General features: G+C 63.6%; 57 protein-coding genes (2 of these 57 running past the window's edge). 26 read left to right on the plus strand and 31 right to left on the minus strand.

The genetic code is table 11. The features are described 5' to 3' along the window. Positions 1-38, plus strand: the 3' portion of a protein-coding gene (locus C9E81_RS13910; RefSeq protein ID WP_166461916.1) for a helix-turn-helix domain-containing protein. It extends 1,039 nt beyond the left edge of the window; only the last 38 of its 1,077 coding nucleotides appear in the window; the start codon falls outside the window, past its left edge; its stop codon occupies positions 36-38. Here the strand turns inward: C9E81_RS13910 and C9E81_RS13915 are convergent. The 3 genes from C9E81_RS13915 to C9E81_RS13925 all read right to left on the minus strand — a co-directional run bounded on the left by C9E81_RS13915 (position 26) and on the right by C9E81_RS13925 (position 3,056). Next, the gene (locus C9E81_RS13915; RefSeq protein WP_122112968.1) at positions 26-787 is read right to left on the minus strand and encodes an RlmE family RNA methyltransferase; all 762 of its coding nucleotides are present in this window, start codon (positions 785-787) and stop codon (positions 26-28) included. The genes C9E81_RS13910 and C9E81_RS13915 overlap by 13 nt on opposite strands. Then, complete coding sequence (locus tag C9E81_RS13920) at positions 787-1,908, minus strand: Ppx/GppA phosphatase family protein (RefSeq protein WP_122112969.1); 1,122 nt, start codon at positions 1,906-1,908, stop codon at positions 787-789. Before C9E81_RS13920 ends, C9E81_RS13915 begins: the two co-directional genes overlap by 1 nt. Before the next feature lie 263 nt (positions 1,909-2,171). Then, positions 2,172-3,056, minus strand: a complete 885-nt coding sequence (locus C9E81_RS13925; protein ID WP_122112970.1) for an MBL fold metallo-hydrolase — start codon at positions 3,054-3,056, stop codon at positions 2,172-2,174. A gap of 147 nt (positions 3,057-3,203) precedes the next feature. Between C9E81_RS13925 and C9E81_RS13930 the strand changes: the two genes are divergently transcribed. Continuing rightward, positions 3,204-4,655 (plus strand): TrkH family potassium uptake protein, encoded by a 1,452-nt coding sequence (locus tag C9E81_RS13930; protein WP_122112971.1) that lies wholly within the window; start codon positions 3,204-3,206, stop codon positions 4,653-4,655. A 97-nt stretch (positions 4,656-4,752) separates the two neighbouring features. Here the strand turns inward: C9E81_RS13930 and C9E81_RS13935 are convergent, their stop codons facing one another. Further along, complete coding sequence (locus C9E81_RS13935) at positions 4,753-6,171, minus strand: peptidoglycan-binding domain-containing protein (RefSeq protein ID WP_122112972.1); 1,419 nt, start codon at positions 6,169-6,171, stop codon at positions 4,753-4,755. A gap of 107 nt (positions 6,172-6,278) precedes the next feature. Between C9E81_RS13935 and C9E81_RS13940 the strand changes: the two genes are divergently transcribed. The 6 genes from C9E81_RS13940 to C9E81_RS13965 all read left to right on the plus strand — a co-directional run bounded on the left by C9E81_RS13940 (position 6,279) and on the right by C9E81_RS13965 (position 13,933). Beyond that, entirely contained in the window at positions 6,279-7,202 is a 924-nt protein-coding gene (locus C9E81_RS13940) for a glycine--tRNA ligase subunit alpha (protein WP_122112973.1), read from the plus strand. Next, the gene (locus C9E81_RS13945; protein WP_122112974.1) at positions 7,199-7,672 is read left to right on the plus strand and encodes a DUF6446 family protein; all 474 of its coding nucleotides are present in this window, start codon (positions 7,199-7,201) and stop codon (positions 7,670-7,672) included. Before C9E81_RS13940 ends, C9E81_RS13945 begins: the two co-directional genes overlap by 4 nt. Continuing rightward, positions 7,672-9,939: a glycine--tRNA ligase subunit beta gene (gene glyS / locus C9E81_RS13950; RefSeq protein ID WP_122112975.1), complete on the plus strand. Its 2,268-nt coding sequence runs from the start codon at positions 7,672-7,674 to the stop codon at positions 9,937-9,939. Before C9E81_RS13945 ends, glyS begins: the two co-directional genes overlap by 1 nt. A 114-nt stretch (positions 9,940-10,053) precedes the next feature. Further along, on the plus strand, positions 10,054-10,722 hold the full coding sequence (purQ, locus tag C9E81_RS13955; protein ID WP_122112976.1) for a phosphoribosylformylglycinamidine synthase subunit PurQ: 669 nt from the start codon (positions 10,054-10,056) through the stop codon (positions 10,720-10,722). A 47-nt stretch (positions 10,723-10,769) separates the two neighbouring features. Then, on the plus strand, positions 10,770-12,587 hold the full coding sequence (locus C9E81_RS13960) for a sensor histidine kinase (RefSeq protein ID WP_122112977.1): 1,818 nt from the start codon (positions 10,770-10,772) through the stop codon (positions 12,585-12,587). 20 nt (positions 12,588-12,607) lie between these two features. Then, positions 12,608-13,933 (plus strand): sigma-54-dependent transcriptional regulator, encoded by a 1,326-nt coding sequence (locus tag C9E81_RS13965; RefSeq protein ID WP_122112978.1) that lies wholly within the window; start codon positions 12,608-12,610, stop codon positions 13,931-13,933. Between the two features lie 79 nt (positions 13,934-14,012). Here C9E81_RS13965 and C9E81_RS13970 read toward each other — a convergent pair whose 3' ends face one another. Continuing rightward, a complete protein-coding gene (locus C9E81_RS13970) occupies positions 14,013-14,921 on the minus strand; it encodes a DMT family transporter (protein ID WP_243698658.1) in 909 nt (302 codons plus the stop codon). A 41-nt stretch (positions 14,922-14,962) separates the two neighbouring features. Further along, entirely contained in the window at positions 14,963-15,556 is a 594-nt protein-coding gene (locus tag C9E81_RS13975; RefSeq protein ID WP_122112979.1) for a LysE/ArgO family amino acid transporter, read from the minus strand. A gap of 83 nt (positions 15,557-15,639) precedes the next feature. Between C9E81_RS13975 and C9E81_RS13980 the strand changes: the two genes are divergently transcribed. After that, positions 15,640-16,506 carry a LysR family transcriptional regulator ArgP gene (locus tag C9E81_RS13980; protein WP_122112980.1) on the plus strand — a complete coding sequence of 289 codons (867 nt, stop codon included), beginning with the start codon at positions 15,640-15,642 and terminating at the stop codon, positions 16,504-16,506. 2 nt (positions 16,507-16,508) lie between these two features. Here the strand turns inward: C9E81_RS13980 and C9E81_RS13985 are convergent, their stop codons facing one another. From C9E81_RS13985 to C9E81_RS14010, 6 genes are all read right to left on the minus strand, one after another. Further along, the gene (locus tag C9E81_RS13985; protein ID WP_122112981.1) at positions 16,509-17,453 is read right to left on the minus strand and encodes a CBS domain-containing protein; all 945 of its coding nucleotides are present in this window, start codon (positions 17,451-17,453) and stop codon (positions 16,509-16,511) included. Next, on the minus strand, positions 17,450-17,947 hold the full coding sequence (gene ybeY, locus C9E81_RS13990; protein ID WP_208021177.1) for an rRNA maturation RNase YbeY: 498 nt from the start codon (positions 17,945-17,947) through the stop codon (positions 17,450-17,452). The genes C9E81_RS13985 and ybeY overlap by 4 nt, the downstream gene beginning before the upstream one ends. Beyond that, positions 17,940-19,016, minus strand: a complete 1,077-nt coding sequence (locus C9E81_RS13995) for a PhoH family protein (RefSeq protein WP_122112982.1) — start codon at positions 19,014-19,016, stop codon at positions 17,940-17,942. The genes ybeY and C9E81_RS13995 overlap by 8 nt, the downstream gene beginning before the upstream one ends. Before the next feature lie 123 nt (positions 19,017-19,139). Beyond that, complete coding sequence (gene alr / locus C9E81_RS14000; RefSeq protein ID WP_122112983.1) at positions 19,140-20,156, minus strand: alanine racemase; 1,017 nt, start codon at positions 20,154-20,156, stop codon at positions 19,140-19,142. Positions 20,157-20,248: 92 nt separating this feature from the next. Further along, complete coding sequence (locus C9E81_RS14005) at positions 20,249-20,659, minus strand: NUDIX hydrolase (RefSeq protein ID WP_425010644.1); 411 nt, start codon at positions 20,657-20,659, stop codon at positions 20,249-20,251. A 22-nt stretch (positions 20,660-20,681) separates the two neighbouring features. Continuing rightward, positions 20,682-21,275 carry a GcrA family cell cycle regulator gene (locus C9E81_RS14010; protein WP_122112985.1) on the minus strand — a complete coding sequence of 198 codons (594 nt, stop codon included), beginning with the start codon at positions 21,273-21,275 and terminating at the stop codon, positions 20,682-20,684. A 128-nt stretch (positions 21,276-21,403) separates the two neighbouring features. Here C9E81_RS14010 and C9E81_RS14015 point away from each other — a divergent pair, with 128 nt between their 5' ends. The 6 genes from C9E81_RS14015 to C9E81_RS14040 all read left to right on the plus strand — a co-directional run bounded on the left by C9E81_RS14015 (position 21,404) and on the right by C9E81_RS14040 (position 28,249). Further along, positions 21,404-22,210 carry an ABC transporter permease gene (locus tag C9E81_RS14015; RefSeq protein WP_243698659.1) on the plus strand — a complete coding sequence of 269 codons (807 nt, stop codon included), beginning with the start codon at positions 21,404-21,406 and terminating at the stop codon, positions 22,208-22,210. A gap of 144 nt (positions 22,211-22,354) precedes the next feature. After that, the gene (locus tag C9E81_RS14020; protein WP_122112986.1) at positions 22,355-23,527 is read left to right on the plus strand and encodes an aspartate aminotransferase family protein; all 1,173 of its coding nucleotides are present in this window, start codon (positions 22,355-22,357) and stop codon (positions 23,525-23,527) included. Beyond that, the gene (locus tag C9E81_RS14025; RefSeq protein ID WP_122112987.1) at positions 23,520-23,996 is read left to right on the plus strand and encodes a GNAT family N-acetyltransferase; all 477 of its coding nucleotides are present in this window, start codon (positions 23,520-23,522) and stop codon (positions 23,994-23,996) included. Before C9E81_RS14020 ends, C9E81_RS14025 begins: the two co-directional genes overlap by 8 nt. A 120-nt stretch (positions 23,997-24,116) precedes the next feature. Beyond that, positions 24,117-25,043, plus strand: coding sequence for an ornithine carbamoyltransferase (gene argF / locus C9E81_RS14030; RefSeq protein WP_122112988.1), 927 nt, complete (start codon positions 24,117-24,119; stop codon positions 25,041-25,043). A 163-nt stretch (positions 25,044-25,206) separates the two neighbouring features. Continuing rightward, complete coding sequence (locus C9E81_RS14035) at positions 25,207-26,019, plus strand: aminoglycoside phosphotransferase family protein (protein WP_122112989.1); 813 nt, start codon at positions 25,207-25,209, stop codon at positions 26,017-26,019. Between the two features lie 235 nt (positions 26,020-26,254). Further along, positions 26,255-28,249 carry a PhoX family protein gene (locus C9E81_RS14040; RefSeq protein ID WP_122112990.1) on the plus strand — a complete coding sequence of 665 codons (1,995 nt, stop codon included), beginning with the start codon at positions 26,255-26,257 and terminating at the stop codon, positions 28,247-28,249. Between the two features lie 165 nt (positions 28,250-28,414). On the opposite strand, the gene def (C9E81_RS14045) is transcribed toward C9E81_RS14040, so the two are convergent. Beyond that, entirely contained in the window at positions 28,415-28,918 is a 504-nt protein-coding gene (gene def, locus C9E81_RS14045; protein ID WP_122112991.1) for a peptide deformylase, read from the minus strand. Between the two features lie 15 nt (positions 28,919-28,933). Then, a complete protein-coding gene (def, locus tag C9E81_RS14050; protein WP_122112992.1) occupies positions 28,934-29,455 on the minus strand; it encodes a peptide deformylase in 522 nt (173 codons plus the stop codon). An 82-nt stretch (positions 29,456-29,537) separates the two neighbouring features. On the opposite strand from def (C9E81_RS14050), the gene C9E81_RS14055 reads away from it, so the two are divergent. The 4 genes from C9E81_RS14055 (at position 29,538) to C9E81_RS14070 (ending at position 32,931) form a co-directional block, all read left to right on the plus strand. Then, entirely contained in the window at positions 29,538-30,722 is a 1,185-nt protein-coding gene (locus C9E81_RS14055) for a MalY/PatB family protein (RefSeq protein WP_122112993.1), read from the plus strand. After that, on the plus strand, positions 30,719-31,267 hold the full coding sequence (locus C9E81_RS14060) for a L,D-transpeptidase family protein (RefSeq protein WP_122112994.1): 549 nt from the start codon (positions 30,719-30,721) through the stop codon (positions 31,265-31,267). Before C9E81_RS14055 ends, C9E81_RS14060 begins: the two co-directional genes overlap by 4 nt. Before the next feature lie 76 nt (positions 31,268-31,343). Beyond that, complete coding sequence (locus C9E81_RS14065; RefSeq protein ID WP_122112995.1) at positions 31,344-32,303, plus strand: acetyl-CoA carboxylase carboxyltransferase subunit alpha; 960 nt, start codon at positions 31,344-31,346, stop codon at positions 32,301-32,303. 397 nt (positions 32,304-32,700) lie between these two features. After that, positions 32,701-32,931 carry a hypothetical protein gene (locus C9E81_RS14070; protein ID WP_122112996.1) on the plus strand — a complete coding sequence of 77 codons (231 nt, stop codon included), beginning with the start codon at positions 32,701-32,703 and terminating at the stop codon, positions 32,929-32,931. A 26-nt stretch (positions 32,932-32,957) separates the two neighbouring features. Here the strand turns inward: C9E81_RS14070 and C9E81_RS14075 are convergent, their stop codons facing one another. From C9E81_RS14075 to C9E81_RS14090, 4 genes are read right to left on the minus strand one after another with little or no spacing between them, the layout of a single operon-like run. Next, positions 32,958-33,560, minus strand: a complete 603-nt coding sequence (locus C9E81_RS14075; RefSeq protein WP_122112997.1) for a pyridoxamine 5'-phosphate oxidase family protein — start codon at positions 33,558-33,560, stop codon at positions 32,958-32,960. After that, entirely contained in the window at positions 33,538-34,323 is a 786-nt protein-coding gene (locus C9E81_RS14080) for a lysophospholipid acyltransferase family protein (RefSeq protein WP_243698660.1), read from the minus strand. Before C9E81_RS14080 ends, C9E81_RS14075 begins: the two co-directional genes overlap by 23 nt. Continuing rightward, positions 34,320-35,225, minus strand: coding sequence for a cell division protein FtsX (locus tag C9E81_RS14085; RefSeq protein WP_208021188.1), 906 nt, complete (start codon positions 35,223-35,225; stop codon positions 34,320-34,322). Before C9E81_RS14085 ends, C9E81_RS14080 begins: the two co-directional genes overlap by 4 nt. Before the next feature lie 20 nt (positions 35,226-35,245). Next, the gene (locus C9E81_RS14090) at positions 35,246-35,920 is read right to left on the minus strand and encodes a cell division ATP-binding protein FtsE (protein WP_122113167.1); all 675 of its coding nucleotides are present in this window, start codon (positions 35,918-35,920) and stop codon (positions 35,246-35,248) included. A 92-nt stretch (positions 35,921-36,012) separates the two neighbouring features. Here C9E81_RS14090 and C9E81_RS14095 point away from each other — a divergent pair, with 92 nt between their 5' ends. After that, positions 36,013-36,792: a zinc-ribbon domain-containing protein gene (locus C9E81_RS14095; protein ID WP_166461917.1), complete on the plus strand. Its 780-nt coding sequence runs from the start codon at positions 36,013-36,015 to the stop codon at positions 36,790-36,792. A 36-nt stretch (positions 36,793-36,828) separates the two neighbouring features. Here the strand turns inward: C9E81_RS14095 and C9E81_RS14100 are convergent, their stop codons facing one another. Genes C9E81_RS14100 through argH form a run of 4 tightly spaced genes read right to left on the minus strand, consistent with a single transcriptional unit; the run spans position 36,829 to position 42,183 of the window. Next, a complete protein-coding gene (locus C9E81_RS14100) occupies positions 36,829-39,360 on the minus strand; it encodes a DUF4175 domain-containing protein (RefSeq protein ID WP_243698661.1) in 2,532 nt (843 codons plus the stop codon). Between the two features lie 17 nt (positions 39,361-39,377). Continuing rightward, positions 39,378-40,643 carry a diaminopimelate decarboxylase gene (gene lysA / locus C9E81_RS14105; protein ID WP_122113000.1) on the minus strand — a complete coding sequence of 422 codons (1,266 nt, stop codon included), beginning with the start codon at positions 40,641-40,643 and terminating at the stop codon, positions 39,378-39,380. Next, positions 40,643-40,780, minus strand: a complete 138-nt coding sequence (locus C9E81_RS22915) for a hypothetical protein (protein WP_166461918.1) — start codon at positions 40,778-40,780, stop codon at positions 40,643-40,645. Before C9E81_RS22915 ends, lysA begins: the two co-directional genes overlap by 1 nt. Beyond that, positions 40,777-42,183 carry an argininosuccinate lyase gene (gene argH / locus C9E81_RS14110; protein ID WP_122113001.1) on the minus strand — a complete coding sequence of 469 codons (1,407 nt, stop codon included), beginning with the start codon at positions 42,181-42,183 and terminating at the stop codon, positions 40,777-40,779. Before argH ends, C9E81_RS22915 begins: the two co-directional genes overlap by 4 nt. A 21-nt stretch (positions 42,184-42,204) precedes the next feature. On the opposite strand from argH, the gene C9E81_RS14115 reads away from it, so the two are divergent. Further along, a complete protein-coding gene (locus C9E81_RS14115; RefSeq protein ID WP_122113002.1) occupies positions 42,205-42,753 on the plus strand; it encodes a TlpA family protein disulfide reductase in 549 nt (182 codons plus the stop codon). Here C9E81_RS14115 and C9E81_RS14120 read toward each other — a convergent pair. Further along, positions 42,728-43,306 carry a DNA-3-methyladenine glycosylase I gene (locus tag C9E81_RS14120; RefSeq protein WP_122113003.1) on the minus strand — a complete coding sequence of 193 codons (579 nt, stop codon included), beginning with the start codon at positions 43,304-43,306 and terminating at the stop codon, positions 42,728-42,730. The two genes, C9E81_RS14115 and C9E81_RS14120, sit on opposite strands and share 26 nt — an antisense overlap. A gap of 97 nt (positions 43,307-43,403) precedes the next feature. Here C9E81_RS14120 and C9E81_RS14125 point away from each other — a divergent pair, with 97 nt between their 5' ends. From C9E81_RS14125 to phbB, 3 genes are all read left to right on the plus strand, one after another. After that, complete coding sequence (locus tag C9E81_RS14125) at positions 43,404-44,237, plus strand: EAL domain-containing protein (RefSeq protein WP_122113004.1); 834 nt, start codon at positions 43,404-43,406, stop codon at positions 44,235-44,237. Between the two features lie 132 nt (positions 44,238-44,369). Next, positions 44,370-45,542, plus strand: a complete 1,173-nt coding sequence (locus tag C9E81_RS14130; RefSeq protein WP_122113005.1) for an acetyl-CoA C-acetyltransferase — start codon at positions 44,370-44,372, stop codon at positions 45,540-45,542. Positions 45,543-45,633: 91 nt separating this feature from the next. After that, a complete protein-coding gene (gene phbB, locus C9E81_RS14135) occupies positions 45,634-46,359 on the plus strand; it encodes an acetoacetyl-CoA reductase (RefSeq protein ID WP_122113006.1) in 726 nt (241 codons plus the stop codon). A gap of 78 nt (positions 46,360-46,437) precedes the next feature. On the opposite strand, the gene C9E81_RS14140 is transcribed toward phbB, so the two are convergent. From C9E81_RS14140 to C9E81_RS14150, 3 genes are read right to left on the minus strand one after another with little or no spacing between them, the layout of a single operon-like run. Continuing rightward, positions 46,438-46,602: a YdcH family protein gene (locus C9E81_RS14140; RefSeq protein WP_122113007.1), complete on the minus strand. Its 165-nt coding sequence runs from the start codon at positions 46,600-46,602 to the stop codon at positions 46,438-46,440. A 60-nt stretch (positions 46,603-46,662) separates the two neighbouring features. Next, positions 46,663-47,421, minus strand: a complete 759-nt coding sequence (locus C9E81_RS14145) for a tRNA1(Val) (adenine(37)-N6)-methyltransferase (RefSeq protein ID WP_122113008.1) — start codon at positions 47,419-47,421, stop codon at positions 46,663-46,665. Then, positions 47,414-47,623: a putative signal transducing protein gene (locus C9E81_RS14150; RefSeq protein WP_122113009.1), complete on the minus strand. Its 210-nt coding sequence runs from the start codon at positions 47,621-47,623 to the stop codon at positions 47,414-47,416. Before C9E81_RS14150 ends, C9E81_RS14145 begins: the two co-directional genes overlap by 8 nt. Before the next feature lie 75 nt (positions 47,624-47,698). Between C9E81_RS14150 and C9E81_RS14155 the strand changes: the two genes are divergently transcribed. Then, positions 47,699-48,700, plus strand: coding sequence for a polyprenyl synthetase family protein (locus C9E81_RS14155; protein ID WP_122113169.1), 1,002 nt, complete (start codon positions 47,699-47,701; stop codon positions 48,698-48,700). Positions 48,701-48,784: 84 nt separating this feature from the next. Here C9E81_RS14155 and C9E81_RS14160 read toward each other — a convergent pair whose 3' ends face one another. After that, positions 48,785-50,119 carry an ammonium transporter gene (locus C9E81_RS14160; protein ID WP_122113010.1) on the minus strand — a complete coding sequence of 445 codons (1,335 nt, stop codon included), beginning with the start codon at positions 50,117-50,119 and terminating at the stop codon, positions 48,785-48,787. A gap of 355 nt (positions 50,120-50,474) precedes the next feature. Here C9E81_RS14160 and C9E81_RS14165 point away from each other — a divergent pair, with 355 nt between their 5' ends. Next, on the plus strand, positions 50,475-52,781 hold the full coding sequence (locus C9E81_RS14165; protein WP_122113170.1) for a transglycosylase domain-containing protein: 2,307 nt from the start codon (positions 50,475-50,477) through the stop codon (positions 52,779-52,781). A 94-nt stretch (positions 52,782-52,875) separates the two neighbouring features. Here the strand turns inward: C9E81_RS14165 and C9E81_RS14170 are convergent, their stop codons facing one another. The 4 genes in view from C9E81_RS14170 to C9E81_RS14185 are tightly spaced (each overlapping or abutting the next) and all read right to left on the minus strand, a layout consistent with a single transcriptional unit that may run on beyond the window. After that, entirely contained in the window at positions 52,876-53,616 is a 741-nt protein-coding gene (locus C9E81_RS14170) for an ABC transporter ATP-binding protein (protein ID WP_122113011.1), read from the minus strand. Beyond that, on the minus strand, positions 53,613-54,599 hold the full coding sequence (locus tag C9E81_RS14175) for a FecCD family ABC transporter permease (protein ID WP_122113012.1): 987 nt from the start codon (positions 54,597-54,599) through the stop codon (positions 53,613-53,615). Before C9E81_RS14175 ends, C9E81_RS14170 begins: the two co-directional genes overlap by 4 nt. Then, a complete protein-coding gene (locus tag C9E81_RS14180; RefSeq protein WP_243698662.1) occupies positions 54,596-55,396 on the minus strand; it encodes an ABC transporter substrate-binding protein in 801 nt (266 codons plus the stop codon). Before C9E81_RS14180 ends, C9E81_RS14175 begins: the two co-directional genes overlap by 4 nt. Continuing rightward, on the minus strand, positions 55,383-55,476 hold the 3' portion of the coding sequence (locus tag C9E81_RS14185) for a TonB-dependent receptor plug domain-containing protein (protein ID WP_166461919.1). 1,718 nt of this gene lie beyond the right edge of the window; 94 of the gene's 1,812 nt are visible here — the last part of the coding sequence; its start codon lies off the right edge, out of view; the stop codon is at positions 55,383-55,385. The genes C9E81_RS14180 and C9E81_RS14185 overlap by 14 nt, the downstream gene beginning before the upstream one ends.

The raw sequence follows: 55,476 nt of genomic DNA on the forward strand, positions 1-55,476 counted from the left end.
CATTCCGGGACCAATCGGGTCGCGATCAGCCGGATTGATCCGCCGGGTCATCGCCGCCACGTCCCCGGAACCCGGTCGCGACCACGAATTTCTCGGATGAATCGCTGCGGCTGGCGGGCGGCTTTACATTGGCGACTTTCTGGAAATTCCGCTTCAGCATCGCCTGCATCTCGTTTTCCGCCCCACCGGCCAAGACCTTGGCGACAAAAGTTCCGCCCGGTTCAAGGATATCGAAGGCCAGCGCCGCCGCTGCCTCGACCAGCGCGACGATGCGCAGGTGATCCGTGCCCTTGTGACCTGAAGAGGCCGCCGCCATGTCCGACATCACGACATCGGCGGCTCCGCCGAGCCAGTCCTTGACCTTGTCATCGGCGCCATCCGACAGGAAGTCCAGCACGTGGATCTCGGCCCCGGCAATCGGATCGACCTCCTGCAGGTCGACACCCAGGACCCGGCCTATCGGCTTGCCGGATTTCTCGCCAAGCGCATTCACCCGCTGCACGGCCACCTGGCACCATCCACCCGGCGCACAGCCCAGATCGACCACGCGGGCGCCAGGCACGAGAAAGCGATACTTGTCATCCAGCTCGAGGATCTTGTAGGCGGCCCGGCCCCGATACCCCTCGCGCCTGGCGCGGGCCACATAGGGATCGTTCAACTGCCGCTCCAGCCACAGCTTGCTGGACAGCTTGCGCCCCTTGGCGGTCTTGACCCGAACCTTCAGATCGCGCTGTCCGCGCCCGCTGGATTTTCCCGCCCGGCTGCCGCCCGCGCCTTTTGCCGTCATCATGCCACTCCGTTCAGCCCTTCCGGCCTGAGCACCCCATCGCGCACCATCTGGGCATAAAGCAACCCCTCGCGAAGTCCGCGATCCGCAACCGACAACTTGTTCGTCGGCCAGACCCGCATCAGGGTCTGCAGGATCGCGGCGCCCGACATGATCAGCGCATGCCTTTCCCGCCCGATCCGCGGATCCATGCGGCGGCCATCCGGGCCAAGGGCCAGATAGGAATGGATCACCCGGTCGATCTGCTCGGTGCTCATCGTCAGGCCGTCCACCTTGTTGCGGTCATAGCGGCGCAGATTGAGATGGCTTGCCGCGACCGTGGTGACGGTGCCCGATGTGCCGATGATCTGGAAACCCTCGTCGGGCGAGCCATCCGCATAGGGCGCGAAATCGGCCAGAAGTTCCTCGAAATACCAGCTCATCAGTGCGAAACGGCCCTGATCGTCCTCGACATCGGCAAACATGTCGCGCAGCGTCGCGACCCCCAATGGCACGCTGATCCAATCCACTACCCGCGCACCGCCCGGTTGCGGATTGCCGAAACCATCGCTCAAGCGCATGATCGCGCGCGGACGCTCGCGCGGCTCGACATCCTCCAGGTCGATCCAGACCAGTTCGGTCGATCCCCCACCGATATCCACGACAAGAAGCGTCTCGGTCTTGTGGCTGACCAGCGGCGCACAAGAGATCACCGCCAGCCGCGCCTCTTCCTCGGCGTCGATGACCTCCAGGGGCAACCCCGTCTCGCGGCGGATATTACGCATGAAATCGCGGCTGTTCCGCGCCCGTCGGCAGGCCTCTGTCGCGACCAGCCGCATGCTCTTGACGTTGTGCTGCTCCAGCTTGCGGCGGCAGACCTGCAATGCGTGGATGGTGCGCGCCATCGAACTCCGGGACAAGCGCCCCGAAGCTTCCAGCCCCAATCCAAGCTGCACCGGCTTGGAGAAGCTGTCCACGACCTGAAACTGACTGCCGCGCGGTCGCGCAATCAGCATCCGGCACGAATTTGTCCCGAGGTCGAGCGCCGCATAAAGCGCGCCCTCCTCGGTCTGGCGGGTGACGGACGGCTCAACCGTATTTTTCGGGAACGCGCCCCCACCCGCGGGACGCCTGGGCGCCATAATCACGCCCTCCGATCTCAACTTGGTTTCAAGGTAGCCTGCGGAAAGGGCGCGTTCAAGGGCGCAGCAGGGATTAAAGTCAGCCAGTCTCCATTCGGCTCGTCAACCGCAGGCCGGTCATATGGATTGATGTGGTTTGCCGGAATTGCATAGGGTTCACACTTTCCTGCCCGCACGGACGGACGGCGCAGGTCCCGTGCAACGGATCGGAAACAAGCCGCGCGGGATAGCGGATGCCGGGGCTTTGCCCGTTTGTCCCGTCCCTACAGTCCGTTGACCGGAACCTTCAGCATCGGGCGGCCATCCTTGTCGGTCGGCACCTCGCCCGCCCGCATGTTCACCTGAAGCGAGGGGATGATCAGCCGCGGCATCGCCAGTTGCGCATCGCGCTCGGTGCGGAAGCGGATGAACTCCTCGCGGCTTCGCCCGCCACCGACATGGATATTATGGGCCTTCTCCTCGGCCACGGTGGTTTCCCACCGGATGTCGCGCCCGTTCGGGCCGTAATCGTGGCACATGAACAGCCGCATCTCGTCGGGCAGTGACAGCACCTTCTGGATACTGTCGTAAAGCACCCCCGCATCCCCGCCGGGGAAATCCGCACGGGCCGAGCCGCCATCGGGCATGAAAAGCGTGTCTCCCACGAAAGCCGCATCGCCCATGACATGGGTCATGCAGGCGGGCGTATGACCGGGCGTGTGGATGGCAAAACAAGGCATTTCGCCGATCATGTAGCGGTCGCCATCCTCGAACAGGTGGTCGAACTGGCTGCCGTCGCGCTGAAACTCGGTCCCCTCGTTGAAAATCTTGCCGAAAACCTCCTGCACCACCATGATATTCGCGCCGGTCCCGATCTTGCCGCCCAGGCGGTCCTGTATGTGGGGCGCGGCCGAGAGGTGATCGGCATGGACATGGGTCTCGATGATCCATTCCAGCCGCAAATCACGGCGGCTGACCTCTTCGATCAGCTTGTCGGCATGCTCAAAGGTGATCCGCCCGGCCGCATAGTCGATATCCATGACTGAATCGATGATCGCGCATGCATCCGAGGCCGGGTCCTTCACGATATAGCTGATCGTGTTCGTCGCGGGATCGAAATGACCGCAGACATCCGGCCTGATGGACATCGTCACGGGATAGCCTGTCATCTTCCCTCCGGGATCTGTGCGGCTGCTTCTCGGGAACGAATATAACCGTTCCCCGGCCCATATGCATCCCCGGCAAATGCCAAAAGGCCCTGTCCTTTTACCTTATCGGAGCTTGACGCTTCCTGCCCGGCGCGGCAAGCAATCGGCATGATGGATATTCGCCCGGTCGCTCACCCGCTTGGAAAAGTCGTTGTCGTGCTGGGCGCATCGATGGCCCTTCCCATGGCGGCCGACTGGTGGGCGGGAAACCCGCATTGGGCGGTGTTCCTGCAATCCGGCGTCATCACCATCATCGCGGGGCTGCTGATCACGGTCGCATCGCGGGGTGATTACCGCTCGCTCAACATTCAGCAGGCATTCCTGATCACCTCGGGAATCTGGGCGGTCCTGCCCGCATTCGGCGCTCTGCCCTTCATGCTGGGCCAACCGAATGCAGGCTTTACCGATGCCTATTTCGAGGCGATGTCCGGCATCACCACCACCGGCACAACCGTCTTTCCCGAACTGGACAACCTGCCGCGCGGAACGCATCTGTGGCGCGCCATCCTGCACTGGATCGGCGGGCTGGGGATCGTTGTCGTCGCCATGGTGTTCCTGCCGGTGATGCGGGTCGGCGGCATGCAGTTCTTCCGCTCGGAGGGATTCGACACCCTGGGGAAAATCCTGCCCCGCGCCGGAGAGATCGCGGCCGAGATGACCCGTTTCTATGTCCTGCTGACAATCGCGGCCATATTGACTTATATCCTGCTGGGGCTAAGCGGATACGACGCGGTCGTCCACGCACTGTCGACCGTGTCCACCGGGGGCTTCTCCAGTTACGACGCAAGCTTCGGCGCCTTTCTCGGGGCGCCGGAATGGGCGGCCTCCGTTTTCATGATCCTCGCCTCTATTCCCTTCATCCGCATGGTTCAGGTGATGCGTGGGAACTTTCTGCCGATATGGCAGGACAGCCAGATCCGCGCCTATCTGCGCTGGATTCTCTATACTTGCGCGGTGATAGCCCTTTACCGGTTGCTGGTCATGCAACAGGGCGACAATCCGGGCGATCTGATCCGCGAAACCGTCTTCAACACCATCTCGACCTTTTCCGGCACCGGCTTCGCCTCGACCGACATGACGGCGTGGGGGCATCTGCCATTGGCATTGCTGGTCGTCGTCGGATTGATCGGCGGCTGCACCGGATCGACCGGCTGCTCGGTCAAGGTTTTCCGCTATCTCGTATTGTTCCAGGCCATCCGCGCACAGGTCCGGCGACTGCACTCGCCGCACCGCGTCTATCCCTTGCGCTATGACGGACGCCCTCTAGAGCAGGAGGTGATCGATTCCGTGATGGCTTTCTTCACGCTGTTCATGCTGTCATTCGGGCTGCTGATCGTCGGGCTGTCGCTGACCGGGCTGCACACGCAAACCGCGCTGACCGCCGCATGGACGGCCATCGCCAATGTAGGCCCGGCCTGGGGTCCGGAGATCTCGGCGAACGGATCGGTCGTCGATTTCCCGGCCAGCGCGAAATGGCTGATGATCCTCGGGATGTTCCTCGGAAGGCTTGAACTGGTTTCGGTGCTGGTGCTGCTGCTGCCGAAATTCTGGCGGTCCTGAACGGCGGGCACCTGCCTGTTTGTCAAAACATCCCCAAGGCCGCCGGAAGGGCGTAGCGTCAGCGGAGATAATCCCGGGGCATTGCAAGACAAAGGCCTTAGGGCTGCCCGGTCACGCTCTCCAACTGCGCATCGTCATGTTCCGGCGTGTTTGCCAGGTCATTCCGCGCGGGAGCATGGCGGGCAAAGCTGTCGCTCATCTCGGCGGCAAGTCGGGTCTGGTTTTCGGTATCTTTCGCCGGCCAGATCAGCACGAAGCCCTCCGCCCGCCCGTCGCGCACCCAGCCCTCTGCCCGGCCATGGTGATCGGCATTCTTGCCCGTCAGCAGGACATGGCCCTTCTCGATCATCCGCTTGGGCTGCGGCACCCAGCCAAGCGCCGTGACCAGCCCGGACAGGTCGAGAAGCTCCTGCTGCCCGCCCGGCTGGCTGAACAGGATCAGCGCCGCGCCGGAATCGTTCTTCGGCGCATAGATCGACAACGCCCTTTCGGTGCGGTCGAATTGCAGCTTGTCCATCGGCGCGGTGAGACTCAGCCCGGTATGCTCGTCCTCCAGCGCCGTCAGCCCCAACTCGTCGCGCCACGCCGCGCGCCGTTCGATCAGCTTGCGCATGGCGGTGCCGGGATCGGGGGAAAGCCGCTGCCCGGTGATCTCGGCATTGATGGCGGCGCGGGTCTGGGGTCCGGCCTTGCCGTCGATATCGCCCTCGTATAGCCCCGCCCAACGCAGCGCTTTCTGCACCTCGTCCATCGGCGGCATCTCCTGCGGTTCGCCAGGCGCCGGCAGATCGGGGGCTTCGCCGGGTGTCACCGCCTCGCCCATCTCCGCAGCATCCGAGGTAAAGGCGTCACCGGGCATCAGGTCGGCCTGCTTGAAGGCGGCCAGCCATGCAAGGGCGGTGTCCTCCTCCAGCGGGCCGAGCGCCACGCCATACCAGCCACCCGGCAAATGCCACAGACCGGCATCGGGGAAATTCCCGTGCCATTCCGCCAGCGCTTCCTCGGCCTCGGCCTGAGTGCGCAAGGATTGCAGCCGGATATAGGTGCCCGCTGCCGCGGCGGCAGGCTCTGCAACGGCTTCGGACCCGTCGGCTTGCCCCCCGGCAGTCACCGGATTGACCTGCAGGTTTTCGGGATCCGTGGCCGCAGCCCCGCCGTCCTGCATCGGTTCGGCATTGTCGGAAGGCGTGGCAGCAACCGGTGTCAGTTCGACATTCCGCCCCGGCTCGGCCACGAAACTGTCAACCGGGACCTCTCCGGCGGCCCGCAGCTCGGCCAGCCGGGCCTCGGCCTCTTCCGGCGACAATGGCCCCAGTGCAATGCCGATCCAGCCGCCGCTCAGCGGAAATGTCACCACATCGTCGAATTTCCGCCGCCAGCCCTCGGCGGCCTCGTTCGCTGCCGCCTCGCCCCGCTTGGCCTCGATCCGTATAACCGCATCCTGTGCGAAACCTGCCACCGGCAAACCCGCCGACAGAATCCCTGCCGCCAGAACCATCGTCGTCACGTGCCGCATACCGGCCTCCTTTGCGGATCGCTGTCCGACCCTTTATTGACCCTGCCCCAAGCCACGCCTAGAAGGCGCGGGACGCTTTGCACGATCTATGCAAAAAGGACGCCCCGATGACCAGCCCCAACCGCCCCCGCAGCTTTCAGGAGGTCATTCTCCGCCTGCAGAATTACTGGGCCGGACAGGGCTGCGCGATCCTGCAGCCCTATGACATGGAGGTGGGCGCCGGCACCTTCCATCCCGCAACCACCCTGCGCGCCCTTGGCTCGAAGCCCTGGGCGGCGGCCTATGTCCAGCCCTCGCGCCGCCCGACCGACGGCCGCTATGGCGAGAACCCGAACCGGCTGCAGCACTATTATCAATATCAGGTGATCATCAAACCCAGCCCCGCAAGTTTGCAGGAGCTTTACTTGGGCAGCCTGCGCGCCATCGGCCTTGATCCGATGATCCACGATGTCCGCTTCGTCGAGGATGACTGGGAAAGCCCCACGCTCGGCGCATGGGGACTGGGATGGGAGGTCTGGTGCGATGGTATGGAAGTCAGCCAGTTCACCTATTTCCAGCAGGTCGGCGGGCACGACTGTCGCCCCGTCTCGGGCGAGCTGACCTATGGGCTGGAGCGGCTGGCGATGTATGTGCTGGGTGTCGAGCATGTGATGGACATGCCCTTCAACGACCCCGACGCCGCCATTCCGCTGAGCTATGGCGATGTCTTCCGCCAGACAGAGCAGGAATATTCGCGCTGGAACTTCGATCAGGCCGACACGGACACGCTGTTCCGGCATTTCGAGGATGCCGAGGCCGAATGTGCCCGTATCCTCGGTGCGGACGAGACAGACAGCGCCGGGCGGCGTATCCCGATGGCGCATCCGGCCTATGACCAATGCATCAAGGCCAGCCATGTCTTCAACCTGCTGGACGCGCGCGGGGTGATTTCCGTCACCGAGCGGCAGGCCTATATCGGACGGGTTCGCGCACTGGCCAAGGCATGTGCCGACCTGTTCGTGACCACTGATGCCGCGGGGGCGCAGGCGTGAACGGCAAGATCGTCGGCCTTGTCCTGATCCTGTCCGCCGCCGTCGCGGGGGGCGGGATCTGGTATGCGCAGGAATATGGTTTCTACGACGAGATCGCGCCGGGCAGCCCGGCAGCCGCCGTGCAGATCCAGACCGATGCGGGGGCACGGGACCTTCAGATGGCCGATTTCAAGGGTATCGACGCCGACAGCTCGCCGATCCGCTGGCGCGCCTGTTTCCGCATCGAGGGTGATTTCCCCGACGCCATCCCCTTCGAAGGCGCCACCCCGTTGATTGGCCCGCGCTGGTTCGATTGCTTCGATGCCGAACAGATCGGCGCGGATCTCGAGTCCGGCGCCGCCCGTGCCGTCCTGAGCCAATCCGAGATCCACCCGGATGTGGACCGCGTGCTGGCGATCTATCCCGATGGCCGCGCCTATGGCTGGCACCAATATAACGACAAGACCCCGGAACGCGGAGTGATGGACTGATGCCCGACCTTCTCATCGAGCTTTTCTCGGAGGAAATCCCCGCCCGGATGCAATCCCGCGCCCGTGCGGACCTGAAACGCCTGATCACCGACGGGCTGGTCGAGGGCGGTCTGACCTATGCCTCGGCGGGCACGTTCAGCACCCCGCGCCGGTTGGTGCTGGCCATCGAGGGCCTGACCGCCCACAGCCCCACCACCCGCGAAGAGCGTAAGGGTCCTCGCGTGGACGCACCTGAAAAGGCGTTGGAAGGGTTCCTGCGCAGCGCGGGCCTGACCCGTGATCAACTGGAAAAGCGCGACGACAAGAAAGGGCAGGTCTGGTTCGCCACCATCGAGAAACCGGGCCGCCCCGCAGCCGAGATCGTGGCCGAGGTGCTGGAATCCGCGATCCGCAACTTTCCATGGCCGAAATCCATGCGTTGGGGGGACGGGCCGCTGCGTTGGGTGCGTCCGCTGCATTCGATCCTGTGCATCCTGACCGATGAAACCGGCGCATCCGTGGTGCCGCTGACCGTCGAGGGCATCACGGCGGGCGACACGGCACGCGGCCACCGCTTCATGTCGCCCGAGCCCTTCGCGGTTTCGGGCTACGAGGATTATGCCGCGAAACTGCGCCGCGCCCGGGTCATGCTGGACCAGGACGAACGCGAAGCCGCGATCCGGCAGGAGGCCGACAGCCTCGCCTTCGCGCGTGGCTGGGAGATCGTGCCGGATGACGGGCTGATGTCCGAGGTTGCCGGGCTGGTCGAATGGCCGGTGCCGCTGATGGGGGTGATCGAGGAGCGTTTCCTCGACCTGCCGCCCGAGGTGCTGCAGACCTCGATGAAGGAACACCAGAAATTCTTCTCGGCTCGCAATCCAAAAACCGGACGGATCGAGGGTTTCGTCACCGTCGCCAATATCGAGACCGCCGATGACGGTGCGACGATCCTTGCCGGGAACCAGCGCGTGCTGGCAGCCCGCCTGTCGGATGCCGCCTTCTTCTGGGAAAACGACCTGCGCGACGCGAAAGCGGGCATGGAGGAATGGGCCGAAGGTCTGAAATCCGTGACCTTCCACGGGCAATTGGGTTCTCAGGCGGACCGCATCACGCGCATCGCGGCACTTGCCCGCAAAATCGCGCCGCTGGTCGGGGCAGATCCCGATCAGGCAGAGCAGGCCGCCCAGCTGGCCAAGCTGGATCTGCGCTCTGCTATGGTCGGCGAGTTTCCCGAATTGCAGGGCATCATGGGCAGGTATTACGCCAAGGCCGCGGGCCATGCCGATGCGGTGGCCGATGCCGCGCGGGATCACTATTCGCCCCTTGGCCCCTCGGACGCGGTGCCCTCTGCCCCGGTCTCGGTCGCCGTGGCGCTGGCCGACAAGATCGACATGCTGACCGGGTTCTGGGCCATCGACGAGAAGCCAACCGGTTCGAAGGATCCCTTCGCGCTGCGGCGGGCGGCGTTGGGGGTGATCCGGCTGGTGCTAGTCAATCATCTTCGATTCAACCTGCTTAATACAATACAACAAGGGACTAGATTGGTCCAACAACAGCGCTTCTTGGCTGCGGTGGAGGATACCGGAGCGGACTACGAAAAAGCTGCCGCAGTATTGGGCGTGTCGGCCGATACGCTTAAAGATAGTAAAAATGCAATTAGAAGAGACTTACTCTCGGCGGAGGAAGAAGAAGTCGAGCGTCAAAAGCTTTATGAAATGATGCCTGCCGTGGAAGCTGCGGCACAAAAACTTTTCGCTGCAGACGCCGACCTCCTCGCCTTCCTCCATGACCGTCTCAAGGTCCATCTGCGCGATCAGGGTATCCGCCACGACATCATCGACGCGGTGCTGGCGCAGCCCGGCAATGACGATCTGGTGCAGGTGGTGAACCGTGCCACCGCGCTGAACGAGATGCTGAAGACCGAGGACGGGCTGAACCTGACGCAGGGGCTGAAACGCGCCGGAAACATCCTTGCGCAGGCCGAGGGCAAGGATGGCGTCGAATACAGTTTCGGCGCCGATCCGAAATTCGCCGAAACCGGCGAGGAACGCGCCCTGTTCACCGCGCTCGACACGGCGGAACCGGCGATCAGGGGCGCCATGGAGGCAGAGGATTTCCCCGCCGCCATGACCGCCATCGCCGGGCTGCGTGCGCCCATCGACGCGTTCTTCGAGGCGGTGCAGGTCAATACCGACAACCAGATCGTCCGGCGTAACCGGCTCAACCTGCTTTCCCGCATCCGCGAGGCAGGCCGCCAGATCGCCGATTTCACCCGGATCGAGGGCTGAGCGCCTCCGCGCCATGCCCTTGCCCGCATGATTGAAGGTTCCAAGCCCGCCGGCCTCTTTTCTTGCCGCTCGGGTTGCGCTAAACCATTGCCATCCCTCACAGGAGCCTTGTCCATGAAAGCCGCCGTCATCACCTTTCCGGGATCGAATTGCGATCGTGACCTAGCGGTTGCGCTTGAACAGGCCGGGGCCGAGGTGACGCGGGTCTGGCACAAGGACAGTGCGCTTCCGGCGGGCACGGAGCTGGTGGCGGTGCCGGGCGGTTTTTCCTATGGCGATTACCTGCGCTGCGGCGCGATTGCCGCGCAATCACCCATCGCCCGGAACCTGCGCGAGCACGCGGACAAGGGCGGTTACGTGCTGGGGATCTGCAATGGCTTTCAGGTGCTGACCGAACTGGGCCTGCTGCCCGGCGCATTGATGCGCAACCAGGGGCTGACCTTCCTGTGCAAGCCAGCCCCGCTGAAGGTCGCCACCACCGACAGTGCCTATACCTCCGGCTATGCTCCGGGCCAGACGATCACTATTCCCGTCGCCCATCACGATGGTAATTTCCAGATAAGCGAGGGCGAACTCGCGCGTCTGCGGGACGAGGACCGGATCGCCTTCACCTATGCGCCGGCGATCAACGGCTCGGTCGGGGATATCGCGGGAATCCTGTCGGCCAATCGCCGGGTTCTGGGCATGATGCCCCATCCCGAGCGTGCCGCCGATACAGCATTGGGGGGCCTGGATGGAAGGCCCCTGTTCACAGGGTTGGTCGAGGCGCTTGCCTACGCCTGACTTGAGCGCCGCCCGATCTGGCTCTAGATTGCGCAAGTTGCGCAATAATGGCGAAAGTGCGGTCCGTGACCGGTAAAGATGATATCGCAGCGGCAAGGCCGAAAGGCGCGCGCCGGGGCCTGCCTCCGGTGGCCAGCCCATGGTGGCTGCGCAGCGCTATCGTGGTGATCATCCTGACGGCGCTGGTATCTATCTGGACGACCAATGCGTGGCTGACCGAACGGTTCTCGGAAAACACCCGGATGCGAGCCGATCTTCGGCTTGCGCTTTATACCGGAAACCTGCTTTCCGAATTGCAGCGAACGGCCGTGGTTCCCTTGCTGCTGGCCCGCGATCCGACCCTGATCGGTGCATTGAACAACAATGATTTCTCCAGCACATCCGCCCGTTTGATCGCGGCGCAAAAAGAGATCGGCGCGGTCTCGATCCGGTTGCTGGATGCTTCCGGAAGAACCGTCGGATCGACCGATCGTTATCAGATCGGCACCAGCAACTCTCTGGCTCCCTATTATGTCGAGGCATTGCGGTCGCGGGACACCGTGTTTGCTGTTTCGAAGGAGGAAGCCGGCGCCTATGAATTCACCTATTCCCGGGCCGTCGTGGCCGACAGCAAGACACTAGGCGTCATCGTCGTCGCAGCTGACCTGACTCAGATCGAACGCTCGTGGGCCGGTATCGCGGATGCGGTGGCGGTAACCGACAGTTCGGGCGACATCATATTATCGACGGAGCCACGCTGGCGCGGGCTGACCATGCCCGAGGCACTGTCGGTGCGCTCCGCTCCTTCCGCGATCCAGCGGGCCTTCCAGGTCACCACCGACTGGACCACCGCCCCTGCCGATGCCTATGTGCAGGGCCGCGCGGTGATGCGCAGCGAGCGCAGGATTCCGTTCCGAGGCTGGAAAATGATAGGCTTCACCACCTATTCCTCGATCCGTGAGCGGGTGAACGCCGTGCTGGCACTTGAAATCATGGGATTCGCGATCCTGCTTGCGACCAGTTTCTATATCCTGTCGCGACGGGCCCGGATGCAGTCGGTGGCATATATGCGGGAATCGGCGGATCTGCGGGCGCTGAATGCCCGCCTGACCCGCGAGATCGCCGAACGCGAACGGGTGCAAAAGGAACTGCGCGTGGCCGAGCAGACGGTTCAGCAAAGCTCCAAGCTGGCGGCGCTTGGCGAGATGTCGGCGGGGGTGAGCCACGAGCTCAACCAGCCGCTGGCGGCGATGAAGACCTATCTGGCGGGCGCGCGCCTGCTGTTGCAACGCAACCGCCCCGAAGAGGCGCTGTCCAGCTTCCAGCGCATCAACGACCTGATCGACCGCATGAGCGCCATTACCAGGCAGCTCAAATCCTATGCCCGCAAGGGCGGCGAAGCGGTCGAGCCGGTCGATCTGCGCGAAGCGGTCGGCTCCGCCCTGACGATGATGGAGCCACAGCTGCGCGAACGCCCAATCCAGGTGAGCCGCAACCTCCCCCGCGGCAAGGTCATGGTGATGGCGGATCGCATCCGGCTCGAGCAGGTCATCATCAACCTGCTGCGCAACGCCGTGGATGCCGTCAAGGATCGGCGCGAGGGGCGAATCGACATTACCGTGGAAAGCGGCGCTCACGCCTATGTGTCCGTTCGCGACAACGGTCCGGGTGTCACTGATCTGGAAAAACTGTTTGAACCATTCTGGACAACAAAGAAACCCGGAGAGGGAACCGGGCTGGGTCTGGCGATTTCTTCGTCGATCGTGGCGGATTTCGGAGGTCGTCTGACCGCCCATAATGAAACCGAAGGCGGTGGAGCGGTGTTTCAGGTTGAGTTGCCCTTGCATCGGCCCGAAGAGCCGGGCGAGGCGCTTGCTGCCGAATAAGACAAAAGAGAGGATGCCTGATGTCCCGCAAACTGAAGATTGCGATCGTTGACGACGAGCCCGATATGCGGGAATCGATCAGCCAGTGGCTGGTCCTGTCGGGCTTCGAGACCGAATCCTATGCCAGCGCCGAGGACGCGCTGAAGGTCGTCGGACCGGACTGGCCGGGGGTCGTTGTCTCGGATATCCGCATGCCGGGAATGGATGGAATCGCTTTTCTCAAGCGCCTGATGAGCATGGATTCCGCCCTGCCCGTGATCCTGATCACCGGTCATGGCGATGTGCCGATGGCAGTCGAGGCGATGCGGCTCGGGGCCATGGATTTCATGGAAAAGCCCTTCAACCCCGACAAGATGACCGCGCTGGCCAAGAAGGCCACACAGGCCCGCCGGATGACGCTGGACAACCGCGCGCTGCGCCGCGACCTGTCCGAAGGTCAGCAAGTCATGTCCAAGCTGATCGGCTCCAGCCCGGTGATGGAACGGCTGCGCGAGGATATCCTGGATCTCGGACAGGCCGACGGCCATGTGCTGATCGACGGAGAGACCGGCACCGGCAAGACGCTGGTCGCCCATGCACTTCATGCGGTGGGGCCGCGCGCGACGAAGAAATTCGTCCCCGTGTCATGCGCGGCCTATAATGACGAGGCACTGTCCGCACGCCTTTTCGGCCCATTGGATGACGGGCTGCCCGCGGTCGAGGAAACCCGCGGCGGCACCCTTTGCCTCGAGGATATCGAGGCCCTGTCCGAACCCCTGCAAGCCCGCCTGCTGGCCTTTATCAGCGATCAGGGCGCGCCCGCCGAGACCCGCATCATCGCCATTTCGAACGCGCGGGGCGAGGGCCGCAAGGCCGAGGATTCGCTGCGGCCCGACCTGTTCTACCGGCTTTCGGCGCTGAATATCACGCTGCCGCCCCTGCGCGCGCGCGGCGAGGATATCCTGACGCTTTTCAACCGGATGACGGAACAGTTCTCGGAGGAATATGGCTGCGAGGCCCCGCAGGTCGGCGCACAGGAGGCCGCACAGCTTCTGCAAGCGCCATGGCCCGGCAATATCCGCCAGCTCATCAACGTGGCCGAGCGCGCGGTCCTGCAGAACCGGCGCGGTTCGGGCAGCATCGCATCGCTGCTGATGACGGACGGGGACGACAACCAGCAGGCCACCACGACCGAGGGAAAGCCGCTCAAGGAATATGTCGAGAGCTTCGAGCGCATGCTGATCGACAATACCATGCGCCGCCACAAGGGCAGCATCGCCAATGTCATGGACGAGCTGTGCCTGCCGCGACGGACGTTGAACGAAAAGATGGCCAAATACGGGTTGCAGCGCAGCGACTACCTGTAACGGCCTGGCACGAATGGCCGGGGCGAGCCGTTCCGGCCGTCTTCCGCCCTGCGCGGTCGGATTGACGGAATCCTGCCGGCTATGCCTTGGTCACATCGACCGGCGGCGTCTTGGTCGTGGCCCGCTTTCGGGCTTCGCGCCAAGTGATATAGGTGATCGCGCCGATCATCAGCCCGCCACCCAGGATGACCCATCCATCCAGGGGCTCGTGAAAGACCAGCACACCCAGCAGGCTGGCCCAGATCAGTTGCAGGAAAGTTACCGGCTGCGTCACGGTCAGCGGTGCGGCGGCGAAAGCCCGGGTCATGGTGTAATGTCCCAGTGTCGCGAATACTGCGACCAGCCCCAGCCAACCGATCTGCGCGATGCTCGGCGGGACCCAGACTGCATATGCCAGTGGTGCCAGCCCGACCGAAACCGTCAGCGACATCATCGCCACGACAACCGCCGCAGGCACCCTGTCGGACAAATGCTTGGCCAACAGATAGGACACCCCGAAGGTCACGGATGCCCCCAATTGCGACAGATGCCCCGGATCGAGTTCCCGTATCCCCGGCCGCAGCACGATGAGCGCACCAAGCAGCGCGACAAAAATCGCCGCAATCCGGCGCGCCGCCAGCTTTTCGCCAAGAAACAGCGCCGCACCGACCGTGACCATGATCGGGTTGAGAAAGCCGATCGCAGTGACCTCTGCCACGGTGATCCGCGACATCGCATAGAACCAGCCGATCACCGCCATCACGTGCAGCACCCCGCGCAGCGCGAACAGTTGCCAGACCGGCGCGGAAAAGCCACGGCGCAGCGCCGGCAGCAGCACCGGCAACAGGAAACCCGTCCCGAAAAGAAAGCGGATGAAGGCTGCCTGCGGGGCGGGCAATGCGCCCTCAAGACCACGAACGATGCCGTTGACGGCCACGAAACACAGCCCGGTCACCAGCATCCAGCCGATGCCGATCAGATCGCGGCGCGTATCCAGTTCAATTTGCATATGATGCAATCACACGCTTTCGCGGGCGGTTGCAAGCCCCCTCAGCCAATCATCAGCCGAAGCGCGATGGCCCACATCACGCAACCCACCCCGGCCTCCAGCCATTGCCAGGCCCGGGGGCGTGCGAAAACCGGCGCCAACAGCCTTGCTCCATAGCCCAATGTAAAGAAGAACAGGAAGGAACCGGTAATCGCTCCGGCGGCGAATCCGGTGCGATCCGGCCATTGCGCCGACACGGCACCAAGCAGAACCACCGTATCCAGCCAGACATGCGGATTGAGCCATGTCAGGGCCGCGATCGCCGCCAATGTCGTGACCAGCCCGTTGCTGCGCCCCTCGGGCCGCAACGCTTCGCCCCCGGCCAGCGCCGCGCGAAAGGATTTCAGCCCATACCATAGCAGGAACGCGACACCGCCCCACCGCATCGCCTCCATCAGCCAGGGCAGGCGCGCGCCCGCCGCCGCCATGCCGCCGACACCCGCGGCAATCAAAATCGCATCCGACAGTGCGCAGAACAGGCATACGGCCAGAACATGACGCCGCATCAGCCCCTGTTTCAGCACGAAGGCGTTTTGTGCCCCGATAGCAAGGATCAACGACAATCCGGTGCCCAGACCGGCAAGATAAGACATCATGGCAAAGCTCCTTCGGGCTTGCTGATGCCAAGCCGGGATGTTTAAGTAAAATGAATATATCTTATCCTGATTAAGTGAAACTGATGCTGGACTATCCTGCACTCCAGGCGCTTGCCGAAATCATCCGCCGCGGCTCTTTCGAGGCGGCCGCCCATGCGCTGGCGATTACGCCCTCGGCGATTTCGCAGCGCATCCGCAACCTGGAGGATCGCAGCGGCGCAGTGCTGATCGACCGGGGACCGCCCGTGCAGGGGACTGAGGCGGGGCTGCGCCTTGCCGCTCATCTCGACCAGGTGCGGCTGCTGGAAAGCACGCTTGCGGGGAGCCCGCATCCCACACAACCGCCGGTGATCCGCATCGCCATGAATGCCGACAGCCTCGCCACATGGGCCATACCCCCACTGACCGAGGCCCCCGGGCTGGTCGATCTGGTCATCGACGATCAGGATCACGCGCTGGACTGGCTCCGCAACGGTCAGGTCGCCGCCGCATTGACCAGCGACAGCCGCCCTGTCACCGGCTGCGACAGCATCCCGCTTGGCCGAATGCGTTATCGTGCCACCGCCAGCCCCGAATTCGCTGCGCGCCATTTTCCCGATGGGCCCGACGCGGACAGCCTCTCCCGCGCTCCGGCGCTCAATTTCAACAGCAAGGACAGCCTGCAGGATCGTTGGATCAGGCAGATGACTGGCCGCCGCATCGCCCAGCCCCTGCACCGGATTCCCTCGTCACAGGGCTTTGCCGAGGCAACCCGCCTCGGACTTGGCTGGGGCATGAATCCCGAGGCGATGATCACCGACGATCTTGCCACGGGACGTCTGATTGACCTTGCGCCGGAACTTCCGCTGGACGTCCCACTTTTCTGGCAAACCGCCCGCATATCGGCCGCAGCCATCGAATCGCTGACCCGGGCGGTGGAAGGGGCTGCCCGGACAGCTTTGCTGAGATAAGGCTACTCGACCGCTCCGGCCTTGTTTTCATCCGGCTTGGCCTGTGCCGAAGCGGTAACGCCGGGCAGGCGCAGCCGGATGCGCTTGATCCGGCGGGGGTCGGCCTCGACGATCTCGAACTCGGCGCCGGAATCATGGGCGATCACCTCGCCGCGCAGGGGCACGCGCCCGGCCAGCATGAAGATCAGCCCGCCAAGCGTATCAATATCCTCGTCCTCATCCTCCGCCAGCAGGCGCAACCCCGTTTCCGCCTCGGCCTCGTTCAGGGGTGTGCGGGCCAACATCAGCCACTGGCCGGGCTTCTCCAGACTCCAGAGATCGCCCTCTTCCTCGTCATGCTCGTCCTCGATCTGGCCGATCACCTGCTCGATCAGATCCTCGATCGTCACCAGCCCGTCCACGCCGCCATATTCATCGATGACCAGCGCCATATGGATGCGCTTCTGCCGCATCTGCTGCAACAGCACGCCGATGGTCATCGAGGGCGGCACGTAAAGTAGTGGGCGCAGCATCGGGCGCAGGGTGAACTTGCCGCCTTTGCCAAATCCATGCTTGAGCGCAAGGTCCTTGAGATGGATCAGTCCAAGCGGGCTGTCCAGCGTGCCGCGAAAAACCGGAATGCGCGAGAAACCATGCTCGCGAAACATTTCGACCAGATCATCCTGGGTGATGTTCAGGGGGGCGGCGACGATCTCGACCTTGGGAATGGCGACGTCATCGACCCGCATCCGGCGCAGATTGACCATGCCCGGCACATGATGCGCCTTTGGACGGTCTGTCTGCGCAGGCTCCCCCTGATTGTCATCATGCCCGGTCAGCGCCTCGAAGAAACGGCCGAAGAAACCGCGAGAGGCCGGCAGGTCGCGCCCCTCGCCGCCCACTCCGTCGGCTGCCGTGGCGGGTTCGTCCCCAAGATGATCGGTGGATAATCGGGATTCGGAATTCATGTTGCTTTCTCTTGATACGGATCGGGAATCCGGAGGTTCTGCAGAATCGAACGCTCGGCCGCCTCCATGGTTTCGGCATCGAGGTCGTTCTCATGATCGTAGCCCAGCAGATGCAGGACTGCATGGATGAGCAGATGCGTGACGTGATCGGCAAATGGCTTGCCTTGCGCCCGCGCCTCGGCCTCGCAGGTGTCGAAGGAAATGGCGATGTCACCCAGTTCCTCGATTTCGGGGAACACAGGGCGCGCGCCGGGATCGCGCGGAGCATGTTCGACCGAGGGCCATGACAGCACGTTGGTTGCGCGCGGCTTACCCCGGAAATCCGCGTTCAGCGCCGCGATCCGGGCATCGTCGCAGCCAAGCACCACGACCTCGCCATGAAGCCCGTGCCATTCCAGCGCGGCAGTGACAGCGCGTTCGGCCAGGCTTTCGAGTCCGGCCTTTTCCCATCGCTCATCCTCGATGACGCTGTCGGCGGATATCTCGTCAGGCATCGTTTCGTGTCGTGCGGCGCGGGATGTAGCCGCCCCGGTTCTCCGTGTTTTCGCCGCGAGCCAGAGCCGCCTGATCCTCGGCGTCATAGGCCTCGATGATGCGGGCGACCAGCGGGTGGCGGACCACATCCTTGGCGGTGAAATAGCTGAAACCGATCCCCTTGACGCCCCCCAGGATACGCTCTGCATCGACCAGCCCCGACTGCATCCCCCGCGGCAGGTCGATCTGCGTGCGGTCGCCGGTAATGACCATGCGCGAACCCTCGCCCAAACGCGTCAGGAACATCTTCATCTGCATTGTCGAAGCGTTCTGCGCCTCGTCCAGAACCACGAAGGCGCTGGACAGCGTGCGCCCACGCATGAAGGCCAGCGGCGCGATCTCGATCCGCTTTTCCTCCATCAGCTTCTGCATCTGCTTGCCCGGCAGAAAATCGTTCAATGCGTCATATAGAGGCTGCATGTAGGGATCGACCTTCTCCTTCATGTCGCCGGGCAAAAAGCCAAGACGCTCGCCCGCCTCGACGGCGGGGCGGGACAGGATGATGCGATCCACCTGCCCGCCGATCAGCATCGTGACCCCGACGGCCACGGCCAGATAGGTCTTGCCGGTCCCTGCCGGACCGATCCCGAAGGCCAGTTCATTCTCGAACAGCGAACGGACATAGGCCTTCTGCGCGTCGGTGCGCGGCTCAACCGATTTCTTGCGGGTGCGCAACTCGTAATTTCCGGCAGAGAACATCTCGAGCTGTTCGTCTGCCGTTGTCTCGGCCGAGCCGTCGATGCCCATGCGCAAGGCGGCGTCAATCTCGGCCAGTTCAACCGGGCGCCCCTGCTCCAGCCGGGCATAAAGGCCTTGCAGCAGCTGCCCGGCCTCTGCCTGCGCCTCGGCCTGGCCTACGACGGCAAGCTGGTTGCCCCGGCGCAGGATATGGACGGACAGCGCTTCTTCGATGCGGGCAAGGTGCCGGTCGTTGACGCCGCACAGATCGATCAGCAGTCGGTTGTCCGGAAATTCCAGCAGAGTTTCGCCTGGTGGTGTGGTCGCGGGTGGCGTTGGGGTCAGGCCCAAATTTTTCTCCTGCTTGAGACTATGTCCTTATGGTGGCGATCCAAGGGGATTCGCACAAGGTCATCCCGGCATTTTCTGCGGCAATCCTGTGTAAGGATTGTGACAAATGCGAACGAAACAGGATCAGAGATAGTGCCGCTCGTATCGATGCCTCAGGGATGTCAGGATTTCATAGCCGATCGTGCCGGCATAATCCGCCACGGCGTCTATGGGCTGCTCGGGGCAGATCAGGTCGAGTTCGGCCGGAACCTCGTCCAGATCGGTCACATCGGCAGTCACGAGATCCATCGAGACCCGCCCGACGATCGGACAGGCCGCGCCATCTGCGTAAAGGCTGGCTCCGCTTGACGACAGCATGCGCAGAATCCCGTCGGCATAGCCCGCCGCAACCGTGGCGATGCGGCGCGGAGCGTCAGCGGTCCAGGTCGCCCCGTAGCCGACGATCTCGCCGGGCAACACCTCGCGCGTCTGGATCACCGGCAGGGAAAGACGCACCACCTGACGGGCATCGGCAAAAGGCATCCCGCCATAAAGGCCGACACCGGGGCGCACCATATCGAAGTGATAATCCGGTCCCAGCAGGATTCCTCCTGTCGCGGCCAGCGACAACGGCACGCCGACGCCATCGGTCATCTCGTGAAAAGCCCTGAGCTGCATGGCGTTGGCCGGATGTTCGGGTTCATCGGCGCAGGCCAGGTGCGACATGATGAACGACGGGCCGGCGGCCAGGACCTCGTCGCGGATGGCGGCCCATTCGGCGGGTTCCATGCCGAGCCGGTTCATACCGCTGTCAAGCTGGATCGCGAAGGGCTGTCCGGGACGCATGGCGCGATCGCGAAAGAATTGTCCGGCACTGTTGATGACAGGAACGAGCCCGGACAGATCGGCCCTCTCCATATGTCCCGACAGGACGTTGACGGTTGCATCATCCGGCAGAAGCGGACGGATCGCCCGCCCTTCCCCGGCCAGCGCGACAAAGAAATCGCGCGCACCAGCCCCGTAAAGAGCAGGCACGATCCTCGCAGCGCCCAGGCCATAGCCATCGGCCTTGACCACCGCTGCCGCCCGCGCATTGGGAGCCTTTGCCGCCAGCGCCTTCCAGTTGGCCACGATGGCCGCGATATCGATCTGCAGTCCCATGAAACTGCTTTCATCCAACCGGGAAGATCCGTCAAGGGCCACTATGATATTATGCCCGTCTTGTGGAGGGCGACGCTGCCGGCCAACCCACGTCAGGCAGGTTCGCGACGGTGGACGGCCTGGCGCAGGATATCGGTTACATGGGCGCTGAGCGCCACGCGCTCGGCCAGGATATCGGCGATCTTCCACCATCCCGCATCCAGCGCATCATCAGCGGCCACAGGCTCGCCCGAGACATAGTCGCACAATACCGCTGCCAACAGGAAATGGAACTCGATCCCGCCATCGGAGCCGCGCTGGATCAGGTCGACATTGTCGAGATAGAGGCGCGGGACTGCCACGACCCCGGTTTCCTCGGCCAGTTCACGGGCGGCAGCGGCCAGCGCGGTCTCTCCCGGGTCGACATGGCCGCCGGGAAAACCCCACAGCCCCGCATCGGGCGGATTTCGGCGGCGCACCAGAAGCACCTCGTCACCCCGAAGCGTGACGGCAAGGGCAGCCAACCGGGGAAATCCGGGCACCGGGTTAACGACGGCGGTCGCGGCGCGAACTCATCGGCTGGAAGGCGACCCCGACATGCGCCTCGCAATAGGGTTTGCCGGGCTGGCTGGGCAAGCCGCAGAACCAGAACTTGTCAGTCGCGGGATCGCCGATCGGCCATTTGCAGGTGCGTTCGGTCAATTCCATCAGCGACAATTTGCGGGCCTTCTTCTCGACCTCGCGCACCGAGGCCAGCGCCTCGGGGCTGATCTCGTTGGCCGAAGGCTGCGGCGGCAGCGGTTGGCCTGCCGGAACAATGGGACGGCGTGGCGCGGGAGTGAATACCGGTTGCGGAGCGGCCTCCTTCGCGGGAGCGGGTTCCGGCTTGGCCGCCGCCTGTTCCGGCGCGGGTTCGGGTCTGGCCTGAGCCGGCTTTTTCTCGGTCTTCTTTTCCGCCGCCGGTGCGGGCGCGGGCTTGGCCTCGGCCTCGTCATTGCGGTTCGACAAGCCAAGGCGATGCACCTTGCCGATCACCGCATTGCGGGTCACCCCGCCCAGTTCCTTGGCGATGGCGCTGGCCGACTGACCCTCGGCCCACATACGCTTCAGCGTCTCGACACGTTCATCCGTCCAGGACATGGCTGCCTTTCCGGGCGGGCTTGTCCGCCGCCCCATCTTGAAACCCGCGATTGACCCCGTCACAAACGGGATGCCGAGATTTAGCCTTCACGCGACAGGAATTCAAGGACAGCAGCATGAGCGGATCGATGTCAGAGACCCAAATCGCCATGGGTGTGCGCAGATTCGGCCGGGTCAACTGGCTGGGGCTGCGCACACTCGCCACACGCGAGGTGATGCGCTTTCTGGCGGTCTGGCAGCAGACGGTCTTTGCGCCGCTGATGACGGCGGGGTTGTTCGTGCTGGTCTTCGCCCTCGCCCTTGGCCGGGGCCGGGGCGAGGTCATGGGGCTGCCCTACCTGCAATTCCTCGGTCCCGGCATCCTGATGATGACAGTGATCCAAAATGCTTTCGCCAATACCTCCTCTTCGATCACGGCGGCCAAGGTGCAAGGCAATATCGTGGACACATTGATGCCGCCCTTGTCGGCGGGCGAATTGCTGACCGGCTACCTGGCCGGCTCCGTCGCCCGGGCGGCACTGGTCGCCATCGTGATCGGCACGGGCATGACGCTGGTGACCGGGGCGGGAATCGCGCATCCACTCTGGGCGGTGACATTCGTATTTCTGGCAGCAATACTGCTGGGTGGGCTTGGCATTCTCGCCGGGATCATGGCGCAGAAATTCGACCAGATGGCGGCGATCACCAATTTCGTCATCACCCCGCTGTCCTTCCTGTCAGGCACCTTCTACTCGGTCGAGGCGCTGCCCGAACCCTTCCGCAGCCTGTCGCACTGGAACCCGGTCTTCTATCTGATCGACGGCGCGCGCTTTGGCGTGACCGGCGTCAGCGACGCATCGCCATTGCGCGGGCTGCTGATCTGTCTGTTGGCGGCGGCGGCGGTGCTGTATCTGTGCTGGCGCTGGCTGAAATCGGGCTATCGGATGAAACCGTGATTGCAAGACCGGCAAAAGCACGCTATTGGCGATGCCATGATCGCATGGACCGCCAGTTTTGCCCGCTCCCGACGTTGACGCTTCGTCACCGTCCGATCACGCCTGCCCTTCATAAAATCTGTCATGCCATCCGGGGAATCCGCCATGATTTCGCATGTTCTGCCGACCTATAACCGTGCCCCTCTTGCATTCGAGCGGGGGGAAGGAAGCTGGGCCATCGCAACGGACGGGACTCGATATCTCGACCTTGGCGCCGGAATCGCGGTGAATGTGCTGGGGCACGCCAATCCCGACCTGGTGGCGGCGCTGACCGAGCAGGCGGGACGGATCTGGCATGTCTCGAATCTCTACCAGATCCCGGAACAGGAGAAACTGGCCGATCTGCTGGTCGAGAGAACCTTTGCCGATACGGTCTTCTTCACCAATTCCGGCACCGAGGCGGCAGAACTGGCCATCAAGATGGCGCGCAAGTTCTGGGATCACCGGGGCGATCCCGATCGTATCGAGATGCTGACCTTCGACGGCGCCTTCCATGGCCGCTCGACCGGGGCCATTGCGGCGGCCGGATCGGAAAAGATGGTCAAGGGTTTCGGCCCGCTAATGCCCGGTTTCCGGCAATTGCCCTGGGGTGATATCGAGGCGTTGAAAGCGGCCATCACCGATCGCACTGCAGCAGTAATGCTGGAGCCGATTCAGGGAGAGGGTGGCATCCGCCCGCTCGACGATACGGAGCTGCGCGAGATCCGGGCACTCTGCGACAAGACCGGCACTCTGCTGGTGCTGGACGAGGTGCAATGCGGCGTGGGCCGGACCGGAAGGCTCTTCGCGCATGAATATGCCGGGATCGCTCCCGATATCATGATGGTGGCCAAGGGCATCGGCGGCGGCTTTCCCCTGGGCGCGGTGCTGGCCACCGAACGGGCGGCGGCGGGGATGGTCGCGGGCACGCATGGCTCGACCTATGGTGGCAACCCGCTGGCCTGCGCGGTCGGCGCGCGGGTGATGGAGATCGTCGCCGATGATACCTTCCTCGCCGAGGTGAACCGCAAGGCCGCCCTGTTCCGGCAAAAACTGGAAGGGCTGGTCGCCGCCCATCCCGATCTGTTCGACTCCGTGCGCGGACAGGGGCTGATGCTGGGCCTGAAATGCAAATCCGCGCCCGCCGATCTGGTCAGGGCGGGCTATGCCCAGCATATCCTGACCGTGCCTGCCGCCGACGACACGCTGCGCCTGCTGCCGCCGCTGAACATCTCGGACGAAGAGATCGCCGAGGCGGTGGCAAGGCTCGACAAGGCGGCGGAAAGCCTCGATGCCTGATTATCACTTCAGGCCGGTGCGCCGGAACGACCTGCCGATGCTGGCCGAATGGCTGCGCGATCCACTGGTCGCCGAATGGTGGCCGGATCCCGATTACCAACTGGCCCTGCTGACCGAGGATTTGGACAATCCCGCGATGCAGCAACTGATTGCGCTGCATGGCGAAACCCCCATCGGCTACGCGCAATGCTACCCGGCCCATCACTGGCCCGCTCCGCATTTCCACGGCCTGCCTCCGGATACCATCGCCATCGACGTCTTCGGCGCGCCCGAGGGGCGGGGCCATGGCGGTGCATGGCTGCGCGCGCTCGGAGATCTGCTGCTGCGCGAGACCTCGCTACTGGTCATCGACCCCTCCCCGGAAAATCTCCGTGCCATCCGAGCCTATGAAAAGGCCGGTTTCGCAGGCGATACCGTCCGCCTCGATTCCGAGGGTCAGTCCGTGCGGATCATGACCCGCCTGCGATGACGCCCCTTCTTCTTTGTCAAAATACCTCGGGGGAGCCGCCGGAACGGCGGCGGGGGCAGCGCCCCCTTGACCCCGTCGCCACAAGCGGGCTTGCTGGCCCAAATCGCCGAAAGACACCAGATGAACCATTTTCTAGACATCCACACCACCGGCAAGGATGACCTCCGCGCGATCATCGATCAGGCGCTTGCCATGAAATCCGCCCGCAATGACCGCCCCAGGGGTATGCCCGATGACGAATTGCCGTTGGCGGGGCGCATGGTCGCGCTGATCTTCGAGAAACCCTCGACCCGCACCCGCGTCAGCTTCGATGTCGGCGTGCGGCAGATGGGCGGACAGACTATGGTGCTGTCAGGCTCCGAGATGCAACTGGGCCATGGCGAAACCATCGCCGATACGGCGCGGGTCCTGTCGCGCTATGTCGACCTGATCATGATCCGCACCTTCGAAGAGGCGACTCTGCAGGAGATGGCCGAATATGCCAGCGTTCCGGTCATCAACGGGCTGACCAACCGCACCCATCCCTGCCAGATCATGGCCGATGTGATGACCTTCGAGGAGCATCGCGGCCCGATCCGGGGCCGGAAAGTGGTCTGGGTGGGCGATGGCAACAATGTCTGCGCCAGCGTGATCCACGCCGCCGGGCAGTTCGGCTTCGATTTCACCTTCACCGGCCCGCCGCCTCTGGACCCCGAGAACGAGGCGCTTGAATATGCCCGCGCCCAGGGCGTGGGCGTGACCATCGAGCGCGACCCCCATAAGGCGGTCGAGGGCGCCGATCTGGTCTTTGCCGATACCTGGGTCAGCATGCACGACCCTCAGTCCGCCAAGGAGCGCCGCCACAACCAGTTGCGTGGCTATCAGGTGAACGAGGCGCTGATGGCGCGGGCCAAGCCCGACTCGCTGTTCATGCATTGCCTGCCTGCCCATCGCGAGGACGAAGTCACCAGCGCTGTCATGGACGGCCCCCATTCGGTGATCTGGGACGAGGCCGAGAACCGCCTGCACGCGCAAAAGGCGGTGATAAGGTATTGCCTCGGGCTGTAGGCGGTTGCTCATCTTGCCCGGACAACAGCATGTATTTGCCGGTTGCAGGCAAGCATGCCTGCGCTTCACGCAGGTATCACGATCATTCGCCGCATCCGCGAAAAGCCTAGCTGCTGTCTTGGCAAATCTCCTGTCTTGATCCGGTGAGCTGGAAAAGAATGTGATGTTCGGGCCGTATCTGCAACGCTGGAACCTGGTCGCCGATGGCGAACCGATCCTCACCCCTGCCGCGCACCTCCTTCCGGTGCTTCGGAAGGGTGAGCCCGCGATGTTGAAATTGTCCTCCACCCCAGACCAGCAGCGCGGCGCGGCGCTGATGGAGTGGTGGAGCGGAGAGGGGGCCGCGCGGGTCTTCGCCCGAGACGGCACCGCCCTGCTTATGGAGCGTGCCACCGGAGAGCGTTCGTTGGCGGATATGGCCCGTGGCGGTGATGATGACGAGGCTTGCCGCATTCTTTGCACAACGGTTAACCGGCTGCATCGGAGTCGCCCAGATCCGCTGCCGGAACTGGTTCCTCTGACCCTCTGGTTCCGGGAACTCGGGCCAGCGGCAGCAAAACATGGTGGCATCCTGACCCGCAGCTTTGAAACCGCGCAAATGCTGTTGGCCGATCCAGGGGAGCAAGCCGTCCTCCATGGTGACCTGCATCACGACAACGTGCTCGATTTCGGACATCGAGGCTGGCTTGCCATCGATCCGCATGGGCTGATCGGTGAACGCGGTTTCGACTTTGCCAATATTTTCACCAACCCCGACCTGAGCGATCCAAGCCGGCCGGTTGCGACTCAACCAGGGCGCTTCCATCGGCGCTTGAGGGTAGTGGCAGAGGCGGCGGATATCGAGCGCGGCCGCCTGCTTCGATGGATTCTCGCATGGACTGGGCTGTCCGCGGCGTGGTTTCTTGGCGACAACGATCCTCTGGCAGAGGTGGATTTGAGAATTGCCTCGCTCGCAGCAGCGGAACTTGCTCGATAAGGGACGATGGATAACGAATGACCGCTTGGGCTCAAACCCGAAATGAGCCCGCAAAATCAAAGCTATCATAATGCTTTGCGGACATACCCGGATATCAGCGAAACAGGCAGAGCGAAAACCCCATCGCCGTCACAAATCCTTCACGAAACATTTGCGATCATGTTACACGCCCCGCCTAACTCTCTGGCAAGCGGCCCGCCTAGCGGGCCTGTTTTTCGTCAGCCAGGAGAGCGCCATGAGCGATCGCGAGCCTTCCCGTCATGTTTTCCGGACCAGCCAGCTTGAAGAAGCCGACGGTCCCGGCCTGAACCCCACCAATAACCGCACCATGGGCGAGATCATCGCCGCCCGGTTCTCGCGCCGCGGTTTCCTGCGCGGCTCGATGGCCGCCACGGCGATTTCGGCCACGGTCAGCCCGATGGCGCTGCTGGCCGCCGGTGATGCCCATGCGCAGGGCGCGGTCGAGGGTTCCGTCTTCAACTTCCCCGAGGTCAAGGCGGGTGTCGATGCCGATCACCATGTCGCCGAGGGCTATGACGCCGATGTGCTGCTGCGTTGGGGTGACAAGGTCTTTGCCGATGCGCCGGAATTCGATCCGGCCAACCAGTCCGAGGCCGCGCAGGAGCGCCAGTTCGGCTATAACAATGATTTCGTCGGATTCATCCCGCTGGACGGAGCCGACGATCACGGCCTGCTGGTGGTCAACCACGAATATACCAACGAGCACCTGATGTTCCCCGGCATCGTGACCGTCAGCGATGGCGAGATCACCGTGAGCGAGGCGACCGAAGACCGGGTGAATATCGAGATGGCCGCGCATGGCGGCACGGTGATCGAGATCCGCAAGACTGACGGCAAATGGCAGCCGGTGCTGGACGGCATGCTGAACCGCCGGATCACCGCCAAGACCCCGATGACCATCAGCGGCCCCGCAGCCGGCCATGCCCGCCTGCAGACCAGCGCCGATCCGAGCGGGACCGAGGTCCTGGGCACCGTCAACAACTGTGCTGGCGGCGTGACGCCCTGGGGCACCTACATCATGGCCGAGGAAAACATCCACGGCTATTTCATCGGCACCCTGCCCGAAGGCCATGCGGAGGCCACGAATTACGAGCGCATGGGCATTCCGGACGAAAGCTATGAATGGGGACGGTTCCACGACCGCTTCGACGTCTCCAAGGAGCCGAACGAGCCGAACCGTTTCGGCTGGATCGTCGAGGTCGATGTGATGGACCCGGAATCGAAACCGAAGAAACGGACGGCACTTGGCCGTTTCAAGCATGAGGGCGCGGCAAGCGCCGTTGCCGGGGATGGCCGCGTGGTCTTCTATCTGGGCGATGATGAACGCTTCGACTATGTCTATAAATTCGTGACGGCGGGGAAATACAATCCCGACGATCGCGCCGCGAATATGGATCTGCTGGATGAGGGCACGCTTTATGTTGCCCGTTTCGACGAGGATGGCTCGGTCGAATGGCTGCCCCTGGTGCATGGCGAAGGGCCGTTGACCGCCGAGAACGGTTTCGAGTCCCAGGCCGATGTCCTGATCGAGACCCGCCGCGCCGCCGACCTGCTGGAAGCCACGCCGATGGACCGCCCCGAAGATATAGAACCGGATGCCGAGAAGGGCCGCGCCTATGTCATGCTGACCAACAACACCAAGCGCGAAGAGGCCAATGCCGCCAATCCGCGCGTGGAGAACGCCTTCGGCCATATCATCGAGATCACCGAGGATGGCGGCGACCTGACCGCGACCAGGGGCACCTGGGAGATCCTGGTGCAATGCGGTGATCCGGCGATTGCCGATGTCGGGGCGACTTTCTCGACCGCGACGACCGAGGATGGCTGGTTCGGCATGCCGGACAACTGCGCCATCGACAGCGACGGGCGGCTCTGGGTGACGACCGATGGCAACTCGCCTTCGGATACCGGACGCACGGACGGGCTTTGGGCAATGGATACCGAGGGTGCCGCGCGCGGGACCTCGCGGCTGTTCTATCGCGTGCCGGTCGGGGGCGAGATGTGCGGCCCCTGCCCGACCCCGGACCTGACCACCTTCTTCGTGGCGGTGCAGCACCCGGCTGACGGTGGCGAGGATTGGGAAGAGTTCGGGCGGCCGTCCTATTACGAGGACCTGTCCACCCGCTGGCCGGATTTCGACGACGCGATGCCGGTGCGCCCCTCGGTCGTGGCGATCACCAAGCAAGGTGGCGGCAAGATCGGAGCCTGAGCGGCGTAACGTGACAGGCAAAGCCCGCGTCATCGGCGCGGGCTTTTTGCTTGCCGAAGCGTATTGGAAGCGAGTTGATCCGGCGAATATGCGGCAAGACCGCCAGCGGGTGACGCCATCGGCTCGAATGAGCCGTCCACGACGGGATGAAGCCCCTCTGTCCTGCTATGCCCGCCGCGCCAGCTTGGCGGATTTCTGCACCAGCATCTTGCGCCGCAGCGGCGACAGGTGATCGACATACATCCGCCCGTCGAGATGATCGATCTGATGCTGCACGCTGGTCGCCCAGAGCCCGACGAAATCGCGCTCCTCGATCTCTCCGTCCATGTTCAGGAACCGCACCGTCACCGCACGCGGCCTCTCGATTCGCGCCGACACGCCGGGCAGGTTCGGGCTGGCCTCCTCGTGGCTGCGCAGCTTCACGCTGACATGCAGCAATTCAGGATTGGCCATCCGCACGACCTGCCCCCGCGACTCTGACGCATCCACCACCGCCAGCCGCAGCATGATGCCGATCTGCGGCGCGGCCAATCCCACGCCCGGCATCGCCTCCATCGTGTCGATCATGTCGTCCCAGATCATCCGCACGGTCTCGGTCACCGCCTCGACCGGGTCGGCGGGGATATGCAGCCGGCGGTCGGCATAGGGCAGGAAGGGGCGGACCGTCATTCCCGGCCCCAAGCCTCAGCCACGCGCCATCTCGCGCTTCAGTTTGACCATCTTGCGGGTGATCATCTGCCGCCTGATCGCCGAAAGATGATCGATGAACAGCACCCCGTTGAGATGATCCAGTTCATGCTGCGCGCAGGTCGCCCAGAGCCCGTCGAACTCCTGCTCATGCGTCTTTCCGTCCAGCCCCAGCCAGCGCATCTTCACCTGTGCGGGACGGGTCACCTCTGCATATTGCTCGGGGATGGACAGGCAGCCTTCCTCATGGGTGTTAGCCTCTTCCGATGACCATGTCACCTCGGGATTGATCAGCACCATCGGCTGACGCTCCGCCTCCGGATCGCGATTCGCATCCATCACGAAAATCCGCTTGAGCACGCCCACCTGCGGCCCGGCCAGGCCGACCCCCGGCGCGTCATACATCGTCGCCAGCATGTCATCGGCCAGCGCCTCGATCTCGGGCGTGACGCTTGCGATGGGCTCCGCCAGTTTTTTCAGGCGCGGATCGGGATGGATCAGGATCGGTCTAATGCTCATATCTGCGATTTAGGCGATGGCTTCACCTTACGCAACAAGCAGCGTATGCATATGACGAAACGCGAAAACGAGGGAGCCCGCCATGACCCAGCCCGATTTCGACGAGGTGATCGATCGCATCGGCACACATTGCTCGAAATGGGACGACATGGAGGGTGCTTATGGCGTCTCGCCGGGCCAGGGCGGGCTGGCGATGTGGGTGGCCGACATGGATTTCCGCCCCCCCGCCGCTGTCCAGCGCGCCGTCGAGGCAACGGCGGCGCATGGAATCTATGGCTATCCCGGCGCGAACGCCCCTTATCTCGACGCCATCCAATGGTGGATGGCGAACCGGCATGGCTGGCAGATCGAGCGCGAATGGATCCTGACCTGCGCCGGGCTGGTCAATGGCGTGGCGATGGCGCTGGACGCCTATACGAACCCCGGCGACGGGGTGATCGTAATGAGCCCGGTCTATCACGCCTTCGGACGTGTCATCCGTGCCAGCGGGCGCGAGTTGATCGAGCTGCCGCTGGCCATCGAGGATGGCCAATACCGCATGGACTGGTCGCAATGGGAAACCATGCTGACAGGCGGCGAGCGGCTGCTGATCCTGTGCTCGCCACATAATCCCGGCGGCCGCGTCTGGACCGAGGAGGAGCTGCGCGAGGTGGCCGATTTCTGCACCCGCCACGAGCTGATCCTGGTCTCGGACGACATCCATTGCGACCTGCTCATGCCCGGCCAGCGCCACCGCATGATCGCCAATACCGTGCCGGATATCCGCGACCGGCTGGTGACACTGACCGCCGCCACCAAGACATTCAACATCGCCGGCGCCCATATCGGCAACGCGATCATCGCCGATGACGACCTTCGCGCGAAATTCAAGGGTGCGCTGATGGCGCGCGGTGTCTCCCCCGGCCTGTTCGGCATGGACATGGTCGCGGCCGCCTATTCCCCCGAGGGCGCGGCATGGGTCGATGCACTGGTCGAATATCTCGACGGCAACCGCCGCCTCTTCGACGAGGGTGTGAACGCCATTCCCGGCCTGCGCTCGATGCCGCTGCAGGCGACCTACCTGTCATGGGTCGATTTCTCCGGCACCGGGATGAGCACCGCCGAGTTCACCGCCCGCGTCGAAAAGACCGCCCGCATCGCCGTCAATCACGGCACAAGCTTCGGCAGGGGCGGCGACAGCTTCCTGCGTTTCAACATCGCCACCCCCCGCGCCCGTGTGACCGAGGCGGTGAAACGGCTTCGGGAGGCCTTTTCCGACCTGCAATGAACCTGCTTGCCCGGCTCTTCTCGGCCCTGACGCTGGTGGTGCTGATCTGCGCCCTCTGGGTCGCGCTGCTTCCGCAACGCCCCGTCCCGCCGAATCGCCCCGCGCCCGATCAAGCCACGCTGACCGGACCGGTAGACCGTATCCTGATCGAGAAATCCGCCCGCCGGATGATTGCCTACCGGGATGGCGCAGCGCTGAAAACCTATCGCATCGCCCTTGGCTTCGCTCCCGATGGCGACAAGCGCCAGCAGGGCGACGGCAAGACCCCCGAGGGCATTTTCCGCATCGATCGCCGCAATGAAGCCAGTGCCTATCACCTGTCGCTCGGCATAGACTATCCCAAACCTGAGGACCGCGCCCGCGCCGCCGCCGAAGGCATCGATCCCGGCGGCGACATCTTCATCCACGGCCAGCCGAACCAGTTGCCGCGCGGAATTCTTTTGCCCGGAGACTGGACGGCGGGCTGCATCGCCATTTCGAACGCCGAGATTGCCGAACTTTTCGCCGCCACCGCCATCGGCACCGAGGTCGAGATCAGGCCGTGAAGCGACCCACATTGCAATCCCCTCGACGGACAAGCATATAGGGGCGCAAAGCGAACAAGCCCGGAGCATCTCGCGTATGGTCTATCTGGACTTCGAAAAACCGTTGGCCGATGTCGAAGGCAAGGCCGAAGAACTTCGCGCCATGGCCCGGAAATCCGAAGACGCAGTCGATGTCGAAAAAGAGGCAGCCGCGCTGGACAAGAAGGCCGGCGATCTTTTGAAGGACCTTTACAAGAATCTTGATCCCTGGCGGAAAACGCAGGTCGCGCGCCATCCCGACCGGCCGCATTGCCGCAACTATATCGATGAGTTGTTCTCGGAGTTCACGCCGCTGGCGGGCGACCGCGCCTTTGGCGACGACCACGCCGTGATGGGCGGGCTCGCGCGCTTCAACGACGCGCCCTGCGTGGTGATCGGCCATGAAAAGGGGCATGATACCAAATCCCGGATCGACCATAATTTCGGCATGGCCCGCCCCGAGGGGTATCGCAAGGCGATTCGCCTGATGGACATGGCGCACCGTTTCGGCTTGCCCGTGATCACTATCGTCGACACGCCCGGCGCCTATCCCGGGAAGGGTGCCGAGGAACGCGGCCAGTCCGAGGCCATCGCCCGCTGCACCCAGAAATGCCTGGAGATCGGCGTGCCGCTGGTCAGCGTGATCATTGGAGAGGGCGGCTCTGGCGGGGCCGTGGCATTCGCGACGGCCAACCGTATCGCCATGTTGGAGCATTCGATCTATTCAGTGATATCGCCCGAGGGCTGCGCTTCGATTCTGTGGAAGGATTCCGACAAGATGCGCGACGCCGCCACCGCCCTGCGCCTGACCGCGCAAGATTTGAAGAAGCTCGAAGTGATCGACCGCATCATCGCCGAGCCCCTGGGCGGGGCACAGCGCAGGCCACAAGACGCGATCAGGGCGGTCGGCGAGGGAATCGCAGAGATGCTGAAGGATTTGTCTGGCAAGAAACCCGCCGATCTGATCAGGGATCGCCGCCAGAAATTTCTGTCGATGGGCTCGAAATCACTGGCCTGAGACAGGGCTCTCCCCTTCTGGAGGCAGAGCGGGATAAGCGCCTGTCGCGGGTCACGGAATCCCCGGCTGCGACATTATGGCAACAGTTTTTGCTCTTTCCCGGCGATCACGCCTTGAAGTCTTGCCGTCTTCCCTTTGCTGCGGCAGTCATTAGCCCTGCCCATTGTTCAAGCCGAGAGAGGAGGGGCCTGCATGACTGAACCTTGCATCGCACACGCCTTTCTCGTGATGGATTCCCTGTCGCTGAACCGACAAGGATAATCCGTCCCGCAGGGGCAGTTTCCAAGCTGACATGATCTGATCCACCGCGTTTCGCGCGGCGTTCCATCATGTCTTTTCTCAACACAACCAACCACTTGCATCCCATGCCCCGGCATGGGTGATTATGGAGACCGCAATGATTGCGCAACTTCCCGCACGCGTGCTGACGCCGCGGCCCACCATCGAACGCCTGATCCATCGCTATGGCGCGATGCCGGTCTTATGGGCCACCATCCGGGCGCTCCTGATGCCACGGAAAAGGCGGGCGAGGCCGCCCGACCCCTATCATCTCAGCCCGCATCTGCGGCGCGACATCGGCCTTCCGCCAGAACGGCCCCATGTCCCGAAATATTACGAGTTGAGATAATCCGGCGGGCCGCGCTTCGGCGCGGCCTACCACATGGTCCTGGCGGCCCGTTGCGGCCATTCGGCGTCATAGGAGGCGCCGCCGACTTCGCCTTCGGTCATGTTCGCAAGGATTTGCCCCGGCGTCGGCAGACCGCCGCTATCGTCCCCGCCTTCCCACAACGCCGCGCGGATCACCGCCCGTGCGCATTGGAAATATATCTCGGCCACCTGCACCACGATCACAGTGCGAGGCAGTTTGCCCCGGTGCTCGAAGCTTTGCCGCAATTCGGCATCATCGGTCAGCCGCGCCGTCCCGTTGACCCTGATCGCATTGCCCGAACCGCGTACCAGGAACATCAGGCTGACCCGCCCGTCACGAACAATATTGCGGATCGAATCGATCCGGTCATTGCCCCGCCAATCGGGAATCGCCAGGTGCCGTTCGTCCAGCGCCCGCGCCACCGGCCCATCATCACCACGGGGACTGGCATCGGTCCCCTCGGGTCCCACCGTCGCCAGGACGCAAAACCGTGCCGCCGCGATGAAGCGCGCGTAATCCGGGGTCAGCCGGTCGGCCACCTTGCGCGTCGACGCCGGGCCGGGGGCGCCGTAAATCCCGGTCAGATCAGTCTCTTTGAGCCAGTTCATGCACGAACCCCGCCTCTGCCATCAACCGGTCGGAATTGTCCTCAATCCGCGTCGACAATTCCGCCATGAATGTCTCTGCCGGCAGTTCCGCCCCCATGACCGGCAGGAACTCGATCACCGCGCGCCCCGGCCGCACCCCCCAGCCCTTGCGTGGCCAGAACAGCCCGGCATTCACCGCAGCAGGCACGACAGGCAGGCCGGTCGCATTGCGGATCGTGCCGACACCATGCTTGTAGCTCCGCCGCTCGCCCGGACGCGTCCGCGTGCCCTCGGGATAGATGATCAACTGCCCAAGCCCCTCGCCCGTCAACCGCTTGTTGATCGTTTCGCCGATAGCGCGCATCGCGTCGTGCCCCCGCGCCCGGTCAATGGGGATGCAGCCCACCTTGTAGGCATACCAGCCCATCACCGGCACCCGCATCACCTCGCGCTTCATGATGAAATTACGTTCGGGCAAGGCGTGGGCAAGAGCCAGTATATCGAGGAAACACTGGTGCTTGGCAGCGACGATGCAATCGCCGGTCGGCGGCGTGCCCCGCAATTCGCAGGTGACACCCATATGTATCCGCGCCGCCCAAAGGACATAGCCGATCCAGCGCGTCGCCACCCGGTTCGCCCCTGCCCGCCCATGGCGCATGACCTCGGGGATTCCGGCCAGCCCCATCAGCAGGGTTGCAATACCCACATGCAGATAGAACAACGCATTCTGCAGGTATTGCATCGGCCCCAGGGGCCCCGGCCCGGATGAGGCCGCGCGGCTCATCGCACCGACTCCAGCATCTTCAGCGCCGCCCATTTGGTCGCAAAGAACCCCACGACGGCAGCCACGACGGGGATCAGCAACGGCATCAGCCAGCCCCAGCCATGAAAACCGAGGCCGGTCAGAAAGCCCCCCGCAGCATTCATGTCGGGCAGTAATGCCATGGCACCCATGCCCAGCAGGGTTCCGGCCCCAGCACCGATGGCTGCACGATGGGTAAAACGGCGCACGAAGGCAATGGCGATGGTGATGTCGCGCGCGCCGATCAGCCTCAGCACCTGGATCACCTGTCCGTTCGCGGCCAGCGCCGCCTTGGCGGCAAGGGTAATCATCGCCGCCGAAGCCGCCGCGATCAGTGCAAGCGAGATCACCCCCAGGGCCCGCAAACGTTTCGCAGCCGAAACCAGCGGTCGCCGCCACTGCGTATGATCATCCAGGATCGCGCCCGGAGCCTCGGCCTCCAGCCGCAGCCGCAGCCCTTCGGAATCGAAATCCGGACCGGCGATAGGCAGTTCGATCAGGTTGGGCACCGGCAGGGCATCGATCGGCATATCCGGGCCGAACCATGGCGTCAGCAGCTCCGCGACCTCTTCATCGGGCAACAGCCGGGGTTGACCGACCCCCGGTGTCGTCTGCAGAATCTGCATGACGGATTGGGTCAGCACCTCCTGATCTCCATCCGGGGCGCTGACCCGAACCGTCACCGATTGAGCCAGCTCTGACGACCAGCGCTCGGCCAGCCGCCCGGTCGCCAAGGCCAATGCCAGTGCGAAAACCGCCAGGAACGCCATGGCGGCGGCCGAAAACAGAGTCAGTTGCGCCGTGAATCCCGTGGGTGGCACGATGCGGTTTCCCACCCCGCCATCGCGCCCGACCAGGCCCTGCCACAATGCCCTGATACTCAGCGTCCGGAACTCGCCCCGCTTCACAGGTCCGCCCCCGCCAGTTGCAGCGTGCCGCCCGCGATTCGCAAAACCCGCGCCGAAACCTGCGCCTTCACCGCGCGGATCAGGTTCAGGTCATGGGTCGCGACCAGCACGGTCTTGCCCGTCTTATTCAACTCGATCAGCAATTGCATCAGCCGCATCGACATGTCCCAATCAAGATTTCCCGTCGGCTCATCGGCCAGCACCACATCCGGCGACAGGATCACCGCCCGCGCCAGTGCCGCCCTCTGCCGTTCCCCTCCTGACAGCGACGGCGGCAGCGCACGGGCATGTTGCGCAAGCTGGACCCAACCCAGCAGGTCACGCATCGCGGCCATATCGACCACCTGTCCCGAGACGCTCAACGGCAAGGCGACATTCTCGGCCACCGGCAAGTGATCCAGGAACTGCGTATCCTGATGCACGACGCCCACACGGCGGCGCAGCATGGCGATACCGTCGCGTGAAAGGCCGACCACATCCTGGCCGAAAACACTCAGTCTCCCGGTATTCGGCAAGAGATCCGCATAGCACAGCCGCAGCAGCGTGGTCTTGCCCGATCCCGATGGGCCGGTCAGGAAATGGAACATGCCCGGCTGCAAGCTTAGCGTCATCCCCGACAACAGTTCGGAGCCGGCGCGATAGCCGAAGCTCACATCCTGCATCTCGATCAAGCGCATTCTCCCATTGCTGTCCCTCGGCCTTCCGCTTGGAAGCCGGCTCCGCGCTTGATAGAACAGCGCAACGGCGAATGCGAGAGGGTGGCATGGGTGAAATAAAGCTGGGTTGTCCGAAATGCGGAACCGAATACCGCTTGCCCAAAGAGGCGATCCCCGAAACCGGGCGAGAGGTGGAATGCACCGCCTGCGGTCATTCCTGGTTGGCCCTGGCCCCCTCAGCGGGATCCGCCGACATGGCGGGAAAGCCTGCCGTGGTGCGGCATTCGGCTTCCGAATCGGGTGCCTCGGCGAATGGCGATGAAAGCCGTTCACCCGCTCCCGCCGACATTCCACCGCTGCAGCGCCGCCTCCCCGATAACGTCCTCAGCATCCTGCGAGAGGAAGTGGAATTCGAGCGGCGCGCCCGGCGAGGAGAGAACATCACACAGAATTCATCCGGGTCTTCCGATCCGGACTGGCCTGCGACGACGGTGACCGATCCCGGGGCGACACCTGATATTCGCGACCTGCCCCACAGCCTGCCGACAGCCGACAGCACGCCGGAGGCGCAGGTGGCATCGATTCTGCCGCTTCCCGCCGAGGCGAATCCCCGCCCTGCTCCTGTTGAAACCCGACCCGAGACCGACATGCCGGCAGCAGCGCAAACCAGCGCCGCACAGCCGTCCCGCAAGGGGCGCAGCGGCTATTTCGCCGGTTTCGGACTGGCAGCGGGTATCGCGGCAGCCGCGCTGGCGCTTTATATCCTCGCGCCGGGAATGTCGGATAACGGGGCTTTCGGCAAGCAGTTGACGCAATACCGCCAGCATGTCGATGCCGGGCGCCAGTGGCTGCGCCAACAAGGCTCGGCACTGACCGGGGGCGACTGAGGTTTCCGGCTGCCCGATCGGAGCGCCGGTCACGGATCAGAACCGGTCCAGCAGCCGTCCCAAATAGTCTCGCTCGTCCTGCGGCCGCCCGCGTTCGCCACTGCGGCGGCGAATTTCATCCAGCAGGTCGCGTGCCCGTGCCGCGGGATCTATCCCCCCGGCTAGGGGATCGCTGGAAGTGATCACGTTGCCGTTCCCGGGCTGCTGCCGCCCCAGCGGGTCCAGCACCGGACGACCTTCACGAGGTTCCGCCGATCCGGTCTGCCGTTGCTGATCGCCGGACGGGCCTGATGGCTGATCCGACTCCTGTTGCCCCTCGCGATCATCGCCCGCCCGGCGTTGTTCGCCCTGCCCCAGCATATCGCCAAGCGCCCGCATCCCCTCGCGCATGGACTGGATCGCATCGGCCTGCCGCTGCAATGCCCCGCCCAGATCTCCGTCGCGCAGGGCCTGCTCGGCATCCTCCATGGCACGCCCGGCATCGTCCAGCCGCCGCCCGGCATCGTCGCCCTGTTCGGAACCCTGACCGGGCAGCAGGCCCCGCTGCTGGCCCAATTCCTCCCGCAACTCGCGCTGGCGCCGCGCCAGTTCCTCGGCACTCTCGGGGGCCTGGCCCAGTTGCCCTTCCCCGAACTGTTCCTGCATCTCGCGGAAGGCTTCATCCGACAGGCGCTGCTGCTCGCGCAGGGTATCGGCAAGGCCATTCATCGACTGGTTCCCCTCGCCGCTGCCCTGACGGCCTTGACCGCCCTGACCCTGAGTGACCTGCAGGTTTTCCATCATACGGTTGAACTGTTCCAGCAGTTGCTGGGCCTCGGCCATCCGGCCCTCGTTCATCAGCCGCTGGATCTCATCCATCATTTGCTGGATCTGGTCGCCGGTAATCTCCTGCCGCGGCTGGTCCCGGGTGAAACGTTCGGACGGATCCTCCTTGCCCTGTTCCGCCAGCATTCGCGTGTAGGCGTCGGTGGCCTCTTTCAACTCGTTCATCAACCGCTGGATTTCGTCGGGGCTGGCACCATTGCGAATCGCCTCCGACAGCTTTTCCTGTGCCTGCTTCATCCGCTCAAGGGCATCGGCCAGCCCGCCATCCTCGACCAGCACCGCCGCCTTCCACAGCGCCTCGGCCAGCTTGTCGCGCGCCTCCTCGCTCAGCGAGCCGGATTCCAAAACCCCCACCGCCTCTTGCAATTGCCGGTATAGCGGCTCTTCAACGAAGCCCTGCGGCCGCCATGTGACCGCGCGCAGGATCTCGGCGCTCCGCCCGGCATTCTCGCGCGACCACAGCAGGTCACGGCGCAGCTCGATCAACGCGGCAGCGAGTGGATCAAAGAATCTCCGCCCGGGCAACACCATCAGCTTTGGTGCCGCCTGTCCCTCCTGCTCGATTCCGTCGATTGCCCGCAGGGTGAGATTAACAGGCATGTTCGCCCAGGGATGACGCGACAGGTCCTGAACCAACTGCCCGCGCAGAGCGCTGCGATCGCCCGATCGCGGCAAGGGAAGATCAAGCGACAGGGCCTCCCGCGGTTCCGGCTCGACCGTCAGCCCGAACCTCCGGGCAATCCTGGACAGATCGAGATCGATGCGAGCCTCGGCCGAAACGACGCCGTGATCGTCCTCGGCTTCGAAAGGCTGCACCATACGCCCGTCGGCACGGCGTGTCGCCGCCGATCCGGCCCGGATGACGGGCGGCAAATCCGGCAGCACGGTTACCTCAAAGCGGCGCCCGGCAATCTCGATCGCGCCCGACCGTTCGGCCCGGAATTCCGGCGCACGCGGATCCCCGCTCTGCTCCGGCCCGATATCCTGTGCCAGTTCAGTTGTCTCGCCATACAGCCGGAACGTCACGTTGCTGCCTTTCGGCAACTCCAGCACTTCACCCTCGTGCAATGCATTGAGATAGATCGTCGGGCGGCGGGTATATGCCGGTGGCTCTGCCCACCCCTCCCATCCAGGGCCGCGCGCTACCTCCTCCGCACCGGGGGATGTCCGGCTGATCGTTGCCGCGATGGCCGAGACCCCCTGCCCCATCTGTGCGGCACCGCCGAAAAGCAAGGCCATGACCAGCGCGACCATCGCGGCCAGCCGCAGGGCGAACGGATCACGCCGCGCGAGATCCGCGTCGGGCCGCACCGCCCGCGCCCGAGCTGCCTCCGCCTCCATCTGCGCCAGATGCGCCTGCCAGAGTGCCCCCTCGCCACCAATCGCAGCCCGGTCCCGCAATGCCGTCAGGGGTCGCCCAGACAAGGTTCGGTCCAACCGCTCGACCGCTTCGGCCTCCCGCACCCGGCGATAGCGTAGCCCGCCCCGGATCGCCGCAGTCAGCAAGGCGGCCAGTGCCCCTCCCGCCAGCCAAGGCAGAATGGTGGGGGGCACCGCGCCGACCCCTCCCAGAGCGAATGCCGCGAACAGGCAGGCCAGCAGCCCGGCCAGCGGCCAGAAAGCCCGCGCGGCACGTTCCCAGAGCATGCCCCAACGGGTCAGTCGCAGGGCAAGGAAAACCCGGTTCTTCTTCTTTGTAGAAATACCTCGGGGGTCCGGGGGCGGCGCCCCCGGCCGTGACATCCGTTCCCTGCGCCGCGTCAAAGCCATTCCGGGATGGTATCGCGCGCCAGCATTTCCTCAAATGTCGGTCTTGCCCTGATGACGGCGAATTGATCGCCGCGGACCAGAACCTCGGGCACCAGCGGCCGGGAATTGTATTCCGACGCCATCACCGCGCCATAAGCCCCGGCAGAGCGGAACGCGACCAGATCGCCCGCCGCCAGCCCGGGCAGTTGCGCGCCCTTCTGGAACGTGTCGCCCGATTCGCAGACCGGCCCGACGACGTCGAATGTCCTGACATCGGCCCCCGGGACGGGCTCGGTCACCGGCACTATGTCGTGATGGGCGCCATACATGGACGGGCGCAACAAATCGTTCATCGCGGCATCCACGATCAGGAAATCGCGGCCCTCGCCCTCTTTCAGCCAGATCACCGAAGTCAGCAGGATCCCGGCGTTTCCGACGATGTTGCGGCCCGGCTCGATCTCGATCTCGCAGCCCAGATCGCCCACGGTGTCGCGGATGACCTGACCATATTCGATCGGCAGGGGTGGGGCGTTGTTGTCGCGGCGATAGGGGATCCCCAATCCCCCACCCAGGTCCAGCCGGGTGATGGAATGGCCGTCGGCCCGCAATGCGTGGGTCAGTTCCGCAACCTTGCCATAGGCCAGCCGGTAGGGTTCCAGGTCGGTCAGCTGGCTGCCGATATGCACATCCACGCCGACCACGCGCAGCCCCGGCAGGCGCGCCGCCTCGGCATAGACCTCGCGCGCGCGGGCGATGGGGATGCCGAACTTGTTCTCGGATTTGCCCGTGGCGATCTTTTCATGCGTCTTGGCATCCACATCCGGGTTCACCCGAATCGCCACCGGAACCTCGGCCCCCATCGAGGCGGCCAGTTCCGACAGCGCCCGCATCTCTGGCTCGCTCTCGATATTGAACTGGCGGATGCCGCCCTCGATGGCCTGCCGCATCTCGGCCAGGGTCTTGCCGACACCCGAGAAGACGATCCGATCCCCCGGCACGCCCGCCGCACGCGCCCGCGCGTATTCGCCACCCGAGACGACATCCATTCCGGCGCCCATATCGCCCATCAACTTGAGCACGGCGAGGTTCGAATTCGCCTTGACCGCGAAACAGACCAGATGCTCGGTCCAGTCCAGCGCCTGCCGGAACAGCCCGAAATGCCGGGTCAGGGTCGCCGCCGAATAGACATAGACCGGGGTGCCGACCTCTGCCGCAATGCGCGACAGCGGCACCTCTTCGGCATGCAGCGCGCCGTCATGGTAGTTGAAGTGATCCATCAGAGCTCGGTGACGGCTCCGACCGTCGCATGCCCGGAGATCGACACGCCCGGCTTCTGCGCCGCCGGTCGTTCGGGCGGACCATCGACGCCGCAGGCGGTCACGGCGAGTATCGCGAACAATGCCAGGAATCTCATGCAAGTATCTCCTTCCAGCGCGCGATCTGCGCGCGAACCTGATCGGGGGCAGTCCCGCCATAGCTTTGCCGCGAGGCGACGGAATTGTGAACACCAAGAACGGAATAGACCGACTGATTTATCGCCGGATTGACCGATTGCATCTCGGTCAGGGACAACTCGTCCAGATCGCAGCCCTTCTTCTCGGCCAGCGCGACGAGCGAGCCGGTAACATGATGCGCATCGCGGAAGGGCAATCCCGCCTCGCGCACCAGCCAATCGGCAAGGTCAGTCGCGGTCGAGAAGCCGCTTGATGCCGCCGCCTCCATGTTCTCGCGATTGGCGCTCAGATCCGACAGCATCCCCGCCATCGCGGCCAGCGCCAGCATCAGGTGATCGGCGGCGTCGAAGACCTGCTCCTTGTCCTCCTGCATGTCCTTGGAATAGGCCAAGGGCAGTCCCTTCATCACCGTGAACAGCGCCACCGTCGCGCCCAGGATCCGGCCGATCTTGGCGCGGATCAACTCTGCCGCGTCGGGATTGCGCTTCTGAGGCATGATGCTTGAGCCGGTGGACCATTTGTCCGACATCGACACGAATCGGAACTGGGCCGAGGACCAGATCACCAGTTCCTCCGACAACCGCGACAGATGCACCGCGCAGATCGAGGCCGCCGACAGGAATTCCAGCGCGAAATCCCGGTCGCTGACGGCATCGAGGCTGTTGGCCATGGGCCGGTCGAAGCCAAGCGCAACCGCCGTGGCCTCGCGGTCGATGGGATACCCGGTCCCGGCCAGTGCCGCAGCGCCAAGGGGTGATTCGTTCATCCGGCGGCGGGCGTCCCGGAAGCGCGACAGGTCGCGGCCGAACATCTCGACATAGGCCATCATGTGATGCCCCCATGTCACCGGCTGCGCGGTCTGCAGATGGGTGAAGCCCGGCATGACCCAATCCGCCCCCGCCTCGGCCTGCGACAAAGCGGCGCGGATCAGCGCATCCAGCCCCGCGATGGCCGCGTCGCACTGGTCGCGCACCCACAGCCGGAAATCGGTCGCCACCTGGTCATTGCGCGACCGGCCTGTATGCAAGCGGCCCGCTGGTTCCCCGATGATCTCCTTCAGCCGGGCCTCGACATTCATGTGGATGTCTTCCAGCGCAGTCTGGAACGGAAAATCCCCGGCCTCGATCTCTGACAAGACCGTGAGCAGGCCTTCCCCGATCGCGCTTGCATCGCTATCGCTGATGATGCCTTGCGCGGCGAGCATCGCGGCGTGGGCCCGGCTGCCCCGGATATCCTGGGCGTAGAGCCGCCGGTCGAAACCGATCGAGGCGTTGATCGCCTCCATGATCGCGTCGGGCCCGGCGGCAAAGCGCCCGCCCCACATGCTGTTGGCGGCATCCTTGTTTTCGGGCCGGTCGGTCATTGTCAGTCCTTCGGAGGTCAAATGCTGCGTCGAGTCCTGCTTTATACGGCACTGGTTTTAGGTGCAAACGCCGCGTTCGCGGGCGAGATCGACTGGCAGGCCGCCAAGGATGGTGGGCTGGCCAAGCTGGTCCCGTCCGAAAACGCGCCCGCCCTACCGGAAACCACATTTACGGACCGGGACGGCGGCACGCACAGCTTTGCCGATTACAAGGGCAAGGTGATTCTGGCGAATTTCTGGGCGACCTGGTGCGCGCCCTGCCGCGAAGAGATGCCATCGCTGGACGCACTCCAGAGTGAGCTGGGCGGAGAGGATTTCCAGGTCGTGACCATCGCGACAGGCCGGAACCCGCCCGAGAAAATAGATAAATTTTTCGAGGAAACCGGTGTCGAGAACCTGCCCGTCCTGCTGGATCCCAAGCAGAAGCTGGCGCGCGACATGGGAGTGGTCGGGCTTCCGGTCAGCGTGCTGATCGACCGCGACGGCAACGAGGTCGCCCGGCTCGTGGGCGATGCGGACTGGTCGAGCGATGCCGCCAAGGATGTTATCCGCCAGTTGACAGCGCCCTGACCTGAGCGTGGCGCGGACAATCCGTGAGGTGATCGTTCACCATTCCGGTCGCCTGCATGAACGCATAGGTGATGACCGGCCCGCAGAAGTTGAAGCCGCGTTTTTTCAGTGCTTTGGACATGGAGACCGATTCAGCGGTATCGGTCGGCACCTCTGCCAGCGTCGCAAATCGGTTCTGAATTGGGCTGCCGCCCACGAATGACCACAGGAAGGGCGAGAACCCCTCGCCCTGCTCGATCTCCAGAAAGAGCCGCGCTCCACGCACCGTGGCAGAGATCTTGCCGCGATGACGTATAATGCCTGGATTTTGCAGTGCTTTTTCTATCCGCGCATCGTCCCATCGGGCCACGCGCTCGGGGTCGAAACCCTCGAATTCCTCGCGGAATCCGTCACGCTTGCGCAGGATGGTGATCCAGCTCAGCCCCGCCTGGAAACCGTCGAGCACCAGTTTCTCCCATAACGCGCGCGAGTCATATTCCGGCACTCCCCATTCCGTGTCGTGATAGGCGACATACAGGGCATCATCGCCGCACCAGCCACATCTCTTGTCCATGCGTCGTTAACCCCGAGTCCAGATTTTCCACCGGTTTGCGCCAAGTTAGGCAATCATGCCCGGAGTGCAAGCCATCCCTGTGGAACAAGCCACCCCTATGGAAAAAGAGGCCGATGTGAGTGAAGCGAACTCCCCCATGGGCTCACCGCTGGACTATGCGATCAACCAGCAAAGCCGCATCACCCTTTCCCTGGTCCGCTCTGCAGTGGAAAGGGGCAGCGGCCTGCTTGCCTATCAACCTATCGTGCAGGCGGGCCGGCCGCAGCGAACGGCCTTTTACGAGGGGTTGATACGGATCATCGATGATACCGGCCGTATCGTCCCGCTGAAGGATTTCATGCCTATCGCGGAAACCACGGAACTGGGGCGCCAGATCGATTGCCTGTCGCTGTCCCTGGGGTTGCAGGCATTGGCCGAAACCCCGACATTGCGGCTGGCCGTGAACATGTCGGCAAGATCCATCGGCTATCCGAAGTGGAAACGCATCCTGCGCGAAGGCATCCGCAGTGATCCGCATCTGGGTGAAAGGCTGATCCTCGAGGTCACCGAAAGCTCGGCAATGGAGCTGCCCGAACAGGTGAACGAATTCATGCAGGAGATCCAGCGGCATGGCGTCAGCCTGGCTCTGGACGATTTCGGGGCGGGCTATACATCGTTCCGCTATCTGCGCGATTTCTGCTTTGACATGATCAAGATCGACGGCCAGTTCATCCGCCGGATCGCCGAACATCCTGACAACCAGGTTCTGACGCGCGCATTGCAGTCCATCGCCCATCATTTCGACATGTTCACCGTTGCTGAATCGGTGGAAACAGCCGATGACGCGGCCTTCCTGATCGAAATGGGGATCGATTGCCTGCAGGGGTATTATTTCGGCGCACCAACCATCACTCCGCCATGGAAATCACCTCCCTTCGCGACTCGGCGCTGAGTGGGAAAGCGCCGGGCCCATTACCGGCATTGCCCGAGGGTGCATCACGGTGATTAACTTGACGTCAAGGCATGAAACCGCATTCTTAGTTCGACTCGCCGAAATCCCGGCGTCGATCGGAAGGAGCCCGACATGACCAAAGCCGTAATCGTATCCGCCGCCCGCACACCGGTGGGCAGTTTCCTCGGCTCATTCGCAAATGTTCCCGCGCATGACCTGGGAGCAGCCGTCCTCAGGGAGGTCGTCTCCCGTGCTGGTGTTGACCCGGCGGAGGTCAGTGAAACCATCCTTGGTCAGGTGCTGACGGCAGCCCAGGGACAGAACCCGGCGCGCCAGGCACATATCAATGCCGGTCTGCCGCAGGAATCCGCCGCCTGGCTGATCAACCAGGTCTGCGGTTCCGGCCTGCGCGCTGTCGCACTGGCCGCACAGCAGGTGATTCTCGGGGATGCGAATATCGTGCTGGCGGGTGGCCAGGAAAGCATGTCGCTCGCGCCACATGCCGCCTATCTGCGCGCGGGGCAGAAAATGGGCGATATGCAGATGATCGACACGATGATCCGCGACGGGCTCTGGGACGCGTTCAACAACTACCATATGGGACAAACCGCCGAAAACGTGGCAGAGAAATGGTCCATCAGCCGCGAACAGCAGGACGAATTCGCCGTCGCATCGCAAAACAAGGCGGAGGCTGCACAAAAGGCCGGGAAATTCGACGATGAGATCACCGCCTACACGGTCAAGACTCGCAAAGGTGATATCGTCGTGGACAAGGATGAATATATCCGCCACGGCGCGACGCTGGAAGCCATGCAGAAACTGCGTCCGGCCTTTACCCGTGACGGTTCGGTCACCGCCGCGAACGCATCCGGCCTCAACGATGGCGCCGCCGCCGTCATGGTAATGACCGAGGAAGAGGCGAATCGCCGTGGCCTGACCCCTCTGGCACGGATCGCATCCTATGCGACCGCCGGGCTCGACCCTGCCATCATGGGCACCGGCCCCATTCCATCCAGCCGCAAGGCATTGGAAAAGGCGGGCTGGAAGGCCGAAGACCTGGACCTGGTCGAAGCCAACGAAGCTTTTGCCGCGCAGGCCTGTGCCGTGAACAAGGACATGGGCTGGAACCCCGAGGTTGTTAACGTGAATGGCGGTGCGATCGCGATCGGTCATCCGATTGGCGCCTCGGGTTGCCGTATCCTGAACACCTTGCTGTTCGAAATGAAACGCCGCGATGCCAAGAAAGGTCTTGCCACATTGTGCATCGGTGGCGGCATGGGCGTCGCCATGTGCCTCGAACGTTGACCCGGAAAAAATCTGCGCGCAATTATCTTGCGCGCAGATCTCTAATTCGATAGCAAGATTTCAAGACGGTTCAACGCAAAGGGGGGAACGAATGGCTAAAACAGCATTGGTCACCGGGGGTTCACGCGGTATCGGCGCGGCGATCTCGAAGGCACTGCAGGCAGCAGGATATACCGTCGCCGCCAATTACGCCGGCAATGACGACGCGGCGAAGAGCTTTACCGAAGAAACCGGCATCAAGACCTATAAATGGTCGGTCGCCGATTACGATGCATGCGCCGCCGGTGTGAAGCAGGTCGAGGAGGAGCTGGGACCGATCACGGTGCTGGTCAACAATGCCGGCATCACCCGCGACGCGATGTTCCACAAGATGACCCCTCAGCAGTGGAAAGAGGTTATCGACACCAACCTGACCGGCGTCTTTAACATGACTCATACGACCTGGGGTGGCATGCGCGACCGCAAATTCGGCCGGGTCATCAATATCAGTTCGATCAACGGGCAAAAGGGTCAGGCCGGCCAGGCGAATTATTCGGCGGCAAAAGCAGGTGATCTAGGCTTTACCAAGGCGCTTGCGCAGGAGGGTGCACGTGCAGGCATCACTGTCAACGCGATCTGCCCCGGCTATATCGGCACCGAGATGGTTCGTGCCATCGACGAAAAGGTGCTGAACGAACGGATCATCCCTCAGATTCCGGTCGGCCGCTTGGGCGAGCCCGAGGAAATCGCGCGCGCCGTGGTATTTCTTGCCTCGGACGATGCAGGATTCATCACCGGTTCGACCATCAGCGCCAATGGCGGCCAATTCTTCGTCTGACCGGCAATCAGAACCAATAAGCACGGCCCGCACCTATGGTGCGGGCCGATGTCATTTCAGCGCCACTGTTCAGCAGAATCAGTGCGACAGCCGGGAAATTTCCTCTTTGAGGCGCAGCTTTTCACGTTTCATCGCAGTGATCTCCAGATCGCTGGTGCCCGGGCTCTTCTGCGCCTTTTCCACGGCATCTGACAGGTTCTGATGTTTCTTGCGAAGCTCTTCAACGTGGGAAGCAACCGACATCGCGTCCTCCTCTGTGTGGGTGTCGAACATTACGGATTGCAGCACAGAACTCTGATTCTGTCACGATTCTTTCGCAAAATACTCAACCATTGACGCTCCTTCGCGGAGAACTGCCGAGGCCTGGCTGGAAAAATCCTCTCCATCCAGCCAGTGCTGCGCTCCGTCATGCATGATAAAGGGTGCCAAAAGGCGCAGCGGCGTGCGGGCGGCCTTCCGCGCGGTCAGAATGATGCGCCCTGCTTCGCGCCCCTGCCGGGCGGCGACCGGCAGGATCGCGATGGCTCCGGCCCGCCCCTGCAAGGTGCTGAGGACTGCATCCAGCCGATCAGCGCGTTGTATCAGGGTGATAATCCCGCCCGGCCGCAACCTGCGCAAGGCCGCATCGATCCATCCGACCAGCGGCGTGTCCTCTTGCCGCGACAGGTTTCGCCCCGCATCCCCGGCTTTGGTGCCGGCGATGAAATAGGGAGGATTGGCGATTACATGATCGAAGCTCTCCCGCCGCAGTTCAGCGGGCATGGCCCCCAGATCACCGGTCAGGACATGTAGTGATATCCCGTTCCTCGCGGCATTACGACGCGCCAGTTCCGCGTAATCCTCCTGCCGCTCCAATCCGGTCAGCCGCAAACGCGGAACACGCCAGCCCAGGCACAGGCTGGCAACACCTGCCCCGCAGCCCAGTTCCAGCACGCTCTCGTCCGGCTGCGCGGGACAGGACGCAGCCAGCATGACGGCATCGGCGCCCGAGCGATAACCCCGCAACGGCTGCGTTATCCGCAGGCGCCCACCAAGAAAGCCGTCTTCGCGCAACTCATTCATCCAGTCCCGCGTCCCGCAAGATGCTCCGGGCCATGAATTCGTCACGATCCGCGACCATGACCCGCCGCGGCAGGATCCCGAGCGAACCGTCCAGCACGCTCATATGCCGGTCCATTTCGAAGGCCGCTATGCCTTCCTGCTCCAGCAGGTCGACGGCTCTGGATATCCTGACGGGATCGGTGCTACGAAAAAGCTCTTTCATCGGCAAAAGGATATGTGGCGGTTGCGCAATTGTCGATGGCGTGGCAATGCGTTGAACCAGAAATGGGGTATGGCCATGGGTGTGAACGAAAACGTTCTGAAACCGCTGGACCAGCTCGCGTCGACCTTATCGGCCGAGATGGATGCAGTGAACACGCTGATCCGCGCGCGGATGTCCAGTCGTCACGCGCCACGCATCCCCGAGGTCACGGCGCATCTGATCGAGGCCGGCGGCAAACGGCTGCGCCCGATGCTGACGCTGGCGGCGGCAAAGCTGCTGGATTACCCGGGCGAGTATCACATACACCTTGCCGCGACGGTCGAATTCATCCACACGGCGACGCTGCTGCACGACGATGTCGTCGATGAAAGCCGGCAACGGCGCGGGCGGCCGACGGCCAATCTGCTGTGGGACAATAAATCCTCGGTGCTGGTTGGTGATTACCTGTTCGCGCGCAGTTTCCAGTTGATGGTCGAGCCGGGCAACCTGCGGACGCTGGAAATCCTGGCCAATGCCAGTGCCACGATTGCCGAGGGGGAAGTGCTGCAGCTGACCGCCGCCCAGGATCTTCGCACGGATGAGGAGATCTATCTGCAAGTGGTGCGCGGCAAGACGGCTGCGCTGTTTTCGGCCGCGACCGAGGTGGGCGGCGTCATCGCAGGCGCTCCGGCAGAGCAGGTGCAGGCGCTGTTCGATTACGGCGATGCCTTGGGAATCGCGTTCCAGATCGTCGATGACCTGCTGGATTACGGTGGCGCGACTGAAACCATTGGAAAAAATATCGGCGACGATTTTCGCGAACGCAAGCTGACGCTCCCGGTGATCAAGGCAGTTGCCAGGGCCGATGACCGGGAGCGCGCATTCTGGTCGCGCTGCATCGAGGCCGGGGATCAGCGCGATGGCGATCTGGAGCACGCGCTGACCCTGCTTGCCCGGCACAACGCGATGGAGGCTGCGCGGGCGGATGCCCTGAGATGGGCCGAGCGCGCAAGATCCGCTCTTGCACCGCTGCCTGATAACGCGATCCGCGGAATGCTGTCGGATCTTGCAGACTTCGTCGTCAGTCGGGTCGCCTGAGATTTTCGTTTCAAGCTGTCCTGAACAGAAAGGCGGGCCGGTTTCCCGGCCCGCCCCTCTCCGGGAAGAGACTGTGAATTCCTGTTATTTTGCCTGAACAAAATCGGGATAGGCTTCCATTCCCATCTCGGAAATATCCAGCCCGCTGATCTCGGCCTCCTCGTCGACCCGAATACCCATCGTCGCCTTGAGGACGGTCCAGATCACGAAGCTGAGCACGAAGGTAAAGGCACCGATGGCCGCCACGCCGACAAGCTGGGTGATATAGCTGGCATCGGGATTCGAGGCGGGCACAACCAGTGTCCCCCAGATGCCTGCAACAAGATGGACCGGGATCGCGCCGACCACATCGTCGATCCTGAACCTGTCCAGCATCGGCACCACGAGAACCGCGATCGCACCGCCCACGGCGCCGATCAGGATGGAACCGAAGATGGACGGGAAAAGCGGCTCTGCGGTGATCGCGACCAGCCCGGCCAGCGCCCCGTTCAGCACCATGGTCAGGTCGATCTTGCCATACAGGGCCTGCGTCACGCCGATGGCGGCGATGGCACCGGCCGAGGCGGCCATATTGGTATTCACGAAGATACGGCTGACATCGGCGGCATCATTGACCGAGCCGATGGCCAGTTGCGAGGCTCCGTTGAAGCCGAACCAGCCGAGCCAGAGGATGAAGGTTCCAAGGGTCGCAAGCGCCAGATTCGAGCCAGGCATCGGCTGCATCCGGCCATCGGCGCGGTATTTGCCGCTGCGCGGACCAAGGATGATCGCGCCGGCCAGCGCCGCGAAACCGCCCGTGGCGTGAACCAGGGTAGAGCCCGCGAAATCCGAAAAGCCCATCTGGTCAAGAAAGCCCGTGCCCCATTCCCAGCTTGCCTCGATGGGATAGATCACCCCGGTCAGCAATACGGTAAAGATCATGAAGGGCCAGAGCTTGACCCGCTCGGCCAGCGTCCCCGACACGATTGAGGCAGTCGTTGCACAGAACATCAACTGGAAGAAGAAGTCCGATCCCGCCGAATACCCGGCCGAAGCATCGCCCGCAGCAACCGGGTCGATCGCCTTGGGACTGAAGATCTGCCCGATCACGCCCGGCACGGTCCAGCCATCGTCTCCCGGATACATCAGGTTATAGCCGATCAGCCAATACATGAGGCCCGCGATGGCGAACAACGAGACATTCTTGAAAAGCTGGGTCGTCACGTTCCGGGACCTGACGAGGCCGGCCTCCAGCATGGCAAAACCCGCCGCCATCCACATCACGAGGAAGCCTCCGATCAGAAACAGCAACGTATTGAAAATATAGGCCACATCCGCGCTGACTGCGGGAGCTGCCCCCGTGGCGGCCGCATCCTGCGCGACGGCTGGCAGGGCAACCAGGATTGCCATTGCCGCGATTAACGGGGAAGTTTTTCTCATGTCATTCACCTGTCTGCGTTTAAAGCCGCCGGACCGGCTGCCTTCCGCATCGTGATCGGCAATCGGACGCCGTTTCGACAAGACTGTGGGCAATCTGCGGCAGGGCGAAACAGGAAATGCCTATTTCAAAGGCAATTTCTTTCCTGATTGCGCCCAAATCATGCAGAAATTATCTCGCGAGCTTGATGTTCTGCCCGATCGTTTTGCAACGCCTGCGAATTTCGCGCTATTGGAACCGCTCGCGCCGATCACGGGTTGGTCAGTGCAATTCCATGTTCAAAGTTTCTCATGTATGATGTTCATCCATCAATTGGCCGTCACGAAACGGCTCCGCAACGAGCAGGCAAAAGCAGGCATGAAACGACCAACCGGCACTCCAAAGCGCACGGGCCGCAGCCCGGTTGCCGACAAGCGCACTCAGCCCCCGGCCAGCACCCCGTCCAAGCCGCGCCGCAAGGCGGGAAATCGCGGCCGGCAATCACGCAAGGGCAATGTGGTGCTGCGTAGCGTCGCCGGCATAGTCAGCCTGATATGGCGAGTCCTGTGGGGCTCCGTATGGCGCCTTGCCATGGTGGTCGCACTGATCATCGGCGCCGCCACCGCCTATTATTATAGCGGCCTGCCCGAACCACAGGCCCTTTTCGACGCACGCGCACGCGGTTCGGTCACGATGCTCGATCGTCATGGCAAGGTCTTTGCCTGGCGTGGCGAAACTTTCGGCACGGTGAACAGCGACCAGATCGCCCCGGTGCTCAAGCATGCCGTCATCGCGACCGAGGATCGCCGGTTCTACGGCCACCTGGGCATCAGCCCCCGCGGCATCGCCAGCGCCATCAAGATCAATCTTGCCGAGGGTCGCGGTCCCCTGGAAGGCAATGGCGGCTCGACCATCACGCAGCAGGTGGCAAAACTTCTGTGCCTGGGTGAAACCTTCGATCCGATCCGTTGGAAGAACGAGGCCGAGTTCGAACAGGATTGCCGCGTCACCAGCTTGTGGCGAAAGGTCAAGGAAGTGCCCTTCTCATTCGCACTCGAGGCGAAATATTCGAAGGACGACATCCTGAACATCTATATGAACCGCTCTTACCTGGGTGCCGGGGCGCGCGGTTTCGAGGCTGCCAGCCAGCGCTATTTCAACAAGCCGGCATCGGATGTGAACGCGGCAGAGGCCGCGATGCTGGCGGGGTTGCTGCAGGCGCCCAGCTATTTCGCTCCGACCGCCAGTCTGGAACGCAGCCAGAACCGTGCAAATGTGGTGCTGGGCCTGATGCATGAACAGGGCTATTTGGAAGATCAGGAATTCGCTCAGGCAAAGGAACACCCGGCGCAGTTGTCCCAGGCCGCCGCCGCCCGTGCGGGCGGATATTTCGCCGATTGGGTGATGGATACCGGCCCCGGCTTCCTGACCAGCGAGACGACCGAGGATGTCACGCTCAAGACCACCTTCGACCAGAAGGTTCAACAGGCCGCCGAACAGGCTCTGAAACGCGTTTTCAACGAAAAGCTCAAGGATGGCAGCAAGGTGGAGGCCGCGGTGGTCGTCATGTCCGCCGACGGCGCGGTCCGGGCCATGATCGGTGGGCGCGATACGACCGTGAACGGTGCCTTCAACCGCGCGATCCAGGCGAAACGGCAGACCGGTTCCAGCTTCAAGCCATTCGTCTATGGCGCTGCGCTGGAGGCAGGTTATTCGCCCTCGGATATCGTGCAGGACGGGCCGCTGACCATCAGTATTCCCGGCGGCAAGCCATGGTCGCCCAAGAACTACACGCGCCGCTATTACGGTTCGGTCACGCTCACCGACGCGCTGAAGCGCTCGCTGAACACGGCGACCATCCGCCTGCAAGAGGCGGTGGGGCGCGAGGCGGTCAGGCAAGTGGCGCATGATTTCGGCATCGTCAGCAACCTCACCACCAGCCCTTCGCTCGGTCTCGGCGCATCGGAGGCAACCCTGCTGGAACTGACCGGCGCTTATGCGGGCATCCGTAATGGCGGCACTTCGGTTGCGCCCTACGGTCTGGTCGAACTGACCATCAAGGGCGATGAGAGGCCCTTGATGGGGCAGCTTGGCGGCTTTGGCGAACGGGTCATCAGCCAGCGCGCTGCCGGCCAGCTAATCTATATGATGCAGCAGGTCATCCAGTCGGGAACCGGCACGCGCGCCAAGCTGGGCGACCGCCCGGTCGCAGGAAAGACCGGCACGACCAGCAGCTATCGTGATGCGTGGTTCGTCGGGTTCTCCGAGCAATATGTAACCGGTGTCTGGATGGGGTACGACGACAACACCCCGCTGACCGAGGTAACCGGCGGCGGTCTTCCGGCCGAAATCTGGCAAGCCGTGATGACCGACATCCACAAGGGCCTGCCCGAACTTCCGCTCTCGACGGTTTCGCCCGATGGCAGCGGCATCATCGTCTCAAGCGGGGAAAACACCCCGAAAGTGGTGACATCCGGCTCCCCCGACGATCCGCTTGCGGCTGCATTGGCGGGTGCGATGCAGAGCGCCGAAAGCCAGCGGCAGGCGCAGAATCAGGGTGGACGGGTTGTCACGGCACCAACCGAGATCACCGGGAATGCACCGCAAACCGAAGGATCGTCGACCTCATCCGGCTCCGATGACGCGCTGAGCCGGGCACTGAACGGCATTCTCGGAGGGAATTGACCATCGCACGATTAACAGATGCTTCCAGTGTTCCGGGCTGATCCAGCCTCGGGGCACTCGAAGATCCGGTCGGTATCGCTCGCCGGGTATCGTGTCAGATCGGCAGGATGGCGGGGCCGTCGGGCGTATCAATGCGCCGGGTGGTAATGCCGAAGGCTTCCCGGATCACCTCGTCGCGCAATACGTGATCGGGGCTGCCATCGGCCAGAATCCGTCCCTTGGCCAGCAGCACCAGACGGCTGCAGAACCGCGCCGCCAGCCCAAGATCGTGGATCGAAACCAGCAGCCCGCGCCCCTCGCCCGCAAGTCCCTGGAACAGCCGCAGGCAGGCGAGTTGCTGCGCCGGATCAAGGCCCGCCACGGGTTCATCCGCAATCAGCAGCGGAGCTTCCTGTGCCAATGCCCGGGCGATAAGGGCGCGAGCCTGTTCGCCGCCCGACAGGCGTAGCGCGGTGCGGTGCCGGAAAGGCTCCAGCCCCATGCGGGTCATCGCCGCCTCGATCGCCTTGCGATCCTCGGAGCTGCGTCCACTGCCGGGCCACGGTATGCGCCCTAGGGCAACCAGATCCTCGACGCTGACGGGCCATGCGATTTCGCGCGATTGCGGCAGATAGGCCGCCGCGCGGGCACGGGCAGTCGCATCCATCGCGGCAAGGTTCGAGACGCCGGAAAAGGGAATCAGCCCAATTGCCGCCTCCATCAATGTCGATTTCCCCGCGCCGTTGGGGCCGATCAACCCAACCAGTTCTCCGGCGGCAATCGACAGGCCGACATCACGCAAGACCTCGCGGTTACGGCGGATGACGGATAATTCGCGCAGTTCCAGTAACATCACATCCGCCCTCCGCTGCGCGTCTTCCAGATCAGGTGCAGGAATAGCGGTGCGCCGACGATCGCGGTCAACACGCCGAGCTTGAGATCCCGCTCGGGCAGGATCAGCCGCACCGCGATATCGGCAGCCAGAACCAGCGCCGCCCCCCCCAATGCAGAGGCGGGCAGCAACGCCGAGGGCCGCGCACCGACCCATGGCCGCAGGATATGCGGCACGACCAGCCCGACAAATCCGATCACCCCGCCCACGGCTGTGGCGGGGCCGACGATCAGCGCAACCCCCGCGACCAGCCGCCAACGCAATGTCGTGGGCGAGACACCCATGGCCGCCGCCGCATTCTCCCCCAGTGTCAGCGCATCCAAGTCACGGGCGGTGGTCCAGATCAGCATCGCCCCCAGGACCATGGGCGGCAGGACCAGCCAAACATGCAGCATCGAGCGATCGGCGAGCGATCCCATCAACCAAAAGACGATCTCGTTGGCGGCATAGGGGTTGGGCGACAGGTTCAGGACCAGCGCCGTTCCCGCATTCGCCAGCGCCGAAATCGCAATTCCCGCAAGGATCAGCGTGACCGAGCCGCCCCGCGGCCCAGCCAGCGCAACCAACAGTCCCGCGCCCATCCCTGCCCCCAGCAACGCCGAAAGCGGCAATGCCATGGCAGCACTCAGCGACAGCCCGGTCTGGATGGCAAGCACCGCCCCCAATGCGGCCATGCCCGAGACACCAATCAGCCCCGGCTCGGCCAGGGGGTTGCGCAGATAACCCTGCATCGCCGCACCTGTCAGCCCGAGTCCGCCCCCGACGACCAGCCCCAGAACCGCCCGCGGCAGGCGGATCTCGCGCATGACGATCGGCATCGGTCCTTCGCCGCCCAGCAACAGCGCCCGCAGGCCATCGACGACGCTCAGCCCCGCCGGGCCGGTGATCAGCGAAGCTGCGAACAACATCGCCGTCACAAGGATCAGCATAGCGAAAAGCGGTCTCATTGCAGCGCCTCGATCGCCCGCAGGATAAAGGGTGTGCCGCAGACCCAATCGCGATCGGTGACCTCGGCGGTATCGGGTGCCAGCTTTTTCAATGCCGGATGATCCAGGATCGCTTCTGAGCGCGACTGTCCCGGCCATTTCGCCCCGGTGATCAGCCGGTCAGGCTGTGCCATGACGACCAGTTCCAGCGGCAATCCGGTCGTGCTATCGACGCCATAGTCACCGGCGATATTCTCATACCCCGCTGCGTCGAGGATGGTTCCGGCCAGCGTGTTCCGCCCCGAGGTGATCCCGTTCGCATAGTAAAGTGCCGCCTTTCCCCGATAGTGGTCGCTGCGGACCCGCGCCAGTTCGCGGTCGAAACCGGCAAGCAGATCGGCGGCGGCATCCTCGCGAACCAGCAGTTCGCCCATACGGGTAATCCCGCTGCGGATCGCCTTAATGCTTTCGGCTGGCGGCAGCACCTCGACGCGAATGCCCAGCCTCCGCAACATCTGCAAGGTCGGCCCGGATTCGAACTGACCGGCGATAACCAGGTCAGGGCGCAGCAGATAGATTTCCTCAGCCCGCCCGTGATTGACAGGATAATTTGCGGCGGTTTCGGCCATGGCCGACATGCGTGGATCCCGCGCCAGGTGGCTGACCGAGATCAACTGCCCTTCTGCCGCCAGCAACATGGCAAGCTGATCGGTGCACAGGTTCATCGATACGACCCGTTGCGGGGCGGCAGTCACGGGTGCGCCGGCAGCGATCAGCATCGCCGCCAGCCAGCCAGCAATGATCCTAGAAGGACGCACGAAGCCCCGCATAGAGTGAACGATCCGGAGTGCCATAGCCCTCGGTCAGTTGATATTGCTCGTTAAAGACATTCTCCAAG

The sequence above is a fragment of the Paracoccus alkanivorans genome, assembly GCF_003697785.1.
Classification (GTDB): Bacteria; Pseudomonadota; Alphaproteobacteria; order Rhodobacterales; family Rhodobacteraceae; genus Paracoccus; species Paracoccus alkanivorans.

What these genes read in the sequence shown, in the direction of transcription:
- C9E81_RS14060 (WP_122112994.1), top strand. Translation starts at nt 30,719, where the DNA reads ATGAACCTGCTTGCCCGGCTCTTCTCGGCCCTGACGCTGGTGGTGCTG.
- C9E81_RS14035 (WP_122112989.1), top strand. Translation starts at nt 25,207, where the DNA reads ATGTTCGGGCCGTATCTGCAACGCTGGAACCTGGTCGCCGATGGCGAA.
- C9E81_RS14155 (WP_122113169.1), top strand. Translation starts at nt 47,699, where the DNA reads ATGGGTGTGAACGAAAACGTTCTGAAACCGCTGGACCAGCTCGCGTCG.
- C9E81_RS14075 (WP_122112997.1), bottom strand. Translation starts at nt 33,560, where the DNA reads ATGAACTGGCTCAAAGAGACTGATCTGACCGGGATTTACGGCGCCCCC.
- argF (WP_122112988.1), top strand. Translation starts at nt 24,117, where the DNA reads ATGAACCATTTTCTAGACATCCACACCACCGGCAAGGATGACCTCCGC.
- C9E81_RS13920 (WP_122112969.1), bottom strand. Translation starts at nt 1,908, where the DNA reads ATGGCGCCCAGGCGTCCCGCGGGTGGGGGCGCGTTCCCGAAAAATACG.
- C9E81_RS22915 (WP_166461918.1), bottom strand. Translation starts at nt 40,780, where the DNA reads ATGAGATTCCTGGCATTGTTCGCGATACTCGCCGTGACCGCCTGCGGC.
- C9E81_RS14140 (WP_122113007.1), bottom strand. Translation starts at nt 46,602, where the DNA reads ATGTCGGTTGCTTCCCACGTTGAAGAGCTTCGCAAGAAACATCAGAAC.
- C9E81_RS14160 (WP_122113010.1), bottom strand. Translation starts at nt 50,119, where the DNA reads ATGAGAAAAACTTCCCCGTTAATCGCGGCAATGGCAATCCTGGTTGCC.
- C9E81_RS13960 (WP_122112977.1), top strand. Translation starts at nt 10,770, where the DNA reads ATGGCGAAAGTGCGGTCCGTGACCGGTAAAGATGATATCGCAGCGGCA.
- C9E81_RS14070 (WP_122112996.1), top strand. Translation starts at nt 32,701, where the DNA reads ATGATTGCGCAACTTCCCGCACGCGTGCTGACGCCGCGGCCCACCATC.
- C9E81_RS14095 (WP_166461917.1), top strand. Translation starts at nt 36,013, where the DNA reads ATGGGTGAAATAAAGCTGGGTTGTCCGAAATGCGGAACCGAATACCGC.
- phbB (WP_122113006.1), top strand. Translation starts at nt 45,634, where the DNA reads ATGGCTAAAACAGCATTGGTCACCGGGGGTTCACGCGGTATCGGCGCG.
- lysA (WP_122113000.1), bottom strand. Translation starts at nt 40,643, where the DNA reads ATGGATCACTTCAACTACCATGACGGCGCGCTGCATGCCGAAGAGGTG.
- C9E81_RS14145 (WP_122113008.1), bottom strand. Translation starts at nt 47,421, where the DNA reads ATGAATGAGTTGCGCGAAGACGGCTTTCTTGGTGGGCGCCTGCGGATA.
- C9E81_RS14025 (WP_122112987.1), top strand. Translation starts at nt 23,520, where the DNA reads ATGCCTGATTATCACTTCAGGCCGGTGCGCCGGAACGACCTGCCGATG.
- C9E81_RS14115 (WP_122113002.1), top strand. Translation starts at nt 42,205, where the DNA reads ATGCTGCGTCGAGTCCTGCTTTATACGGCACTGGTTTTAGGTGCAAAC.
- ybeY (WP_208021177.1), bottom strand. Translation starts at nt 17,947, where the DNA reads ATGCCTGACGAGATATCCGCCGACAGCGTCATCGAGGATGAGCGATGG.
- C9E81_RS14165 (WP_122113170.1), top strand. Translation starts at nt 50,475, where the DNA reads ATGAAACGACCAACCGGCACTCCAAAGCGCACGGGCCGCAGCCCGGTT.
- C9E81_RS14080 (WP_243698660.1), bottom strand. Translation starts at nt 34,323, where the DNA reads ATGAGCCGCGCGGCCTCATCCGGGCCGGGGCCCCTGGGGCCGATGCAA.
- C9E81_RS13985 (WP_122112981.1), bottom strand. Translation starts at nt 17,453, where the DNA reads ATGAATTCCGAATCCCGATTATCCACCGATCATCTTGGGGACGAACCC.
- argH (WP_122113001.1), bottom strand. Translation starts at nt 42,183, where the DNA reads ATGACCGACCGGCCCGAAAACAAGGATGCCGCCAACAGCATGTGGGGC.
- C9E81_RS14010 (WP_122112985.1), bottom strand. Translation starts at nt 21,275, where the DNA reads ATGTCCTGGACGGATGAACGTGTCGAGACGCTGAAGCGTATGTGGGCC.
- C9E81_RS14125 (WP_122113004.1), top strand. Translation starts at nt 43,404, where the DNA reads ATGGAAAAAGAGGCCGATGTGAGTGAAGCGAACTCCCCCATGGGCTCA.
- C9E81_RS14120 (WP_122113003.1), bottom strand. Translation starts at nt 43,306, where the DNA reads ATGGACAAGAGATGTGGCTGGTGCGGCGATGATGCCCTGTATGTCGCC.
- C9E81_RS14130 (WP_122113005.1), top strand. Translation starts at nt 44,370, where the DNA reads ATGACCAAAGCCGTAATCGTATCCGCCGCCCGCACACCGGTGGGCAGT.
- C9E81_RS13925 (WP_122112970.1), bottom strand. Translation starts at nt 3,056, where the DNA reads ATGACAGGCTATCCCGTGACGATGTCCATCAGGCCGGATGTCTGCGGT.
- C9E81_RS14015 (WP_243698659.1), top strand. Translation starts at nt 21,404, where the DNA reads ATGTCAGAGACCCAAATCGCCATGGGTGTGCGCAGATTCGGCCGGGTC.
- C9E81_RS13975 (WP_122112979.1), bottom strand. Translation starts at nt 15,556, where the DNA reads ATGATGTCTTATCTTGCCGGTCTGGGCACCGGATTGTCGTTGATCCTT.
- C9E81_RS14100 (WP_243698661.1), bottom strand. Translation starts at nt 39,360, where the DNA reads ATGTCACGGCCGGGGGCGCCGCCCCCGGACCCCCGAGGTATTTCTACA.
- alr (WP_122112983.1), bottom strand. Translation starts at nt 20,156, where the DNA reads ATGGGACTGCAGATCGATATCGCGGCCATCGTGGCCAACTGGAAGGCG.
- glyS (WP_122112975.1), top strand. Translation starts at nt 7,672, where the DNA reads ATGCCCGACCTTCTCATCGAGCTTTTCTCGGAGGAAATCCCCGCCCGG.
- C9E81_RS14020 (WP_122112986.1), top strand. Translation starts at nt 22,355, where the DNA reads ATGATTTCGCATGTTCTGCCGACCTATAACCGTGCCCCTCTTGCATTC.
- def (WP_122112991.1), bottom strand. Translation starts at nt 28,918, where the DNA reads ATGACGGTCCGCCCCTTCCTGCCCTATGCCGACCGCCGGCTGCATATC.
- C9E81_RS13915 (WP_122112968.1), bottom strand. Translation starts at nt 787, where the DNA reads ATGACGGCAAAAGGCGCGGGCGGCAGCCGGGCGGGAAAATCCAGCGGG.
- def (WP_122112992.1), bottom strand. Translation starts at nt 29,455, where the DNA reads ATGAGCATTAGACCGATCCTGATCCATCCCGATCCGCGCCTGAAAAAA.
- C9E81_RS13940 (WP_122112973.1), top strand. Translation starts at nt 6,279, where the DNA reads ATGACCAGCCCCAACCGCCCCCGCAGCTTTCAGGAGGTCATTCTCCGC.
- C9E81_RS14040 (WP_122112990.1), top strand. Translation starts at nt 26,255, where the DNA reads ATGAGCGATCGCGAGCCTTCCCGTCATGTTTTCCGGACCAGCCAGCTT.
- C9E81_RS14065 (WP_122112995.1), top strand. Translation starts at nt 31,344, where the DNA reads ATGGTCTATCTGGACTTCGAAAAACCGTTGGCCGATGTCGAAGGCAAG.
- purQ (WP_122112976.1), top strand. Translation starts at nt 10,054, where the DNA reads ATGAAAGCCGCCGTCATCACCTTTCCGGGATCGAATTGCGATCGTGAC.
- C9E81_RS13980 (WP_122112980.1), top strand. Translation starts at nt 15,640, where the DNA reads ATGCTGGACTATCCTGCACTCCAGGCGCTTGCCGAAATCATCCGCCGC.
- C9E81_RS14150 (WP_122113009.1), bottom strand. Translation starts at nt 47,623, where the DNA reads ATGAAAGAGCTTTTTCGTAGCACCGATCCCGTCAGGATATCCAGAGCC.
- C9E81_RS14175 (WP_122113012.1), bottom strand. Translation starts at nt 54,599, where the DNA reads ATGAGACCGCTTTTCGCTATGCTGATCCTTGTGACGGCGATGTTGTTC.
- C9E81_RS13930 (WP_122112971.1), top strand. Translation starts at nt 3,204, where the DNA reads ATGATGGATATTCGCCCGGTCGCTCACCCGCTTGGAAAAGTCGTTGTC.
- C9E81_RS13965 (WP_122112978.1), top strand. Translation starts at nt 12,608, where the DNA reads ATGTCCCGCAAACTGAAGATTGCGATCGTTGACGACGAGCCCGATATG.
- C9E81_RS14055 (WP_122112993.1), top strand. Translation starts at nt 29,538, where the DNA reads ATGACCCAGCCCGATTTCGACGAGGTGATCGATCGCATCGGCACACAT.
- C9E81_RS13970 (WP_243698658.1), bottom strand. Translation starts at nt 14,921, where the DNA reads ATGCAAATTGAACTGGATACGCGCCGCGATCTGATCGGCATCGGCTGG.
- C9E81_RS13935 (WP_122112972.1), bottom strand. Translation starts at nt 6,171, where the DNA reads ATGCGGCACGTGACGACGATGGTTCTGGCGGCAGGGATTCTGTCGGCG.